The organism is Novosphingobium sp. NDB2Meth1 (assembly GCF_900117425.1).
GTDB lineage: Bacteria > Pseudomonadota > Alphaproteobacteria > Sphingomonadales > Sphingomonadaceae > Novosphingobium.
In genome coordinates this window covers 1-57671 of record NZ_FPEH01000034.1, presented here as the reverse complement: position 1 = coordinate 57671, position 57671 = coordinate 1, and the positions used below count along the sequence as shown (strand labels likewise).

General features: G+C 66.2%; 41 protein-coding genes, 2 tRNA genes and 1 other RNA gene. 24 read left to right on the top strand and 20 right to left on the bottom strand.

The features are described 5' to 3' along the window. Window positions 1–28: 28 nt before the first annotated feature. The 3 genes from NDB2M1_RS21555 to NDB2M1_RS21545 form a co-directional block, all read right to left on the bottom strand. A complete protein-coding gene (locus NDB2M1_RS21555) occupies window positions 29–1012 on the bottom strand; it encodes an MlaA family lipoprotein (RefSeq protein WP_072384776.1) in 984 nt (327 codons plus the stop codon). Window positions 1013–1215: 203 nt separating this feature from the next. Further along, the gene (locus NDB2M1_RS21550; RefSeq protein WP_054121872.1) at window positions 1216–1551 is read right to left on the bottom strand and encodes a YbaB/EbfC family nucleoid-associated protein; all 336 of its coding nucleotides are present in this window, start codon (window positions 1549–1551) and stop codon (window positions 1216–1218) included. Next, entirely contained in the window at window positions 1548–3362 is a 1815-nt protein-coding gene (locus NDB2M1_RS21545; protein ID WP_072384775.1) for a DNA polymerase III subunit gamma/tau, read from the bottom strand. The genes NDB2M1_RS21550 and NDB2M1_RS21545 overlap by 4 nt, the downstream gene beginning before the upstream one ends. Before the next feature lie 96 nt (window positions 3363–3458). Between NDB2M1_RS21545 and NDB2M1_RS21540 the strand changes: the two genes are divergently transcribed. Further along, window positions 3459–3950, top strand: coding sequence for a DUF4188 domain-containing protein (locus tag NDB2M1_RS21540; RefSeq protein WP_072384774.1), 492 nt, complete (start codon window positions 3459–3461; stop codon window positions 3948–3950). Here the strand turns inward: NDB2M1_RS21540 and ffs are convergent. From ffs to hrpB, 3 genes are all read right to left on the bottom strand, one after another. Then, window positions 3946–4040: signal recognition particle sRNA small type (gene ffs, locus NDB2M1_RS21535), an RNA gene on the bottom strand. The two genes, NDB2M1_RS21540 and ffs, sit on opposite strands and share 5 nt — an antisense overlap. A gap of 126 nt (window positions 4041–4166) precedes the next feature. Then, window positions 4167–4445 (bottom strand): ETC complex I subunit, encoded by a 279-nt coding sequence (locus tag NDB2M1_RS21530; protein WP_072384773.1) that lies wholly within the window; start codon window positions 4443–4445, stop codon window positions 4167–4169. A 150-nt stretch (window positions 4446–4595) separates the two neighbouring features. Continuing rightward, a complete protein-coding gene (gene hrpB, locus NDB2M1_RS21525; protein WP_072384772.1) occupies window positions 4596–7106 on the bottom strand; it encodes an ATP-dependent helicase HrpB in 2511 nt (836 codons plus the stop codon). Window positions 7107–7162: 56 nt separating this feature from the next. Between hrpB and NDB2M1_RS22830 the strand changes: the two genes are divergently transcribed. Beyond that, a complete protein-coding gene (locus NDB2M1_RS22830) occupies window positions 7163–7306 on the top strand; it encodes a hypothetical protein (RefSeq protein WP_156309677.1) in 144 nt (47 codons plus the stop codon). A 123-nt stretch (window positions 7307–7429) separates the two neighbouring features. Beyond that, on the top strand, window positions 7430–8446 hold the full coding sequence (locus NDB2M1_RS21520; RefSeq protein ID WP_072384771.1) for an aldo/keto reductase: 1017 nt from the start codon (window positions 7430–7432) through the stop codon (window positions 8444–8446). Window positions 8447–8488: 42 nt separating this feature from the next. On the opposite strand, the gene NDB2M1_RS21515 is transcribed toward NDB2M1_RS21520, so the two are convergent. After that, window positions 8489–9502, bottom strand: a complete 1014-nt coding sequence (locus NDB2M1_RS21515; protein ID WP_072384770.1) for a polyprenyl synthetase family protein — start codon at window positions 9500–9502, stop codon at window positions 8489–8491. A 102-nt stretch (window positions 9503–9604) separates the two neighbouring features. Here NDB2M1_RS21515 and NDB2M1_RS21510 point away from each other — a divergent pair, with 102 nt between their 5' ends. Both NDB2M1_RS21510 and NDB2M1_RS21505 read left to right on the top strand, forming a co-directional pair. Further along, the gene (locus NDB2M1_RS21510) at window positions 9605–9898 is read left to right on the top strand and encodes a chorismate mutase (protein WP_054122289.1); all 294 of its coding nucleotides are present in this window, start codon (window positions 9605–9607) and stop codon (window positions 9896–9898) included. Continuing rightward, on the top strand, window positions 9895–10137 hold the full coding sequence (locus NDB2M1_RS21505) for a transcriptional regulator (protein ID WP_054122290.1): 243 nt from the start codon (window positions 9895–9897) through the stop codon (window positions 10135–10137). Before NDB2M1_RS21510 ends, NDB2M1_RS21505 begins: the two co-directional genes overlap by 4 nt. Before the next feature lie 2 nt (window positions 10138–10139). Here NDB2M1_RS21505 and NDB2M1_RS23290 read toward each other — a convergent pair whose 3' ends face one another. The 3 genes from NDB2M1_RS23290 to NDB2M1_RS21490 form a co-directional block, all read right to left on the bottom strand. Then, a complete protein-coding gene (locus NDB2M1_RS23290; RefSeq protein ID WP_072384769.1) occupies window positions 10140–14489 on the bottom strand; it encodes a beta strand repeat-containing protein in 4350 nt (1449 codons plus the stop codon). Window positions 14490–14732: 243 nt separating this feature from the next. Further along, a complete protein-coding gene (locus tag NDB2M1_RS21495; RefSeq protein WP_072384768.1) occupies window positions 14733–18104 on the bottom strand; it encodes a S41 family peptidase in 3372 nt (1123 codons plus the stop codon). 125 nt (window positions 18105–18229) lie between these two features. After that, a complete protein-coding gene (locus NDB2M1_RS21490; RefSeq protein WP_054122293.1) occupies window positions 18230–18697 on the bottom strand; it encodes an Lrp/AsnC family transcriptional regulator in 468 nt (155 codons plus the stop codon). A gap of 290 nt (window positions 18698–18987) precedes the next feature. On the opposite strand from NDB2M1_RS21490, the gene NDB2M1_RS21485 reads away from it, so the two are divergent. From NDB2M1_RS21485 to NDB2M1_RS21475, 3 genes are all read left to right on the top strand, one after another. Further along, window positions 18988–20739, top strand: coding sequence for a histidine kinase dimerization/phospho-acceptor domain-containing protein (locus NDB2M1_RS21485; RefSeq protein ID WP_072384767.1), 1752 nt, complete (start codon window positions 18988–18990; stop codon window positions 20737–20739). 16 nt (window positions 20740–20755) lie between these two features. After that, window positions 20756–21757: a polysaccharide deacetylase family protein gene (locus NDB2M1_RS21480; protein ID WP_072384766.1), complete on the top strand. Its 1002-nt coding sequence runs from the start codon at window positions 20756–20758 to the stop codon at window positions 21755–21757. A 55-nt stretch (window positions 21758–21812) separates the two neighbouring features. After that, window positions 21813–21888, top strand: a tRNA-Ile gene (locus NDB2M1_RS21475). A 1-nt stretch (window position 21889) separates the two neighbouring features. Here the strand turns inward: NDB2M1_RS21475 and astD are convergent. Both astD and NDB2M1_RS21465 read right to left on the bottom strand, forming a co-directional pair. Next, window positions 21890–23293 (bottom strand): succinylglutamate-semialdehyde dehydrogenase, encoded by a 1404-nt coding sequence (astD, locus tag NDB2M1_RS21470; RefSeq protein WP_054122296.1) that lies wholly within the window; start codon window positions 23291–23293, stop codon window positions 21890–21892. Between the two features lie 81 nt (window positions 23294–23374). Further along, window positions 23375–23575 (bottom strand): hypothetical protein, encoded by a 201-nt coding sequence (locus NDB2M1_RS21465; protein ID WP_072384765.1) that lies wholly within the window; start codon window positions 23573–23575, stop codon window positions 23375–23377. A gap of 166 nt (window positions 23576–23741) precedes the next feature. Here NDB2M1_RS21465 and NDB2M1_RS21460 point away from each other — a divergent pair. After that, window positions 23742–23818, top strand: a tRNA-Pro gene (locus tag NDB2M1_RS21460). A 120-nt stretch (window positions 23819–23938) separates the two neighbouring features. Continuing rightward, a complete protein-coding gene (locus tag NDB2M1_RS21455; protein WP_072384764.1) occupies window positions 23939–25111 on the top strand; it encodes an MFS transporter in 1173 nt (390 codons plus the stop codon). Here NDB2M1_RS21455 and NDB2M1_RS21450 read toward each other — a convergent pair. Both NDB2M1_RS21450 and NDB2M1_RS21445 read right to left on the bottom strand, forming a co-directional pair. Beyond that, window positions 25096–26835: a flavin-containing monooxygenase gene (locus NDB2M1_RS21450; RefSeq protein ID WP_072384763.1), complete on the bottom strand. Its 1740-nt coding sequence runs from the start codon at window positions 26833–26835 to the stop codon at window positions 25096–25098. The genes NDB2M1_RS21455 and NDB2M1_RS21450 overlap by 16 nt on opposite strands. A 36-nt stretch (window positions 26836–26871) precedes the next feature. Further along, window positions 26872–29139: a TonB-dependent receptor gene (locus NDB2M1_RS21445; protein ID WP_072384788.1), complete on the bottom strand. Its 2268-nt coding sequence runs from the start codon at window positions 29137–29139 to the stop codon at window positions 26872–26874. Between the two features lie 167 nt (window positions 29140–29306). Between NDB2M1_RS21445 and NDB2M1_RS21440 the strand changes: the two genes are divergently transcribed. The 4 genes from NDB2M1_RS21440 to acs all read left to right on the top strand — a co-directional run bounded on the left by NDB2M1_RS21440 (window position 29307) and on the right by acs (window position 33741). Further along, a complete protein-coding gene (locus NDB2M1_RS21440; RefSeq protein WP_072384762.1) occupies window positions 29307–29969 on the top strand; it encodes a TetR/AcrR family transcriptional regulator in 663 nt (220 codons plus the stop codon). 19 nt (window positions 29970–29988) lie between these two features. Continuing rightward, the gene (locus NDB2M1_RS21435) at window positions 29989–31272 is read left to right on the top strand and encodes an aminotransferase class III-fold pyridoxal phosphate-dependent enzyme (protein WP_072384761.1); all 1284 of its coding nucleotides are present in this window, start codon (window positions 29989–29991) and stop codon (window positions 31270–31272) included. 95 nt (window positions 31273–31367) lie between these two features. After that, complete coding sequence (locus NDB2M1_RS21430; protein ID WP_072384760.1) at window positions 31368–31715, top strand: hypothetical protein; 348 nt, start codon at window positions 31368–31370, stop codon at window positions 31713–31715. An 85-nt stretch (window positions 31716–31800) separates the two neighbouring features. After that, on the top strand, window positions 31801–33741 hold the full coding sequence (acs, locus tag NDB2M1_RS21425) for an acetate--CoA ligase (RefSeq protein WP_072384759.1): 1941 nt from the start codon (window positions 31801–31803) through the stop codon (window positions 33739–33741). A 54-nt stretch (window positions 33742–33795) separates the two neighbouring features. On the opposite strand, the gene katG is transcribed toward acs, so the two are convergent. Further along, the gene (gene katG, locus NDB2M1_RS21420) at window positions 33796–36027 is read right to left on the bottom strand and encodes a catalase/peroxidase HPI (protein WP_072384758.1); all 2232 of its coding nucleotides are present in this window, start codon (window positions 36025–36027) and stop codon (window positions 33796–33798) included. Between the two features lie 405 nt (window positions 36028–36432). Here katG and NDB2M1_RS21415 point away from each other — a divergent pair, with 405 nt between their 5' ends. Next, window positions 36433–37680 (top strand): carbohydrate porin, encoded by a 1248-nt coding sequence (locus tag NDB2M1_RS21415; protein ID WP_171955474.1) that lies wholly within the window; start codon window positions 36433–36435, stop codon window positions 37678–37680. A 114-nt stretch (window positions 37681–37794) separates the two neighbouring features. Further along, window positions 37795–38655 (top strand): PhzF family phenazine biosynthesis protein, encoded by an 861-nt coding sequence (locus NDB2M1_RS21410; protein WP_072384757.1) that lies wholly within the window; start codon window positions 37795–37797, stop codon window positions 38653–38655. On the opposite strand, the gene NDB2M1_RS21405 is transcribed toward NDB2M1_RS21410, so the two are convergent. Next, the gene (locus tag NDB2M1_RS21405) at window positions 38656–39987 is read right to left on the bottom strand and encodes an alpha/beta hydrolase family protein (protein WP_072384756.1); all 1332 of its coding nucleotides are present in this window, start codon (window positions 39985–39987) and stop codon (window positions 38656–38658) included. Between the two features lie 95 nt (window positions 39988–40082). Continuing rightward, complete coding sequence (locus tag NDB2M1_RS21400) at window positions 40083–42878, bottom strand: TonB-dependent receptor (protein ID WP_083555039.1); 2796 nt, start codon at window positions 42876–42878, stop codon at window positions 40083–40085. Window positions 42879–43119: 241 nt separating this feature from the next. Here NDB2M1_RS21400 and NDB2M1_RS21395 point away from each other — a divergent pair, with 241 nt between their 5' ends. The 3 genes from NDB2M1_RS21395 to NDB2M1_RS21385 all read left to right on the top strand — a co-directional run bounded on the left by NDB2M1_RS21395 (window position 43120) and on the right by NDB2M1_RS21385 (window position 47076). Further along, window positions 43120–44670 (top strand): tryptophan halogenase family protein, encoded by a 1551-nt coding sequence (locus NDB2M1_RS21395; protein WP_072384754.1) that lies wholly within the window; start codon window positions 43120–43122, stop codon window positions 44668–44670. Beyond that, the gene (locus tag NDB2M1_RS21390; RefSeq protein WP_072384753.1) at window positions 44667–45413 is read left to right on the top strand and encodes a SapC family protein; all 747 of its coding nucleotides are present in this window, start codon (window positions 44667–44669) and stop codon (window positions 45411–45413) included. The genes NDB2M1_RS21395 and NDB2M1_RS21390 overlap by 4 nt, the downstream gene beginning before the upstream one ends. A gap of 163 nt (window positions 45414–45576) precedes the next feature. After that, on the top strand, window positions 45577–47076 hold the full coding sequence (locus tag NDB2M1_RS21385; protein ID WP_072384752.1) for an SLC5 family protein: 1500 nt from the start codon (window positions 45577–45579) through the stop codon (window positions 47074–47076). Here the strand turns inward: NDB2M1_RS21385 and NDB2M1_RS21380 are convergent. Beyond that, window positions 47073–47780 carry a FadR/GntR family transcriptional regulator gene (locus NDB2M1_RS21380; RefSeq protein ID WP_054122325.1) on the bottom strand — a complete coding sequence of 236 codons (708 nt, stop codon included), beginning with the start codon at window positions 47778–47780 and terminating at the stop codon, window positions 47073–47075. The genes NDB2M1_RS21385 and NDB2M1_RS21380 overlap by 4 nt on opposite strands. A 152-nt stretch (window positions 47781–47932) precedes the next feature. Here NDB2M1_RS21380 and NDB2M1_RS21375 point away from each other — a divergent pair, with 152 nt between their 5' ends. Both NDB2M1_RS21375 and NDB2M1_RS21370 read left to right on the top strand, forming a co-directional pair. Beyond that, entirely contained in the window at window positions 47933–48823 is an 891-nt protein-coding gene (locus NDB2M1_RS21375; RefSeq protein WP_072384751.1) for a 2-dehydro-3-deoxygalactonokinase, read from the top strand. After that, window positions 48820–49452 (top strand): 2-dehydro-3-deoxy-6-phosphogalactonate aldolase, encoded by a 633-nt coding sequence (locus NDB2M1_RS21370; protein WP_072384750.1) that lies wholly within the window; start codon window positions 48820–48822, stop codon window positions 49450–49452. Before NDB2M1_RS21375 ends, NDB2M1_RS21370 begins: the two co-directional genes overlap by 4 nt. Here the strand turns inward: NDB2M1_RS21370 and NDB2M1_RS21365 are convergent. Next, window positions 49449–51557 (bottom strand): alpha-galactosidase, encoded by a 2109-nt coding sequence (locus NDB2M1_RS21365; protein WP_072384749.1) that lies wholly within the window; start codon window positions 51555–51557, stop codon window positions 49449–49451. The two genes, NDB2M1_RS21370 and NDB2M1_RS21365, sit on opposite strands and share 4 nt — an antisense overlap. 120 nt (window positions 51558–51677) lie before the next feature. Here NDB2M1_RS21365 and NDB2M1_RS21360 point away from each other — a divergent pair, with 120 nt between their 5' ends. Continuing rightward, window positions 51678–53630, top strand: coding sequence for a beta-galactosidase (locus NDB2M1_RS21360; RefSeq protein ID WP_072384748.1), 1953 nt, complete (start codon window positions 51678–51680; stop codon window positions 53628–53630). A 3-nt stretch (window positions 53631–53633) separates the two neighbouring features. On the opposite strand, the gene NDB2M1_RS21355 is transcribed toward NDB2M1_RS21360, so the two are convergent. Next, entirely contained in the window at window positions 53634–54563 is a 930-nt protein-coding gene (locus NDB2M1_RS21355) for a Gfo/Idh/MocA family protein (RefSeq protein ID WP_072384747.1), read from the bottom strand. A 286-nt stretch (window positions 54564–54849) separates the two neighbouring features. On the opposite strand from NDB2M1_RS21355, the gene NDB2M1_RS21350 reads away from it, so the two are divergent. Continuing rightward, window positions 54850–56655: an IlvD/Edd family dehydratase gene (locus tag NDB2M1_RS21350; RefSeq protein ID WP_072384746.1), complete on the top strand. Its 1806-nt coding sequence runs from the start codon at window positions 54850–54852 to the stop codon at window positions 56653–56655. A gap of 3 nt (window positions 56656–56658) precedes the next feature. Continuing rightward, window positions 56659–57534, top strand: a complete 876-nt coding sequence (locus tag NDB2M1_RS21345; protein WP_072384745.1) for an SMP-30/gluconolactonase/LRE family protein — start codon at window positions 56659–56661, stop codon at window positions 57532–57534. The last annotated feature ends 137 nt before the right edge of the window (window positions 57535–57671 follow it).

Here is a 57671-nt window from a genome sequence, read left to right as displayed (position 1 = left end):
CGCGGACGAGGGCCCGATATAGCCCTGCTCAGGGGATCGGCTGCACCACCGGCTGCGAAATGAACACCGGAGGCTGAGGTGGCGGCGGCGGCGCAGGAGGCGCAGGCGGTTCAGGTGCCACGACAGGCGCCGCTGGCTGCGTCGGCGTCGCGTCCGCACCGGCTGCGGCGTCCTCCTTCTCGATCACCCGCTTCTCGGCCGCCGAAACCGGATCCGCCGCAGCCCCGATAGGCCGCGCGAACGGGCCATAGCGGGTCTGGCCCTTCGCCAGCGGCCCACGCCCGTGCAGCGCCTCGATCTGGTCGATGCGCGATTGCAGATAGACACGCCGGTAGGTCGAATAGGGATCGGCCGCATTGCGCAGGCGGCGGAAATCCTCATCCGCCTCGTTGCGATAGTCGAGCGCGTCGATGACGCCCATCGGGAGCGCATACCACGGCTTGTCAAACGGCGTGCCCACGGCCAGCGGCACCGCCAGCCTGTCCGCAACGAGGCCGAACAGGTCACGCACCGTCGTCGGGCCGACGAGCGGCAGAAACAGGTAGGGTCCCGGCCCGACGCCGTAATAGCCAAGCACGTTGGCAAGGCCGTTCTGGCGGTAAGGCAGGTTGAACGGCTTGCTGCGCGCCAAGTCGATGGTGCCGCCGAGGCCGATGGTAGAATTGATGCCGAACCGGCCCACCGTCTCGAACATCTTGCCGGGCTTGAGTTCCAGCAGGAAAGCTGCTGCCACCACCGGTTCGCGCACGTTGCGGATGAAGTTGCGCAAGGCCATGCGTAGCGGGCGCGGCACCGTCTTCTGATAACCGTTCGCGACCGGCCCGACGACCAGATCGTCAGCCTTCTGCAGGACTTCGTAGCTGGTCTCGTTCGCCTTCGCGAGCGGGTCCTCGGGCGGTGCCTTGACCGACCCCGACACGACGATCTCGCCCGGCAGCGGAGGAAGCGGCTCCTGCGTTGAGGTCTTGCCAGATACCGGCGCCGCCGGTTCGGCAGCCTGCGCGGCAGGCATGGTCGGGACCGAACCATCGGCAGGCGGGGCACTGGCCAGAGCGGCCGCAGCAAGCAGGGAGAGTGCGCTCAGGGGGAAACGACCTTCATGCGGCGAACGGGCATGCGCCAGTCACCCGTCCAGATATTGTTACACATTTGTATAGCGGGTGTGACACCTCTGCGCCAGCCCGTGCTTGCAACGGGTAGCGCCGAAGTGCCCGCTCAGAACGGCAGCTTGAAGCCAGGCGGAATGCCGGCCGCCATCTGCACCTTCTGCATTTCTTCTGCCGCCGCAGCATCGGCGCGCTGACGGCAATCGTTGAAGGCAGCCGCGATCAGGTCTTCGAGAATGCCCTTCTCCGCCTTGTCCATCAGGCTGTCGTCGATCGCCACGCCGATCACGCGGCCCTTGGCGGACGCGCGAATCTTCACGAGCCCGCCGCCGGCAACGCCTTCCACCTCGATCTGGTCGAGCTTGCCCTGCGCGTCCTCCATCTGCTTCTGGATGGTCTGGGCAGCGGCCTGCGCGGCCTGGATCATCTCTTCCATCGACTTCATGCGCGTTTACTCCAGGATTTTCGTTCGGGCGCCGATATAGCGCTCTCGTCGATCATTTCAGCCCCCGGAAACGCGGCATAGGCCGCGCGCACCAGGGGGTCTTCACGCAGCGCCGCCTCCGCCCGTGCTGCTGCTTCGGCGCGGGCTTCCTCAAGGCTGGGAGCAGCGCTGGCGAGGTCCATGCTGCGCTCGACCTGCCAGTGCCCGCCCGTCGCGCCTTCGAGCCCGCGCCGCATGTCCTGCGTCGGATCGCCCGGAATGCCCGCCGCCAGTGCGTAGACCAGATGCCCCGGCTTCAACGAAACTACCCGCACCGAAAGCCGCATCGAAGAACCGATCAGCGGCGAAATCTGCTCGACCTGTTCGACGAGCTGTTCCCACTGCGCCAGCATCATCTCTGCACTCGCCGGTGCCGCAGCTACAGGCGCTGCCGTCCCCGCAGGCGCAGCCATCTGCACCGCCGGCGGATTGGCTGCAAAGGCTTCGAGCTGTTTGATCAGCCCGCCCGGATCGGGAAGGTCAGCGGCGTGCATCACCCGCAGCAACGCCATCTGCGCCGCTACCAGCGGGTCGGGCGCGCCGCGCACTTCCTCGTAGCCTTTGAGCAGCAGCTGCCACAGCCGGTGGAGCGCGCCCGCGCCGAGCTTCTTCGCCCAGCCTTCCAGCGCCTCGCGCTCTTCGGCGGAACGCGCATCTGCCGCGCCGGAAATCTGCGCCACCGTCACCTTGTGCACGAGATCAAGCTGGGCACGCATCATCGCGGTGGGTTCGATCCCCAGCGCGAACTGGCTCGCCACTTCGTCGAGCACTGCATCGCCCTTGCCGCCAATCACCGCAGCGAACAGGCGGCGCTGCATGGTCTTGTCGGCGAGGCCCAGCATTTCGCGGACCTGCTCCGCCGTCACGGCCCCGCCGCCTGCCATGTCCGCATGGCTGATCGCCTGATCGAGGATCGACAGCCCGTCGCGCACAGAGCCTTCCGCCGCCGCCGCGATCATCGCCAGCGCTTCGTCCTCGGCCTGGACCTGCTCGGCATCACAGACCTTGCCGAAATGCGCGGCCAGCACGGGCGTCTGGATGCGCCGCAAGTCGAAGCGCTGGCAGCGGGAGAGCACCGTCACCGGCAGCTTGTCGACTTCAGTCGTCGCGAAGAGGAACTTCACATGCGCGGGCGGCTCTTCCAGCGTCTTCAGCAAAGCGTTGAACGCGTTGCGGCTAAGCATGTGAACTTCGTCGATGATGTAGATCTTGTAGCGCGCCGAAACCGCCGCATAGCGTACCGCCTCGATGATCTCGCGCACGTCGTCGACGCCGGTATGGCTCGCGGCGTCCATCTCGATCACGTCGATATGCCGCCCCTCGGCAATCGCGACACAAGGCTCGCACCGGCCGCAGGGATCGATCGTCGGGCCGCCCTGCCCGTCCGGCCCGATGCAATTAAGAGCCTTGGCGATCAGGCGCGCGGTCGAGGTCTTGCCCACCCCGCGCACGCCGGTCATCAGGAAGGCATGCGCCAGCCGCCCGCGCCGGATCGCATTGCCCAGCGTCTGGACCATCGCGTCCTGCCCGATTAGTTCGGCAAAGGTCTGCGGACGATACTTGCGCGCGAGCACGCGGTAGGGCTGGCCGGACGGCGCGGGCGCGGCCACCGGCGGCGGAGCGTGCTCCTCGCGCACAGCGGGTGCAGGCCCGGGTGCAGGATCGCCGAACATCGAACCCTGCCCGGCCGCCTCCAGTTCCGCAGCCGAGGGCGCGTCGTCTTCGGGCTCGTCCGCAATCGGATCGCCAAACATGTCGGTGGAATCGACCATGTCCCCTGATTAGGCCACCTCTCGCCAATTGTCGAAGCCCCCTGCCCCAACTGGTCGGGGATTGACTCGCAGCCGTCAACGGAGAACCCTCCCCTCATGAGCACCATCACTCCCGGCCGGATGACCGCCGCCCATCAGGGCCCCCTCGTCGTCTTCGTGATCGGCATGCGGATCAACCACTTCCACAAAGTGCGCAAATGGTGGCCGGTGTTTCAGGCGATGGGCCCGATGCTCGCCGAAGTCTCGCGCGATCCCGCAAGCGGATTCCTCGGCTATGAGTTCCTGCTGCGCAGCGCCCGCACGGTCGTCCTGCTGCAATACTGGCGCGATTTCGATGCCCTTGAGGCCTACGCCCGCGCCCGCGAAAAAAAGCACTGGCCTGCCTGGACCGCGTTCAACAAAGCCATCGGCAATGACGGCACGGTCGGCATCTTCCACGAGACCTACGTCGTGCCCGAACATGGCAGCGAGACGATCTACGGCAACATGGTACCCTTCGGCCTCGGCAAAGTCAGCGGCACGGTGCCCGCGACCGGATCACGCAATGAAGCGCGCTCACGCATGAAGGGTATTGCGGGAGGGGATTGAAGGAGCCGGGCGACCCGCCGCACATCGTTGTGGCTGCTTCCTTCCGGACCTGACCAGGTTGGCGACAGCTAACGTCCGCCCGACTCCCGCGCCGCATATGGCGACGGTCGATGAAAAAAGCAATGCTGTCCGAGCCCTCCCCATTTTTCCCTGAGTGTGTCGAAGGGACAAATGGGGAAGTGGCAGCCCGCAGGGCAGACGGAGGGGTAATTCCCCTTACCGGAAATTGTCCGCGTAGCTCTGCAGTTTGAGGCGCTTCGGCGGCACCGGGCTGACATGGGCGGCAATGCCATACTTGTCGGCATAGGCCTTGGCTTCCTCCGCCGAAGCGAACGTCAGCACCACTTGCACTTGCGTATCGCCCGAACCGGCCCAGCCCATCAGCGGATCAGGCTTGCGCGCCTCTGCCGGAGCGAACTCAAGCACCCACTGATCGGTGCGCGACTTGCCCGATTGCATGGCATTCTTCGGGCGCTGGTAGATGCGTGCAGACATGAGCGCCCCATGCTCACGAATCGGCTTTGAAATCAAGCCGGGACAGACCCGAAACGACACCTGAAGCCGTTCCTGTCGAGCGAAGTCGAGACACCATACCCGGCGCCTGGTGTCTCGACTTCGATCGACACGAACGGGAGGAGGGGAGAGCTAGCGCTTCCCCGCCGCGAACGCGTTCTTGGTCCTGAGACTCGCCTCTTCCTCCCACGGCGCGTCAGGCCAGCGGTGCTTGGGGTAGCGGCCCTTCATGTCCTTCACCACATCGCGCCACGATCCGCGCCAGAAGCCCGGCAAGTCAGCCGTCGTCTGGATCGGCTTCTGCCCCGGCGAGGTCAGCGAAAGCAGCAGCGGACGCGGCGGATCACCCACCGTGGGATGCCGGTCCAGCCCGAACAGCGCCTGCACCCTGAGCTCCACCGCGGGCCCGCCTTCATGCGCGTAGTCGATCGCATGGCTGGTTCCAGCAGGAGACGTGAACTCCGCCGGTGCCAGCCGGTCGAGCGTGCTCCGCGCATTCCAGTCGAGCCGCCCCAGCAGCGCGTCATGCAGTTTTCCCGCGCCGATCTGGAAATCGCGCCGACCTGCGAGTAGCGGCCCCAGCCATTGCTCCGCCTCAGCCAGCAAGGCCTCCTCGGAGAGCGCCGCAAGCCCCGCGTACCGCGCGCGTTCGATCAGCGCCAAGGCCTTGTCGCTCAGCGGCAGCAGCCCCAGCCCGTCGGCCCTGAGCTGCTCCAGCAGCAGCGCCTCGACCGCCTCTGCAGGCGGCGCCGGATCAGGCACCCGCGCCAGCACGATCGCGCCCAGCCGCCGCTCCAGCCGCGCCTCGATGCGTCCCTCGGACCCATTCCACGTCAACGCATGGCGCGCCTCGATCCGGTGCGCGAGGTGCCGCGTGACTTCGGCCTCATCCAGCGCCAGCGCCGCCGTGATCCGCGCACCCTTGGCCTCGCCCTGCGCATCGCCGATCACCAGCCACGGCGCGCGGACCAGCGAACTCGCCGGATCGAGCCGATAGCCCCGCCCGCCCGAGGCAAGCCATTCCTCCCCGCTCGCACCCCTCGCCCGCGCGATCCGGTCCGGAAAGGCCTCAGCGAGCAGCACGCCGAGCGGCAAGGCCGCGCCTGATGCTTCGACAAGCTCAGCATGAGCGGGCTTGGTGCTCTTACCGGACTGAGACCGCTCGTGCTGAGCCTGTCGAAGCACCTTCGCCGCACTTGCCGCCCAGCGCTCCGCCAGCTTGCGCGATGCGTCCGCCTGTCCGCCACGCTCGCGCCCCCAGCGCTCCAGCCGCTGCGCCAGATCCTCGCCGCGCCCGCCCAGCCCTCGCTCCTGCAGCAGCAGCGCGAGCCGCGCCGCATCCTCCGCCTGCCCTCGCGCCGCCGCGTACAGCAGCATATGCGCCAAGGCCGGTTCCATCGGCAGTGCTGCCATCGCCCGCCCATGCGGCGTAATCTGCCCGCCAGCATCGAGCGCACCAAGCGCCGCCAAAGCTCCCCACGCCGCCGCCATTGCAGCCGCAGGCGGCGGATCGATCCACGCCATCGCTGCCGGATCGCCAGCCCCCCACTGCGCCAAAGTCAGCGCCAGCGGAGTGAGGTCACTCGTCAGGATTTCCGGCGGATCGAACGCCTCGCGCCCCGCGTGGGCCGCCTCTTCCCACAGCCGGTAGGCCACGCCCGGCCCCTGTCGCGCCGCACGGCCCGCGCGCTGTGCCGCCGAGGCCTGGCTTGCCCGCACCGTCACCAGCCGCGAGACGCCCGCCGCCTTGTCGAACTCCGACCGCCGCGAAAGCCCCGCATCGATCACGATCCGCACGCCGTCCAGCGTCAGCGAGGTCTCGGCAATGCTCGTCGCCAGCACCACCCGCCGTCGCCCTTGCGGGTCACGCCGGATCGCCGCGCGCTGCCCGGCGGGTTCCACTTGCCCGTGGAGCGGCAGCACCAGAGCTTTTGGCAGGCGCTCCGCCAGCAGGTCCGCACAGCGCTCGATTTGCGCGACGCCCGGCAGGAAGGCGAGGATATCGCCCTGCTCCTCGCCCCACGCCTGCACAACCGCACTGGCCACGGCCTGTTCGGGCTTCAAGTCGGGCCGCGAACCCAGCCAGCGGATCGCCAAGGGATGCGCCTTGCCTTCGCTCTCCACCACCGGGCAATCATTCAGCAGCCGCGCAAACCGCGCGCCATCGAGCGTCGCGGACATCACCAGCAGCCGCAGATCATCGCGCAGCACGCCCTGCGCCTCGATCGCCAAGGCCAGCGCCAGATCGCTCCCCAGCCCGCGCTCGTGCGCCTCGTCGAACAGCACCGCCGAAACGCCGTCGAGCTCCGGATCGGCGAGCAGCTGGGAGACGAAAATCGCCTCTGTCATCACCACGATCCGCGTACGAGGGCCGCGCTTGGCATCGAGCCGGGTGACATAGCCCACCGTCTCGCCGGCCGCTTCGCCCAGCAATTCCGCCATCCGCTCCGCCGCCGCCCGCGCCGCCACGCGCCGGGGCGAGAGCACGATCACCTGCCCCGTGCACCAGGGCTCACGGATCAGCACTGGTGCCACTGCGGTCGTCTTGCCCGCCCCGGGTGGCGCGATCAGCACCGCAGCGGGGCCGGCACGCAGCGCCTCCAGCAACTGTGGCAAAATAGCATGGATCGGAAGGTCACTCACACGCGTTGCCCTAAGCACCCTCTAAGCCTGCTGCAATCCATGCTAGGGCCACCACCATGAGGACCAGCCTCGAAATCCTCATCGCGCTCCTCACCAGCCTGCTCACCGGCGGCGCCGTGATCGCCGCGCTGATCGCGACAGCCGCCCTGCTCGCTGCAACTGCGCTGTGGTGGCTGATCGGCAAGCGCCCGCACCGATAGCCCTCTCACCTTCAAGGGAGAGGGTTGGGAGAGGTGTCTTCCCACTTTCGCTAGCCCAGCCGCCGCTTGACCGGCCCACGTGCCCGCGCCACCTTCCCGAAAACCTCTGGGAGCCCATCGCACATGCAACACCGCCGCCTCGGCACGTCCCCCATCGTCGTCTCCGATATCTGCATGGGGACGATGACCTTCGGCAGCCAGGCCGATGAAGCGACCTCGCTGCGCATCCTCGACATGAGCTATGACGCCGGCATCAATTTCTACGACACTGCCGAGGGCTACCCCGTGCCGCCCGACGTAAAGTGGGTCGGCCGCACCGAAGAAATCGTCGGCAAGTGGCTGAAAACCAAGCCGCGCGATGCGATCATCCTTGCCACCAAGGTCTCCGGCCCCAGCCACATCTGGTTCAAGAGCCCCAAGCGCAACGGCATGACCGCGCTTGACCGGCACAACATCACCCGCGCGGTGGAAGACAGCCTCAAGAAGCTCGGCACCGACTACATCGATCTCTACCAGACCCACTGGCCCGATCACGACACCGCCTACGAAGAGACGATGGAAACGCTCGATGAACTGGTCCGCGCCGGCAAGGTGCGTATTCTGGGCTGCTCGAACGAGACTTCATGGGGCCTGATGAAATCCATCGAGGCATCCAAGGCGGTCGGCGCCGCGCGCTACCAGACGATCCAGAACAACTTCAGCCTCAACAACCGCCGCTTCGAGGACGAACTGGCGCAAGTCTGCCGCAAGGAAGGCGTGAGCCTCATTCCCTACTCGCCCATCGGCGGCGGCGTGCTGGCCTGCAAGTACAGCGGCGGCGCCAAACCCGAAGGCGCGCGCTTCTCGAAATACCTCGAAATGGGCGGCCGCCAGGCGAGCATGGCCCGCCGCTTCGTCAACGAGAAGTCGATCGCCTCAGCCGAACGCTTTGCTGCCATCGCGCGGGAACATGGCCTCGATCCGGTGACTTTCGCGGTCGCGTGGTCGAAGCAACACGATTTCGTCGCCTCGACCATCGTCGGCGTGACCACCGAAGAACAATGCGCCCCGATCTTCGCCGCCGCCGATCTGGTCCTGCCGGACCAGGCGATGAAGGCAGTCAACGCCGTGAGCCGGGAAATCATGTATCCGATGGGGTGATCCGGCACCGGCGGGCAGTGGCCCCCGCCCGCCGAAAACCGATCAATAGCGCCGCGCCACCGCGAATTCCGCCGCCTCGGTCATCGCCGACTTGGCCGCGCTTGGCGGGAAGGCGGCAATCGCATCGATCGCCCGCTGGGCATAGTAGCGCGCACGCTCCCGCGTGGCGTTGACCGCCTCATGCTTGTGGATCAGCGCAACCGCCTGTGCCAAGTCGGCATCGCTGTTGCGGTCGCCCGCAATCGCTTCCTGCCAGAACGTGCGCTCCTCGGCCGTGCCGCGCGCATAGGCGAGGATCACCGGCAGGGTCATCTTGCCCTCGCGGAAGTCGTCGCCCTGATCCTTGCCCATTTCAGAGGCGTCCGAATCGTAGTCGATCGCATCGTCCGCAAGCTGGAACGCGATGCCGAGGTTGCGGCCATAGCTGTCGAGCGCCAGTTCATCCGCCTCGCTGCGCTCCGCCACCACGGCGGCGATGCGGCAGGCGGCGGCAAACAGCGCGGCGGTCTTGGCGTTGATGATCGCGAGGTAGCGTTCCTCGCTCGTCTCCACCTGCCGCTGCGCGACGAGCTGGTCGACCTCGCCTTCGGCGATCACCGCCGAAGCGCCCGACAGGATCTTGAGCACCTTGAGGCTGCCATCCTCGACCATCAGTTCGAAGCTGCGGCTGAACAGGAAATCGCCCACCAGCACCGTCGCCGGATTGCCATAGATGATGTTGGCCGCCTGCTTGCCGCGCCGCATGCCAGAGCCATCGACCACGTCGTCGTGCAGCAACGTGGCGGTGTGAATGAACTCGACCGTCGCCGCCAGCTTGTAGTGGCGGCTGCCGCCGTATCCCAGCAGTGAAGCGCTCGCGAGCGTGAGCATCGGGCGCATGCGCTTGCCGCCGCCAGCGATGAGATGGCCAGCGAGTGCCGGGATCAGCGGGATGCGCGATTGCATCCGGCCGAGGATCACTTCGTTGACACTGTTCATGCCATCGGCCACGAGCGCCATGAGCGGCTGCAGCGACGGCTCGGCGCGGCGGGGGATCGAGTGGATGGTTGCTGTCATTTGCCGCTCGCTTGGCCTGCCCACCGCCGCTTGGCAAGATGCAAGTTGTGCCAGAGTGGGCTTGGGGCGCCACGCGGTGGGGCGGATGGACGGAGATTTGGGATGAGCGAAGACCCGGTGCTGGCAGGTTACCGCCAGTCCATCGACAATATCGACGCGGCGATGATCCACATTCTGGCCGAGCGATTCCGCATCACTCAGGCGGTCGGGGCCTACAAGGCCGCGCACCAGCTCCCCGCCAGCGACCCCGGCCGCGAGGAGCGCCAGATCGCCCGCCTGCGCGCGCTCGCGGTCGATGCCAAGCTCGATCCCGAATTCAGCGAGAAGTTCCTGCGCTTCATCATCCAGGAAGTGATCCGCCACCACGAGCAGGCGGCCGGCGGTGTAGCGCCATGAGCGGCCCCGCCCCGGATGCCGCTGTGCGCGACCACTTCGCGCACTGCATCCAGGTGCTCGGCGGGGTCACCGCTGCCTCGCGCCGGCTGCATATCGACGAGCGCGCCATCCGCCGGTTCATCAATGGCGAACGACCGCTCAGCCCGGGCTTGCTGACCGATGTGGCCGCAGCGCTCCACCGCCTGATCGCCGAAGCCGAAGCGGCCGAAGCAGGATTGCAGGAGCTGATCGCCGGGTAGCCTCAGACCGCAATCAGGAAATCCGTGAACGCCAACGCCGGCGCGCCCGTCAGCACAGCCACCTGCACCGCCGCAGTCGCACCTGTCCCGTCCGCGTCATACCATAGCGCCCCGGTCGTGGTGTTGTAGATGAACCGGTCGGTCGCATCGTGCGCGGCGTTCACCCCCGCACCGGACCAGAACGCATCGGTGCTGATAGCGCCCGTCGACGAGAAGGCTGTGAAGACCGCACGGCTGAACGAGAGCTTGTCCGTGCCGGAAGTGAAGTCCTGCACGGTATCAAGGTTGGTCGCCGCATTCGGCGCGGTATCGAAAACGAAGGTATCCGTCCCCGCGCCGCCGTTCAGCAGGTCATTCCCCGCCCCGCCGACAAGCCGGTCGTTGCCGATACCGCCCTGCAAGCTGTCGTTGCCCAACCCGCCGGTCAGCGTATCGTTGCCATCAAGGCCCGAGAGCAGGTTGTTGGCGCTGTTGCCCGTCAGCACGTTGTCGAGCGTATTGCCCGTCCCGTCGATCGCCGAACTGCCCGCAAGCGTCAGGTTCTCGACATTGAGCGCCAGCGTCCAGCTGAGCGAGGCGGTAACGAGATCAGTCCCGCCGCCCGCGGCCTCTGTCGTGACGTCACCCACATTGTCGACCAGATAGCTGTCGTTGCCGCTGCCGCCGATCAGCGTATCCGCCCCGAGGCCGCCGTCCAGCGTGTCGCTGCCGGAGTTGCCCGTCAGCACGTTGTCGAGCGCATTGCCGATACCGCTGTGGGTGACGTTGTTGGTGAAAGTCAGCCGCTCGACATTGGCGCCAAGCGTGTAGCTGGCAAGGGTCGTCTGCACGGTGTCGGTGCCCTCGCCGGCGAGCTCGGTCACCACGTCGCCGGCCGCGTCGACGACGTAGATGTCATCGCCCATGCCGCCGATCAGGGTGTCGTTCCCGCCGCCCCCGTTGAGCGTGTCATTGCCGCCGAGGCCGGTCAGCACATTGCTCGCGCTGTTGCCGGTGATCACATTGGCATCGTTCGTGCCGGTGCCATTGATCGCCGCCGTGCCCGAAAGCGTCAGGTTCTCGATATTGGCCGCCAGCGTCCAGCTGATCGAGGCCGTCACAAGGTCGGTGCCCTGCGCCGCCAGTTCGGTAGTCACGTCGCCGACGTTGTCGACCACATAGCTGTCGTTGCCCGCGCCGCCGATGAGCGTGTCGGCCCCTGCGCCACCATCGAGCGTGTCACTTCCGGTGTTGCCCGTCAGCACATTGTTCAGCGCATTGCCGATGCCGCTGTGCGTCGCGCTGTTGGTGAAGGTCAGCCGCTCGACATTGGCCGCCAGTGTATAGCTCGCGAGCGTCGTCTGCACGGTATCCGTGCCCTCGCCCGCAAGTTCGGTCACCACATCGCCCGCCGCATCGACGACATAGATGTCATCGCCCAGCCCGCCGATCAGCGTGTCATTGCCCGACCCGCCATTCAGCGTATCGTTGCCGCCAAGGCCAGTCAGGACGTTTGCGCCCGAATTGCCGGTGATCACGTTGGCATCGTTGTTGCCGGTGCCGCTGATCGCCGCGGTGCCCGAAAGCGTCAGGTTCTCGACATTGGCGGAAAGCGCATAGCTTACCGACGCCGTCACCAGATCGGTGCCCTGCCCGGCAAACTCGGTCACCAGGTCGCCGGCGTCATCCACCATATAGCTGTCGTTGCCGAAGCCGCCGAGCATCGTGTCCGCACCCGCGCCGCCGTTCAGCGTATCGTTCCCGGCATTGCCGCTGATCACGTTGTTCAGCGCATTCCCGATGCCGGTGTGCGCCGAAGAGTTGGTGAAGATCAGGGTTTCGACATTCGCCGCCAGCGTGTAGCTTGAAAGCGTCGTCTGAACGACATCAGTGCCCGCGCCCGCCAGTTCCGTGACGACATCGCCGGTCGAATCGACGACATAGGTATCGTCGCCCTCCCCGCCGATCATGGTGTCGCTGCCCGAACCGCCGTTCAGCGTGTCATTGCCGCCGAAGCCCGTGAGCACGTTGTTGGCCGAGTTGCCGATGATCACATTGTCCGCGCTGTTGCCGGTGCCGTTTATCGTCGCGCTGCCGGTCAGCGTCAGGTTTTCGAAGTTCGCGCCCAGCGTCCATGCAATCGACGAGGTCACCAGGTCGGTGCCCTGCCCGGCGAGCTCGGTCACCACATCGCCAACGTTGTCGACGACGTAGCTGTCGTCTCCCAGTCCGCCGGCCATCGTGTCCGCGCCCGCGCCGCCGTTCAGCGTGTCGTTGCCGCCATTGCCGGTCAGCACGTTGCCCGCTGTATTGCCGAGGATCACGTTGGCATCGTCATTGCCGGTGCCATTGATCGCCGCCGAACCGGACAGCGTCAGGTTCTCGAGATTGGCCGCCAGAGTCCACGTGATCGCGGCCGCGACCGTGTCCGTCCCCTCGCCCGCGGCTTCGGTCGTCACGTCGCCCAGGTTGTCGACAGCATAGCTGTCATTGCCAAGGCCCCCGATCATCGTGTCGGCCCCGGCAGCGCCGTTCAGCGTGTCGTTGCCGCCGCCCCCCGTCAGCACATTGTTCGCGCCGTTGCCGGTGATCACGTTCGCATCGCCGTTGCCGGTGCCGTTGATCGCCGCTGTGCCACCCAACGTCAGGTTCTCGACATTCGCTGCCAGTGTCCAGCTGATCGAGGCGAGCACCGTATCGGTCCCCCCGCCCGCCGCCTCGACCGTCGTGTCGCCTGCGTTGTCGACGTAATACGTGTCGTTGCCCAGCCCGCCGACCATGCGGTCCGCACCGGCATTGCCATTGAGGATATCTGCCCCGCCGCCGCCGGTGAGCACGTTGTTCAGCGCATTGCCGATGCCGGTATGCGCGGCATTGTTGGTGAACGTCAGGTTCTCGACGTTGTTGCCCAGCGTATAGCTGGCCAGCGTCGTCTGAACCGTGTCGGTGCCTTCGCCGGCAAGCTCGGTCACCACATCGCCCGCCGCATCGACCACATACGTGTCGTTGCCCAGCCCGCCGATCATCGTGTCGTTGTCAGTGCCGCCATCTAGCAGGTCATTGCCGCCAAGCCCGGTCAGCGTGTCGTTGCTTGCGAGGCCGATCAGGTGGTCATCGCGGCTCGTACCGGTCAGCGCATCGACCCCGTCGGTACCAGTGATCACGTTGTAGGCGCCGTAGTTGAAGAGCTGCGCCTTGATGCTCGTCCCGTCCGCATCACCGCCAAGGCCGCTGCCATCGCCCCACGCGATGACGAAGCCGTCGCCGGTCACGCTCGCGATCACCGGGCGCTCCTGATAGCCTGCGGTCACCGAGTTGATCAGCATCTCGCTGCCCAGCTTGGTGCCGTCGCCATCGAAGACCTGCGCCTTGATGTCGCTGTCCGTCGGACTGACGAAGTACTGCCACGTCACCACGAATCCGCCATTGGGCAGCCCGGCGATCGAGGGGAAGTCACGCTCGCCCGCAGTGGTGTCGCTTACCACCAGCGATGCGCCCACCTTGGCGCCCGCGGCGCTGAACACCTGCGCGCGGATCAGCGTATCGGGATCGCCGCTGGCCGGATTGGAATCCTGCCACGCCACCACGAACCCGCCGGTCGCGAGCCCCGTCACCACCGGCAGCGCCTGATCGTTGAGAACCTTGGCATCGACCGCAATCTCGCCGCCGACCCGCACGCCGGCCGCGCTGAATATCTGCGCCTTCATCACCGTGTCGGTCGAAGCCGTGTCCATCCACGTCACGACATAGCCGCCGTTCGCAAGGCTGGTCACGGTCGGCTGGGTCTGGTCGCCGGTCGTCTGGGTGTTGACCCGCACGATCCCGCCAAGCGGCGCCCCCGCCGCGCTGTAGAGCTGCGAGAGGATCCCTGCCCCGCTCGCGTCGCCCGCCGTCCCGGCATAGTCCTGCCATGTCACCACGAAACCGCCGCCGGAAAGACCGGTTATCGTCGGGTTATGGTTGCCCGGCAGGTTGTTGCCGCCCTGCTGCGTCCAGGTCGTGGTGTTGACGAGGAACGCCGGAGTCACCACCGCGCCGCTCGCGTTGTAGACCTGCGCCCGGATCTTGTAGTCCGATTGGACGCCCGCCTCGGTCCACGTCACCACGAACCCGCCGTTCGCGAGATTGGTGACGGTCGGGAACGACTGGTCGGTCGCCGCGCCGCTTGCCACCGCGAACTCGCCGCCCACCTTGGCACCCGCCGCACTGTAAAGCTGCGCTTTGGCGATACCGATGCCGCTGGCGGCCGAATAGTCCGTCCAGGTCGCAACAAAGCCGCCGCCCGTCAGCCCTGCGATCGAGGGTAGTTCCTGAAAGCCGGCGGTCTGCGTGTTGACGAGAAACTCGCCGCCCGTTTTGACGATTTCAACCATTCTGGTCCCCGCATGCACCGCGCCGGGCCAGGCGCAGCGGCAGCGCTGCGCTCGGGCCCGGCGGATGCAGTCCAATCCGTTGCGGGACGGGTTAACCGATAAGGGTTAATTTTCTCCCCAGCCGGATTACCGATGCGCGGCCAGCGAGACCGGGTTCGGTGCGCAGAATTGCGCCATTCCGGCCTCGCTGAGGCAGCATCGCAGCCTCGGCGGTATGCTTTCGCATCGCCTGCGAAGTTTTACCTAGTCGATTGTGTCAGGCAGGACCGGCTTCTTGTCCGGCGCGGGCGGCTGGACGAAAGTCGGCGGCGGCGATTTGGCGAGGGCATCAAGCGCGATGCGTACGCCCGCTTCGAGCTGCGGGTCATGCCCCAGCCTGACCTGCGCCGGATCCTGCTCGACTTCCACATCGGGCGGAATGCCGATGTTCTCGACCTCCCACTGCCCTGCGGTGCCGTAGATCGCCCAGCGCGGCGCGGTGACCACGCCGCCATCCATCAGCGTAGGGTAAAGGCCGATGCCGACCAGACCGCCCCAGGTGCGCGTGCCGACCAGCGTCCCCACACCGGCTTTCCGGAAAAGCCAGGGCAACGCATCACCGCCGGAGCCTGACATCTGGTTGATCAGCATGACCTTGGGGCCGAAGATCGCCTGCGCCGGCTCCACCATCGGTTCGCCTTCGCGGGTGGAATTGACCATTTGCGGCGTGCGTTTGAGCTGGTCGACGATGAAGTCGGCAATATCGCCGCCATGGTTGAACCGCTCGTCGATGATCATCCCCTGCTTGCCGACCTGCGCGAAGTAATAGCGGTTGAAGTTGGCAAAGCCGCCGCCGGCGGTGTCAGGCAGATAGACATAACCCAGCTTGCCACCCGAAAGCTGATCGACCTGCCGCCGGTTGGCCTCCATCCAGCTGTGCAGCCGCAGCGGAATGTCGCGCGCAATCGGCACGACCTTGACGTCGCGCGAGCCCTTGCCATCGGGCGTGGGCCCCACGGTCAGCACGGTCTGCTTGCCGGCGAGCCCTTCAAAGCCCTTGTAGACCTCGAAACCGGTGTCGACCGGGCGGCCATTGATCGCAAGCAGATACTCGCCGGCCTTCACCTCGGCGCCGGGCTGGGCCAGCGGAGCCTGCAGCTGCGGGTTCCAGCTCTCGCCCTTGAGCACATTGCGGAAGCGGTAATGCCCGTTGGCCAGCTCGAAATCGGCGCCGAGCAAGCCCGTGCTCACCGTGCTCTGCTTCGGTCCCTCGCCGCCGTTCACGAAGGTGTGGCCAAGCCCGATATGCCCGGTCATTTCCTCGAACAGCGCGTTAAGCTCGCCCCGGCTGCCAAGGCCGGCGAGGAACGGCTCATAGAGCTTCGCCGCCTTGGCAAGATCAAGCCCGTGCGCCTTGGGATCGTAGAGGAAGTCCCGCTGGACACGCCAGACCTCTCGGTACATCTGCCGCCATTCGGCCATCGGATCGACCGGGATGGCCGCAGCGAACTTCACCGCGGCTGGCGCGGGTTTGGCCGAGGCATCCGCCGGGGCTTCGGACGAGACGAGGAACCGCTCGCCCCGTTTCGCGAAAAGGATCTTCTTGCCGTCCGCCGAAACCGACACCGAGCCGGCGTCAGCTCCCTCAATCAGTGTGGCGGGCTTGCGCGCCTTGGCGTCGTAGCGCACCACTGACACCGGCACCGGCGCACCGCTTTCGTCGGTCAGATCGCGATCGGTGAACACGACCGGTGCGGTAACCGCGAGCACGGCTCCCGCCTCGCCCGCAAGGAGCCCGACATAAGGCGCCACCGGCAAGCCAAGCGCGACGATGCGCTGGTCGAGCCCGGCAAAATCGATCTGAACCGGCTTCGGCGCCTTGGCAGCCTTCGCATCGTCCTTGCTCTTGCCCTTGCCCATGCCGGCGTCGGCCTTGGCGCTGTCCTTGGCCCCATCCTTGGAATCGCCCGCGCCCTCCTCGTCGCTCTGCGGTGCGGTCGGCGCAGCGCCGTCCTTGCGCAGCACGGCGGCGTAGACCGCGCCTTCGGTGGCCCGGCCGAGGCTCGACATGTCCAGCCAGCCTGCACCCAGACCCCGGCTCGTGTTCGCGATGAAATAGAGCACCTCGCCGCCCGCATCGAAGCGGGGCGAGACGGCATCGCTCATTCCGTCGGTGAGCGCTTGCGACATTCCGGTCGCGACCGTGTGGATCATGATCGTGTGGAGGTGATTGGCCCCCTGCACCGCATAGGCAAGATAGCGGCTGTCGGGCGACCAGGCCGGATCGAAATTGAAGTCCGGACTGTCATAGCGATCTGTGGCGATCTTCACCGGCTTGGGCGCCGCCGCCGTCACATCCACCAGCCACAGATTGAGCCGCTTGTCATGGAACACGATGCGCTTTGAATCCGGCGACCACAGCGGCGTATAGAAGTAGGAACCCGGCGTGCCGAGATCGATCTTGCGCACGGCCCCCGTTCCGTCCGCCGCACGGATATGCAGCGCATACTCACCGCTCTCGTCGCTGAAGTAGGCCACCGACTTGCCATCGGGCGAGGCGGCGGGATCGCGCTCGGCCACACCGGTCGTCTGCGTCAGGTTGCGCGTATCGCCCTTCTCGGCCGGGACGGAGAGGATCTCCCCGTGTGCCTCCACCAGCATGCGCTTGCCCGACGGCGTGAGCACGGCGGCCGCGATATCGCCCGCTTCGAGGTCCTTGATATGCGGCCGCACCGAAGGCGCCTCGGCACCGATGGTGATGGCGGGGCGCGAAACCGTGCCGCTGGCAAGGTCATAGACCTCGATCTTGCCGAAATGGTCGATCACGATCCCGCCCGGCCCGGCCGATGCGGAAGCCATGTCAAACCCGCGATCGTTGCGGATGACCTGGCTGACCGTCCCCTCCTTCGCGCTGTAGCGATAGAGCGTGCGCGGCCCGTCACGATCCGAGAGGAAGTAGACATCGCTGCCCACGAACATCGGATTGCGATCGTTCGAATTCCCGCGCGGGATCTTGACGACCGAACTGTCTTTGAGATCAGCGATCCAGATCCGGTCCGTCTGCCCGCCGCGATACTGCTTCCACGCCGGCTGCCACTGGTTGAACGGGGTATAGGCGATATGGCTGCCGTCCCCGCTCAGTGCACCCGTATCGCCCGAGGGCAGCGGCACCGGGCGGGGATCACCGCCTTCCACCGGCACGAGATAGAAGCGCATTAGATCGCGCACCGTCTCACGCGAGGAGCGGAAAAGCACGCTCTTGCCGTCCGGCGACCAGCCGAGCACGACGTCGGGTCCGGGGTGCCAGGTCAGCCGTCGCGGCACGCCGCCGCTGGCCGGCACGACATAGACATCCCGGTTGCCATCATAGCGGCCGGTGAAGGCGATCATCGTGCCGTCGGGCGAAAATACCGGCCCGCTGTTGTCTCCTTGCCCGGTGGCGATGACCCGCGCCGCGCCGCCGCCGCGCGGAACAGTCCAGATCGCGCCGGCGTAGTCGAAGGCGATCTCGGTAGCGGAAAGGCTGGGATGCTGCAGCAGACGCGGCGGCTCGCGTCCTTCGGCCGCTGCGGCGCCACCTGATATGCCGGTGATGGCGGCGATGAGCGCCGTTGTTGCAAGCAGGGCACGGCGCATAGGCAAAGTCCTCCGGTCACGATGTCGCGCGCCCACGAGTTTAACGCCGCCGCAGGACTTTGCCTAATCCTCCGCGCGCTAAATCTGAACCGATCCGGCGCGACCGCCGCTGCTCCGGCGCCGGCTCAATCGTCCAGCGGCACGCCCGGCAATTGCTTGGCCGTGCGAATGGTGAGCGAGGTCTTGACGCTCGCCACGTTGGGCGCAGGCGTCAGCTTGCTGGTGAGGAATTCCTGGAAGCTCTGCAGATCACGGCTGACGATCTTGAGGATGAAATCGATCTCGCCGTTTAGCATGTGGCACTCGCGCACTTCGGGCAGGGTGCGCATGTGCTCCTCGAACTGACGCAGCGACTCCTCCGCCTGGCTCTTCAGGCTGACCAGCGCGAACACGGTGATCGCGAAGCCCAGCTTCGAAGGGTCAAGCTCGGCGTGATAGCCGCGGATCACGCCCGCTTCCTCGAGCGCGCGGACCCGGCGCAGGCAGGGCGGCGCGGTCAGGCCGACGCGCTGCGCCAGCTCGACATTGGTGACCCGCCCTTCATCCTGCAGTTCGGCGAGTAGACGCCGATCGATCCCGTCGAGAGTTGCCATGTGCTTTCGTCTATCCTGCGCGCGCTGGGATGGCTCGTGGTCGGATCGATTGGTTAACGCCGCCCCTTGTCATGCCCATGGAATAGGCGGCATGGAGGGGGCTGTCCGGCCAATCTTGGTAACTTTCCACACCTTGTGCGGCTGCCATCGATAATTTTGTTGTTTAATATCGCAATCGTCCCACAATGCAACGCAATCAACAGGCCCCTTCCCGCCCACCCGCATTTTGTTAGGGTCCCGGTAACCAACACGGGCGCCTTTGCGCGCGCCTCGTGCCACTTGGAGAACGCATGATTGTCGACGATCGCCTCGAAACCGTGCTGCGCACCGTCGCGGCCGGACCGGGTGCGCTCGCCACGCAAATGCGCCAGTTGCTGGACCTGCTCGGCCGCACGCCAGCCAAGCGCTGGACGGAGCGGCACATGGCCGCGCTGACCCGGCTTGATTCGCTTATCCAGATGCTGGGCGAGCAATCGAGTGCATCCCTTATCGCCGCTTCAGCGCTGCGTTCACCAATACTTGTCGAGCATTTTGCCGAAGCCGGTCCCAAAGTGGCACTGGCGGCGATGACTGCGGCCCGGTTGCAGGACCGCGAATGGCTCCAGCTCATTCCGGACCTGCCGGTGCAGGCGCGTGGTTTCCTGCGCCACCGCCGCGATCTGGGACCAGACGTGGAAGGGTTACTGGCCCGGCTCGGCATCACCGATTTCGCGCTGCCGCTTCCCCCCGGATTCGAACAGCAGGCAGAGCCGGAGAGCCGGATCGTACCGCTGCCGCAGATCGGCACGGCGGCACCCACCAGCGATGGCACTGCCATTCCTGCGGGCGAAGGCATCGGCGCGATCATTGCCCGCATCGAAGCCTTCCGCCGGGCGCGGGAACCCGCCGCTGCCGGCACCGGCGCCGCACTCCCTTCCGGCCAGACCCGCCTGCCCTTCGCCGATGAAGTGGCCGCGGCCCAGCCCGCCATAACAGCGGTCGATATTGCGCTCGATGCCGAAGGTACGGTCATCGCCGCCGGTACCGGCCATGCTGCCGCGCTCGTCGGCCTGCGCCCCTTCGCCACCGATCCCGATGCACCGGTGACGTGCGATCCGGCCACGCTCGGCGCCGCGCGCGCGCGCCTGCCGGTCATCGGCGGAAAGCTGGAACTGGAAGGCCCCGGCCCGCTTGAAGGCGCCTGGCGTATCGATGCAGTACCCGATTTCGTGCCCGACACCGGCCACTTCCTCGGCTGGCATGCACGCCTGCGCCGTCCGCCCGTCCCGCCTGCAGCCGACCTCGCAGCCGCTTCCGAGGATGCGGCACGGCGCAGCACCGACCGCCTGCGGCAAATGCTGCACGAGCTGCGCACGCCGATCAACGCGATCCAGGGCTTTGCCGAGTTGATCCAGCAGCAGCTGCTCGGCCCCACGCCGCACCAGTATCGCAGCCTTGCCGCCGGGATCGCTTCCGACGCCGCGCGCATGCTGGCGGGCTTCGAGGATGTCGAGCGGCTCGCCATGCTCGAAACCGCCGCCCCCGACGCCGACGTCCGTGCAGGTGGCGAGACCGATCTCACCGCGCTGCTGACCCGGCTGATCGACCAGCTCGATCCGCTCCTCGCCCCGCGCGAAGTGGCGTTCACGCATGACTTGCCTGATGGTCCGCTGCCCGTCGCCGTCCCGTACGAAGAGCTTGAGCGCACCCTGTGGCGCCTGCTCTCGCTCGTCGCCAGTGCCGCCGCTCCGGGAGAGCGCCTTGCCCTTTCGCTCAGTGTCGGGGCTGGCCCCAGCGGTTATGCCGTCCGCCTTATCCTGCCGCTGCCCACCACACTTGCAGCGCGTGATGACAGCGCGTCGCTACTGGTTACCGACAGTCTCGCCAGCCCGGGCGGCATGCTCGGCAGCGGCTTCGCACTGCGCCTGTGTACCGCAGAGGTGCGTGCTGCGGGCGGGCTCATGCTGCGCGAAGACGGCCGGGTAGTCGTCAACCTCCCTCTCTTGACCAGTGCGCGTGATGCACCTAGCCAAAGGGGCATAGTCGGCAGTCATACCGGCTGAGGGGACAATCCAAGGCGTGTCGCAGCCCAACATTCTCGAAGTACCGGGTGCGAGGCAGCACGTGCGCTTCGCGGCGGGCTTCGGCCAGCGCTTCGTCGTTACTGTCGATACCGAAGAAGAATTCGATTGGACCCAGCCGCTTGGCCGCACTGGGCACGGTCTCAGCCACGTTCCATGGCTCGCGCGGTTCCAGCAGTTCTGCGAAGGCATGGGCGTCGCGCCGGTCTATCTGCTCGACTATCCGATCGCGACCGATCCCGCAGCGGTCGAAGCGCTGGGTGAGGCGGTCGCCGCCGGACGCGCCGAAATCGGCATTCAGCTGCACCCCTGGGTCAGCCCGCCACATGACGAGGAAGTCAATGTCTACAACAGTTTCGCCGGCAATCTACCGCCGGAGCTCGAAGCAGCCAAGTTCAACACGCTGAAGGACGCCATCGAGAACGCGTTCGGCAAGGCCCCGCTGATCTACCGCGCCGGTCGCTATGGCATCGGCCCGGCCAGCGCAGGCATTCTTTCCGCAGCCGGGATCGCGATCGACACCTCGGTGCGTTCCCGCTTCGACTACAGCTCCACCGGCGGCCCCAATTTCCGCGAACATCCGGTCGTGCCATGGTGGGTAGACCAGCCCGGCGGCCTGATGGAACTGCCGCTCACCACCGTGTTCTGGGGCATGCTGCGCCAGCAGGGTCCGCTGCTCTATCCCGCACTCTGGCGCACGCCCAAGCTGCGCGGCCTGCTCGCCCGCATGGCCATGCTCGAACGCATTCCGCTGACCCCGGAAGGCGTGAGCATCGACGAGGCGGTCAAAGGCATCGACATCGCGCTCGACGACGGGCTGCCGATCCTCGTCTTCTCGTTCCACAGCCCCTCGCTGCGCCCCGGCCTCACGCCCTATGTGCGCGACGCGGACGAGCTGGATCGGCTTTACGACTGGTGGCGCGCCGTCTTCTCCTACCTCAAACGGCGCGACATCCGTCCGGCCAGCGTCGCCGAGATCATGGCCGCCGTGGTGCTCTGAGCCCTCGCCCTGCTTGCCATTCGGCCGGCGCCGCACTAACCGTCGCGACCAAGGTGGGCCTGTAGCTCAGCGGTTAGAGCTGGCCGCTCATAACGGCTAGGTCGCGGGTTCGAATCCTGCCGGGCCCACCAACTAGTCTCGCAACCCGGTCAGCGCAGCGGCGGCAATAGCCGGGCTTTCAAGGCTGGCCACCGGCCAGGCGCAATAATCCGCCGCGTAGTAGGCGCTCGGGCGGTGGTTGCCCGAAATCCCCACGCCGCCGAAGGGCGCGGAGGACGCCGCGCCGTTGGTCGGCCGGTTCCAGTTGACCACGCCCGCGCGGCTGGCTGCCCAGAAGCGGCGATAGAGCGCCTCGTCTCCGCCGATCAGGCTCGCCGCCAGACCGTAGCGCGTGGCGTTCGCCGCGGACATCGCCGCATCGAAATCGGCGACGCGCATCACCTGCAGCACGGGTCCGAAGATTTCCTCGTCCGGCACGGCAAGGCCCGTCACGTCGATGATCGCGGGCGAGAGAAGCGGCGTCCCTTCGCGCAGGCGCCGCAGCGGGCGGATCACCTTGCCTCCCATTGCCACCAGCGCGTCCCAGGCCTTCTCGACCCGCGCCGCCGCGTTCATGTCGACCACCGGCCCCATGAACGGCGCAGGCTCGTCGAACGGCCCGCCGGCGATGATCCGGTCCGCCATCGCCGCGACGGCATCGATCAGCGCATCGCCGTCCGGCCCCACGATCAGCCGCCGCGCGCAAGTGCAGCGCTGGCCTGCCGATAGGAACGCCGATTGCAGCACCAGCGAAGCCGCCGCCGCGATGTCGGTCTCGGCAATATCCCATGCAACCAGCGGGTTGTTGCCACCCGTCTCGATCGCCAGAATTCGGTCAGGCCGCGCAGCGAACGCCTGATGCAGCGCAAGGCCGGTGTTGGAGGAGCCGGTGAACAGCAACCCGTCCAGCTCCGGATGCGCCGCCAGCGCGCGGCCCGTATCGGCGCGGCCCTGCGTCACCACCAGAACGCCTTCGGGCAGCCCGGCTTCGGCCCATAGACCGGCCATGAAGGCGCCCGAGGCCGGGGTCAGTTCGGACGGCTTGAACACCACCGCATTACCCGCCAGCAGCGCCGGCACGATGTGGCCGTTGGGCAGGTGCGCCGGAAAATTGTACGGGCCCAGCACGGCCAGCACGCCATGCGGCTTATGGCGCAGCGCCTGGGGCACGCCCGCCGCCTCGCCATGGCGCTCCCCGGCGCGCTCGGCCTGCGCGGTGATCGATATTGCGACCTTGGCGGCAACGGTGCCGACTTCGGTGCGCGCTTCCCACAAGGGCTTCCCCGTCTCGCGCGCGATCGTGCAGGCGAACTCTTCGGCATGGGCTTTCACCACCTCGGCATAGCGCTCGGCAATGGCAATGCGCTCCGCCAGCGGACGCGGCGCCCAATCCCTTTGCGCCGCACGGGCCGCCATGACTGCCGCATCGACATCCGCGTCCTCGCCCTGCCACAGCACGTCGCCGGTCATGGGGTCGGTGGAAGTCCAGGTGGTCATGCTCGCTCCTCTTGGCTTTGCGGGTCGGTATTACCCGCTAGCCAATTGGGCGCGCGCCACTCGAAGGTCAACCACCCGGGTTCAGTCCTCCTGAACCACCGTGTCCCGTTTGCCCGCACCCTGCTGCGGACGGATCACCCACCGGCCGTCAGCGCGCTTCTCGAGCTGCACACCGCAATACTTGCAGGGTCCGATCTTGAGATGTCCGTCATAGCGCACCAGCCGCCGGGCGGGCGAATGCCGCCCCAGCAGACAGCGCAGTCGCTTGAAGAATTGCGACATCCTTTGCAGTGCTCCCACCCCGCCGCCCCTGCCCGGACGGATCGCCCGGCTTTCATGCCATCTCCCCGTAACAATACCAATAGGGCGCATGACCGCACGGGACGACCCGTCGTGTCACGATTGCGCCTTGCCGCACCGGCACCGCATGCTCTAGGGCGAACCCAGTCGGGGAGTAGCGCAGCCTGGTAGCGCATCTGCTTTGGGAGCAGAGGGTCGCAGGTTCGAATCCTGTCTCCCCGACCAACTTTCTGCACATCGCCAGCACAAGTCCCAGCCGGTCGAGCCGTGCATCGGCGCGCGCTTGACTTGACTCCCGGCCTGCCCAATAAACCCGATAATTATCGGAAACAACGAGGAGTTGGCATGGCGGCGCAGCAGGAACCAACCGGCCCCTCGCCCACGGGCCGCGCGCTCGGCGCGTGCCTGCTGATCGGTGCCGCTGGCCTGCTTGTATTGGGGGTACAACCGCTGCTCTACGGCAGCTACGTCCACGAAGGCCGGATCGGCGAGGCCAGCCTTGGACTCCTCGCCGCCATCGAGATTGCCGCCATCGCGCTCGGGAGTGCAGGCGGGATCGCGCTGCTCAGCCGCGTGCCGGCACGGCTGGTGGCATTCGTCGGGATCGCTGTCACCATCGCGGCGAACCTCTTTCCGGCGGCGGTTCCGCTGCTCCTCGCCCGTGCGGTCTCCGGCGCAGGCGGCGGCCTGCTGGTCGGGGTCGCGGCTGGTGCCATTGCGCGGTCGAAGGGCCTCAATGCCGCTGCAGCCGCGTTCCTCTTCCTGCAAGCCGCCAGCCAGTATGCCATCCTGCAGTGGTTCGCGAGCGCGGCCGCGCCGGGCGCCGCGGCCGATGTCCAGCATGCCCTTGCCGTGGTTGCCGCGCTCACCGCGCTGACCTTGCCGCTCGTGCCGAAAAGCCTCGCTTCAGGCGCCCACCCTGAAGACCCGGCAAGCAAGGGTACCATTCCCCTGTCGGGCTGGACCGGCCTCGCCGCCTCTGCCTTGCTCGTCGGCGCGATCGTCGGAATCTGGGCCTACATGGGCCTCTGGCTCGAGGCGCGCGGCATCGCCCCTGAACGCGTGACGCCGATGCTGACCGCCTCGATGGTCGGCCAGATGGCCGGCGCGCTGGTCGCCATCTCGATTGGCGAGCGCGGGCATGCCGGGTTGCGCGCGATCGTGACCTGCTTGGGGCTCATGATCATCGTCGCGCTGCTGTTCCTGCGCGGCGCGGAAGGCCTCGTGGGCTGGGGCCTCGTCGTCGGCTACGGCTTCGTCTGGATGGTCGTCACCCCCGCGCTCACCGGCTTCCTGCTGGAAGCGGACCCGACACGCCGGAGCCTGCCCTACGCGGCGACAGCGCAGCTCCTCGGAGCAGCGATCCTGCCCACCGCCGCCGGGATGCTGATCGAGTTGCCCAAGGAATATGGGGGCCTCGACACCGTGCTGCTCGCCTGCGCCGCCGCGGTCATCCTTGGCCTCGCCATGATCGGCGCGGCACTCGCGCTCAGGCCGCGCGCTTACGCGGGGACGTAAGGCTCGACCGGCAGGCCCTCGTACCGCGCCTTGAGCTGAAGCCCGAGGTACTGCGAGTAACTGCGTGCCATCGCGAGATTTCCGGCCATGAACCACAGCCCCGGCTCGGCGGTCGGCTTCCACAGGTTCTTCATTTCGCCTTCCCACGGACCGGGATCGCCGGCGAAGCCCGAGCCATAGCCCCAGGTCTTGCCGATACGCTCCGCCACGTCCGGGTTGATCAGCCGCGCCACCCACTGCTTCATGTCGCCGAAGCCGGTTGCGTAGATGATTCGGTCTGCCCGCTCGTGGCTGCCGTCGGAAAGCACCATCCCATCCTCGTCGATCCGCTCGATCGTCACGCCCGACCGCACTTTGATCCGTCCATCCGCGACCATTTCCGAAGCGCCGACATCGACATAATAACCCGAGGACGTGCGCTGGAACTTCATCGCGATGCCGGTGCCGTCCGGCCCGAAATCGACCTGGAACCCCGCATCCGTCAGCCGCTGGTAGAACGGCGCTTCCGAAACCCGCAGCGCATCCCACGTCGCCTTGTTGACCTTCTCGGCCAGCCGCATCGGCACCGAGGCACTGAGCAGGTCGGCCTTGTCCGTCGTGAGCCCGGAATCGTACGCCTGCTGCGAGTAGGCTCCCGCCAGCAGCGTCTCCATGTTCGATTGGCGCACGATCAGCGTCGAGGAGCGCTGGATCATCACCGGCTCGGCCCCATGGCTGACGAGATCGGCGCAGATGTCATGCGCCGAATTGTTCGCGCCGACCACGATCACGCGCTGGCCTGCCAGCCCCTCGCCGCCCGGATGCGCGCTCGAATGGCACTGGTGGCCCTTGAAGGTCTCCTGCCCCGGGAACGTCGGCGTGATCGGGAAGCCGGCATTGCCGACCGCCATCACTACGTGTTCGGGCGAAAGCGTTAACGGCTTGCCATCGCGCACAAGCGAAACCTGCCATCTTCCGGTGGCGGGATCGCGCGAGATGCCTTTGCATTCGGTGCTGGTCCAGATCCCCAGTTCCATGATCGCGGCATAGTATTCCAGCCAATCGCCCATCTTCTGCTTGGGGGTGTAGACCGGCCAGTGATCTGGGAACGGCACATAGGGCATGTGGTCGTACCACACCGGATCGTGCAGCAGCAGAGACTTGTAGCGCGAGCGCCACTGGTCACCCACGCGCGGGTACTTGTCGATGAGCAGGCACGGCACGCCCAGCATCTTGAGCCGCGCGCCGAGCGCGAGGCCGCCCTGCCCCGCGCCGATGACCAGTACGTAGGGCGGATTGCTCTCGCTCCACTGCTCGACATCATCATGCCGCACGTCTTCCCAGGTGCGCTTGCCGGTCTCGTCGACCACGCCGGAGTTCCGGCGGCCGCGCAGCGGTTCCTCGAACCCCTTGAGTTCCTTGAGCGCGGTGAGCAGCGTAAAGCACTGTTCGCCCATCAACCGCACATAGCCTTCGCCACGGCCAAGCGCGGTCTCGAAGGTGATGAAGCCCTCGGTCGCGCCTTCCGGCACGTCGCTGGCGAAGCCACCGATGCCCGACTCTGCCGCGCGCGCACCCGCAAAGGCAGCGATCGCCTCCGTCCCCTCATGCGTCGCCAAGGTCCAGCCCAGCGCCAGATAGTCGCGCCACAGACCGTCCGGCACGAACAGCGCCGCCACCGCCGCGCCGTCCCCTGTCTTCAGCGCCGCACCGAACTTCTCGAGCCAGCCATGTACGTCAAGCATCCGGAATTTCTGCCTTTTCTTTAATGACCACGCCGCTCAGAAATGCGCGACCAACTGGACCCCGAAGGTACGCGGATCGTTGTAGTTGATCTGATCCTGCGTGATGACTGGCGCAATTGAGGATATGTAGCGCGACGAGTTGAGGTTCTTCACCCACAGCGCGGCTTCCCACACTTTCGACGGCGCCTGATAGGCTAGCCGCGCATTGATCCGCCCGTTGGCCCTGACCTCGGTGCTCGGCGCATTGTCCGGGAACAGCGCGATGGAGGAGACGTAGGTGCCGTCCACCCGCGCCTTGATCGCCGCCCCGCTCGCCAGCGGCACCGTCCAGTTGATCCCGCCCGAGAATGCGAACTTCGGAGCATTGACGAGCCGGTTGCCCGAATAGCTCACCCCGCCCAGCGCCGCGAACTTCTTGTATTCGCTGTGCATGAAGGTCGCCGCGCCGAACAGGTCGAGATTGCGGGTGGGGCGCACTGTCAGCTCCGCCTCGAGGCCGTAGATCTCGGCATTGCCCGCGTTCAATTTGCGCTGCACCGGGATCGGCCCGGTCAGATCGAACACGAAGACCTGCAGGTCGCGGTAGTCGTAGTAGAACGCCGAGGTGTTGAACCGCACCTTACGATCAAGGAACTCGGTCTTCAGCCCCACTTCATAGGCATAGAGCTTTTCCGAATTGAACGGCACCAGCTGCAGCGGGTCGGTCGAGGCGCCCCCGGCGAAGCCACCGCTGTTGTAGCCCTTGGAGAACGAGGCATAGACCAGCGTGTCGCCCGACTTGTAATTGAGCGCCGCGCGCCACGAGAGATCGCGGAAGGTCTTGCGCCCGTTGAAATCGAGCAGCGGCAGGGTGATGTCGGAATAGGCCTTCACCGGAACCACGCCGCCGACGGCATCGAACAGGCTGTGGTAGTCCATGCTGATCCGGTCGTTCGACCAGCGCAGCCCCACCGTCGCTGTCAGCTTGTCGGTCAGCTTGTAATCCGCCTGCCCGAACACCGCGACGCTGCGGGTGCGCTGGGTATAGGGATAGCGCAGCAGGCCGAGCGAATTGACCGGATCAAAGGTCCCGAGCAAGTCATTGGGATCGCGCAAGCTGCGCAGCAGGTCGAAGCTGCTGTCGGTCGCCAGCGTGTCGTGGAAATAGTACCCGCCGATAATCCAGTTCAGCTTGCGATCGCCGGTCGATTGCAACCGCAGTTCCTGGCTCCACTGGCGCGGTCGGTCCTGATAATAGGCCACCACGAAGTCATTCGGGCTGGCGTCGGTATCTTCGAGCGTTGCGCGGTTGACCTGCTCGTAGGCAGTGATCGACGTCAGCTGCACGCCGCCAAAGTCGATCTGGCCGAGCAGCGAGGCGCCGAACACGCCGATGCGCTCCTTGCCCTCGACGTTGTAGTCGCCGGCATAGACGTTGTTGTCGGTATCGGCGTAGCCGAAGGCGTCTGTCGGAAAGCCATTGAGCAACGGCAGCGTCTCGCCGCCGAACCCCACTCCCTGCCCGCGGTGCTGGAATTGCCGCGCCCCGCCGGTGTTGTTGCCCCCGTGCACCGAAAGCCGCAGCAGCACGTTCGGCGCGGGCGTGAAGTCCGCAATCCCGCGCAGTGCCCAGAGGTTGATGTTGTTGACGCGGTTGCCGGTCACGCGGTTGTAGGTCGTCCCGTCGCGCCGGTTGTAGAAGCCCGCAATGCGGACCTTGAGCAGGTCCTTGGCAATCGGCCCGCCGATACCGCCTTCGAGCTGCACTTCGTTGAACCGGCCATAGAGCGCGGAGAAATCGCCGCTCAGTTCGTCGGTCGGCTTGCGGCTCGAAAAGCGGATCGCGCCCGCCGTCGTGTTGCGGCCATAGAGCGTCCCCTGCGGCCCCTTCAGCACTTCAATCCCATCGGAATCAAACACATTGAAGAGCTTGCCCGCGTTCGCGCCGATGAACACATCGTCGACATAGACGCCGACAGCGCCCGTGGTGTTCGAGTTGAAATCGCCGATGCCCACGCCGCGGATGAACAGCGATGTGGTCGAGGCGGCCGTCCCCGCCTGCATCGAAAGGCTCGGCACCAGCAGCGTCAGGTCGCGCGGGTCGCGGATGCCGGTCTCGGTCAGCGCATCCCCGCTAATCGCGGCAATGGCGATGGGCACGTCCTGTACGTTCTGCGCGCGGCGCTGCGCTGTGACGACGATTTCGGCAATCCCGTCGCCCTTTGCCGGTGGCGCCGCTTCCTCGGCCCACGCCGGCGCCGCGAGGGCAAGCGCGCTCCCTGCCAGGAAAAGTCCAAGGTACCGCTTCCGATTGGCTTGCTGCATGGTGATCTCCCCGCTTCGGCGCTGCGGCTCAGGCACGCGGCGCCACATCCCCCTTGAACAGGAAGCTGCCGTGCAGGACCGGCAGGCGTCAAGCTGAATCTGACATAAATTCGGATTTTTATCTGAAACTGGGTTGAACCATTGGCGCGGCGTGTTAGTCTTGGCGCATGGTCACCATCCTGCCCCGCCCCGCTGACGCGATCCGCCGTCCGCGCCAGAAGCGCAGCCAGCAGCGGTTCGAGGCGATCCTCGATTCCGCCGACCGCCTGCTGGAAACGCTCGAACCGGAACAGATCAGCATCTATACACTGGCGGAGGAGGCCGGGCTCTCCGCCCCCTCGATCTACCACTTCTTCCCCGATGCGGGTCAGGTCTTCGTCGCGCTTGCCGAACGCTACACACGCCAGTTCGTCGATCTGCTCGACAAGCCGCTGCCGCCGGGCATCACCTCATGGCAGCAATATGTCGCCGCCCGCTATGGCCATGGGCGCGAACACTACAACGCCCACGGCGCCGCCCGCCGCCTGCTGCTCGGCTCGGGTCTTTCCGCCACGATCCGCGCGCGCGATCTCGAGAACGACAGTGTGCTCGCCCAGCGCAGCATGAATGAGCTCTGCCAGCTCTTCGACATCGCCCCCAGCGCGGACCTGATCGAGCGGCTGATCGAACTGGTCGTGATCAACGATGCGATCTGGACGCTTTCGGTCCACCGCCACGGCGTGATCACCGACGCCTACGAGGAGCAGGCCCGCCGTGCGCGCGAGGCCTATTGCCGCACCTTCCTGCCCGAATACCTGCCGCTGCGTGCAGCTACCGAACAAGCCGCCTGAAACCTGAGGGGAGAGCACCATGACCACAAACGCCGCCGACCAAGCCCTGCGCGCCCGCGCCCTGAAAGTCGTGCCCGGCGGCATGTATGGCCATGAGGCGACAACGCTGCTCCCCGCCAGCTACCCCCAGTTCTTCGAGCGCGGCGAAGGCGCCTACATCTGGGACGTCGACGGCAACCGCTACCTCGATTTCATGTGCGCTTATGGCCCCAACCTCCTGGGCTACAACGACCGGCGCGTGAACGATGTGGCTGTCGCGCAGCTCGCCAAGGGCGATACGCTGACCGGCCCCAGTGCCCACTTCGTCGAACTCGCCGAGGCGCTCACCTCCATGGTCAGCCATGCCGATTGGGCCATGTTCTGCAAGAACGGCACCGACGCCACGACCATGGCGATGACCACCGCCCGCGCCCAGACCGGCAAGCGCCGCATCCTCGTGGCGGACGGCGCCTATCACGGTGCCGCGCCGTGGTGCACGCCGATGCCCGCCGGGATCGTCCCCGAAGAACGCGCGTTCATCTCCAAGTACCAGTACAACGACGTGGCCAGCCTCGAAGCCGCCGTTGCCGAAGCCGGTGACGATCTCGCCGCCATTTTCGCCTCGCCCTTCAAGCACGATGCCTTCATCGATCAGGCGCTCCCCGATCCCGCCTATGCCAAGCGCGCCCGCGAACTCTGCGACGAGACTGGCGCCATGCTCATCGTCGACGACGTCCGCGCCGGCTTCCGCCTCATCCGTGATTGCAGCTGGGAACTCGTCGGCGTCCGTCCCGACATGAGCTGCTGGGGCAAGTCCTTCGCCAACGGCCACCCGATCTCCGCGCTCCTCGGCAACGACCGCTGCCGCGAAGGTGCGAGCCACATCTACGTCACCGGCTCGTTCTGGTTCGCCGCCGTTCCCATGGCCGCTGGCGTCGAGACGCTGCGCATCCTGCGGGAAAGCGACTACCTCGAAAACTCGATCCGCCTCGGCACCCTGTGGCGCCAAGGCCTCGACGCGCTCGCCGCCAAGCACGGCTTCACCCTGCGCCAGACAGGCCCGGTCCAGATGCCGCAGATCCTGTTCGACAACGATCCCGACTACCGCACCGGCTTCGCCTGGGGCGAAGCGATGCTGAAGCGCGGAGTCTACGTCCACCCCTGGCACAACATGTTCTTCTGCGCCGCGATGACCGAGGCCGATATCGAGTTCGCCCTCGCCGCTGCCGACGATGCCTTCGCATCGATCAAGGCGCAGCAAGCCAGCCTCGAGCCGCACCCGGTCGTGATGATGTTCCTCGGCGCCATGGCCGAAGCGCACTGATCGGAAGGTCCTCCCCATTTTTGCCGCAGGCACAAATGGGGAGGTGGCAGCCCGAAGGGCTGACGGAGGGGTTTTCACGGCCTAGAACCGCCTACATGCCCAACTGGATCCCCCGCTTCTTCCGCGCCGCCGCGATCTACGGCCTGCTCGTCCTTCCGCCGGCCTATTTCCAGCCCTGGCCGGCCGAGCATCCCGAAGCCTTCCTCGGCTTCATCGGCATCGCCACCACGTTCCAGCTGGTGTTCTGGATGATCGCCTCCGATCCCTCGCGCTACCGCGCGCTGATGCCAATCGCGGTTCTCGAGAAACTCTCGTTCGGCGCGCCGGGACTGCTGCTCTTCGCGCAGGGCCGCGTCGGTACCGTGATCGCCGTCTTCGCCACCATCGACCTCCTGCTCGGATTGGGCTTCCTCCTTGCGTGGAAGGCGACGCCAAGAGACTGACCCCAACCAATTTCTGGGCTTGGCAAACCCGGCCCATTGCGTCTTATAGCGGCCAAAATCCAACACATGCCGAGAGGACGCCCCGATGAGCCAGACCATCTACCCGGTCCCCCAGAACTGGTCCGAGGGCGCGCTGATCGACGAGGCGCGCTATCAGGCGATGTATGCGGCCTCGCTTGCTGATCCGGACACCTTCTGGCGCGGCGAGGCGCAGCGGATCGACTGGATCAGGCCCTTCACCAAGGTGAGCACGGCGAGCTTCCACGAGGCCGATTTCGGCATCCGCTGGTTCGAGGACGGCACGCTCAACCTTGCCGCCAATTGCCTCGACCGGCACCTGGCGGAGCACGGCGACAGAATCGCCATCCTGTGGGAACCGGATTCGCCGGACACCCCCGACCGCCGCATCACCTACCGCGAGCTGCATGGCATGGTCTGCCGCTTCGCCAACCTCCTCAAGGCGCGCGGCGTCACGCGCGGCGCGCGCGTCACCATCTACCTGCCGATGGTGCCCGAGGCCGCCGTCGCCATGCTCGCCTGCGCCCGCATCGGCGCGATCCATTCGATCGTCTTCGCCGGCTTCTCGCCCGATGCCCTCGCAGGCCGCATCACCGATTGCGACAGCCGCGTCGTCATCACCGCCGACGAAGGCCTGCGCGGCGGCAAGAAGGTGCCGCTGAAGGCCAATGTCGACGAGGCGCTCACCCAGTGCCCCGGCGTCGATACCGTCATCGTGCTTCGGCACACCGGCGCGGATGTGGCGCATGTGGAAGGCCGCGACGTCGATTGGGCGAGCGGCGTTGCTTCGCAGTCCGCCGAGTGCCCGCCCGAAGAGATGGGCGCCGAGGACCCGCTGTTCATCCTCTACACCTCGGGCTCCACCGGCAAGCCCAAGGGCGTGCTCCACACCACCGGCGGCTACTCGGTCTGGGCCTCGATGACGCACCAGTACGTCTTCGATTATCGTCCGGGGCAGATCTACTGGTGCGCCGCCGATGTGGGCTGGGTCACCGGCCACAGCTACGTCGTCTACGGGCCCCTCCTCAACGGCGCGACCACCGTGATGTTCGAAGGCGTGCCCAACTTCCCCGATCCCAGCCGCTTCTGGCAGGTCGTCGACAAGTTCGGCGTCGAGATCTTCTACGGCGCCCCCACCGCGCTGCGCGCGCTGATGCGCGAAGGTGACGAGTGGGTGAAGAAGACCAGCCGCCAGTCGCTGCGCCTCCTCGGCTCGGTCGGCGAGCCGATCAATCCCGAGGCCTGGGAGTGGTACCACAAGGTCGTCGGCGAAGGCCGCTGCCCGATCGTCGACACCTGGTGGCAGACCGAGACCGGCGGCGCGATGATCACCCCGCTCCCCGGCGCCACCGCGCTCAAGCCCGGCTCGGCCACGCGGCCCATGTTCGGCGTGAAGCCCGCGCTCCTCACCGGCGAGGGCCAGTTCCTCGAAGGCGCGGCCGATGGCTGCCTCGTCATCACGCAGAGCTGGCCCGGCCAGATGCGCACCGTCTGGGGCGATCACGAGCGCTTCTTCCAGACCTACTTCACGACGTTCCCCGGCTATTACTTCACCGGCGACGGCTGCCGCCGCGACGAGGACGGCTACTACTGGATCACCGGCCGCATCGACGACGTGATCAACGTCAGCGGCCACCGCATGGGCACCGCCGAGATCGAGAGCGCGCTCGTCGCCCACCCCAAGGTCGCCGAAGCAGCCGTTGTTGGCATGCCGCACGAGATCAAGGGCCAGGGCATCTACGCCTTCGTGACGACCAACGCCGACGTCGAGCCCGATGAAACCCTGCGCAAGGAACTGATCCAGTGGGTCCGCCACGAGATCGGCCCCATCGCCACCCCCGACGTCATCCAGTTCGCCCCCGGCCTGCCCAAAACCCGCTCCGGCAAGATCATGCGACGCATCCTGCGCAAAATCGGCGAAAACGACACCGCCAACCTCGGCGATACGTCGACGCTTGCCGATCCCTCCGTGGTGGACAACCTGCTGGCCAATCGCCCGAACGCCTGACACGAAAAAGGGCCGGAGCGCACCAGCGCCCCGGCCCTCTTCTGCTTCAACGCCTTACGAACGGTCGGCGTTCATCACCTTGGTCCAGGCCTTGGCGAAATCGCGCACGAAATGCTCGCGCGCATCTTCGCTAGCATAGGCTTCGGCCACCGCGCGAAGCTCCGAGTTCGAGCCGAAGATCAGGTCTGCGGGCGTCGCCGTCCACTTTACCGCGCCGCTTGTCCGGTCGCGCCCTTCATAGGCTGCGCCCGACTTGCTCCACACCGTGTCCATGCCAAGCAGGTTGACGAAGAAGTCGTTCGACAGCGTACCAAGGCGGCTGGTGAACTCGCCCGCGTTCGATCCAGCCGCATTGGCATCAAGGACGCGAAGCCCCCCAACCAGCACGGTCATTTCCGGCACGGTCAGCCCCAGCAGGCTCGCCTTGTCGACCAGCGCGTCGGTCGGCGACTGCCAGGCATCCGCCGCCTGCCAGTTGCGGAACCCATCGGACTTCGGCTCCATCGGCGCGAAGGCGGCGGGATCGGTCTGCTCCTGCGTGGCATCGACACGGCCCGGGGTAAACGGCAGCTCGAGCGACACGCCGCCCTTCGCCGCCGCCTGCTCGACCGCCGCGTTGCCAGCCAGCACGATCAGATCGGCCATGCTCACCGTGCGGCCGCCCGGCGCGGTGCGGTTGTAGTCCGCTCGCACCTTTTCAAGCGCCGCCAGAACCTTGGCAAGCTCTGCCGGATCGTTGACGGCCCAGTCCTTCTGCGGCGCAAGGCGAATGCGCGCGCCATTGGCACCGCCGCGCAAGTCCGAATTGCGGTAGGTCGAGGCCGAAGCCCAGGCCGTGCGCACCAGCTGCGCCGGGGTCAGCCCCGCGCTGAGAACCTTGCCCTTGAGCGTGGCGATCTCCGCCGCGCCAATCAGCGGGTGATTGTCCACCGGCAGCGGATCCTGCCAGGTGAAGGTCTGCGACGGCACGTCCGCACCGATGTAGTGCGCCTTCGGCCCCATATCGCGGTGGGTCAGCTTGAACCACGCGCGGGCGAAGGCATCGGCATAGAGCTCGGGCTTATCCTTGAAGCGCAGCGCGATCGCGCGGAACGCCGGGTCCTGCCTGATTGCCATGTCGGTGGTGAACATGATCGGCGCGTGGGTCTTGCCCGCCTCGTGCGCGTCCGGCACGATCTGGACTTGCGCCGCGTTGACCGGTTGCCACTGTGTCGCGCCCGCCGGGCTCTTCACTTTGACCCACTCGAACGCGAATAGGTTGTCGAGGTACTGGCTCGTCCACTGCACGGGGCTCGCCGACCACGCGCCTTCAAGGCCGCTCGTCACCGTGTCCTTGCCCTTGCCGGTGCCGCAGCTGTTCTTCCAGCCGGTGCCCTGCGCCTCGATCCCCGCGCCCGCCGGTGCCGCGCCGACGCAAGTGGCAGCATGCGCGCCATGCGCCTTGCCGAAGGTGTGGCCGCCCGCGATCAGCGCGACGATTTCCTCATCGTTCATCGCCATGCGGCCGAACGACTGCCGGATATCGTGCGCCGCCGAGATCGGATCGCCGTTCGCGTTGGGCCCTTCGGGGTTCACATAGATCAGCCCCATCTGCACCGCCGCGAGCGGGCCCTTGAGCTGCCGCTTCTCGTTCCAGCGGTCGCCGTTGGCCTCCAGCCACTTCTTCTCGGTACCCCAATAGACCGCATCGGGCTGCCACGTATCCGCGCGGCCGCCGCCGAAGCCCAGCGTCTTGAAGCCCATCTGCTCGAGCGCGACGTTGCCTGTCAGCACCATGAGATCGCCCCACGAAAGCTTGCGGCCATACTTCTGCTTGATCGGCCAGAGCAGCCGGCGCGCCTTGTCGAGGTTGGCATTGTCCGGCCACGAGTTCAGCGGCTCGAAGCGCTGCTCGCCGCCCGCACCGCCGCCGCGACCGTCGATCGTGCGGTAGGTGCCGGTGCTGTGCCAGGCCATGCGGATGAAGAACGGGCCATAATTGCCATAGTCCGCGGGCCACCAGGCTTGCGAGGTGGTCAGCACTTTGGCGATGTCCGCTTTCACTGCCTTGAGATCGAGGCTGAGGAAGGCCTTGCTGTAGTCGAAATCGGCGCCATAGGGGCTCGCCAGCGTGTTCTCGTTCTGTCGCAGCGGCGTCAGGTCAAGCTGATCGGGCCACCAGTCCTTGTTGGTCGTCGGCTTTTCGGCAGTGGCGGCAGGCGCCATCGGAGCCGCATCGGCGGCACGGGCAGCCACAGGCGCGGCAGTCAAAAGCGCAAGGGATAGGGTCGCGAGCGAAGCGCGCATGGGGGTTTCCTCTCTGCTCGCGGCGATCGGGCGCACGTGTGTGCCGTACTGCCCGACACCGCTTGGGTTGGGATAATCTAGCCCAGGTTTCTGATCGAAACCAGCGGACGGGTCCGTTGTGGCGCAGAGGGCCGCGACGCGACCAGTTGATTTGTCCGCTTACTATGATCGGACATTTCGATCACCAGGCAACGCTCGGGCACGATCCACCGCGCCCACCAAGCGACGAAAAAATCAGGGCTGTGAAGGATCAACCAGTTCAGGACACCCGGCGCGGTGCAATTTTACGCATCCTCTCCCAAGGCCGCGCCGGGTGAACGACTTGTTTTGTGTGTGTGGTTTTACCGCATTGGCGAGGCCGAGTCATCATGAAATTGCGCACACCCCGTTGCACATAAAAGAATGATGCCGAACGTGATGCGGCGCAGCCACAGCATCACCCGGCAAATTCCTGCCGGTTTGCTGCAGGCATGCTGCGCCATTTACCTGATCGCGGCAAAGGACGATCTTATCCGCCTCGGTCCTATCACGATGGTGATGATACGGACCGGTCACCTTGCCCTTACCCTCGCCGCTCTGGCGCTGCCCGCCTCGGCGGCGGCGCAATCGGCCGTGAAATTGGGCGGGTCCTATACGGCGGACGTTCTCTCGGCGGTCAGCGGCGATCTCGATCATGGCACCGAAGTCGTCGCACGCGCCGATGTCTGGCTCGATTTCAAGGGCCCGGTCATCGGTCTCGATGCATGGTCTGCACACCTCGATGTGATGGCGGTTCACGGGCCCGACTTTTCGGGTCGCCGCGTGGGGGCCTTCCAGACAGTGAGCAGCCTCGAGGCCGATACACTGCCCCATGTCTACGAAGCATGGGCGCAGTGGAAGCCAAACGACTTCCTCTCCGCCAAGGCCGGGCTTATCGACCTCAACGCCGAATTCGATATCCAGAACACCGGCTCGCTCTTCGTGAACAGCGCCTTCGGGATCGGTCCGGAAATCTCGCAGAGCGGACTCGCCGGCCCCTCCATCTTCCCGATGACCTCGTCCGCGATTGTCATGCGGATGCAGCGTGGCCGCAAGGCGCTGACCTTGGGCCTGTTCGATTCACTGGCCGGTGCGCGGCATGATCCGCGCAAGCTCGCGGTGCGTTTTCCCGGGACGACCGGCGCTCTGCTGATCGCCGAAGCGCGCCTGCCCGTGGGGACATGGCTTTTGCAGTTAGGCGGCTGGCATCATACGACGCGATTCGCGGCGCTCGATCCAGCCGAGACTCCCGCCCTTTCGCGGGGCGCGTATGGTCTGCTCGAAGGCGCAGTCACTCGCCGGCTCAATGCCTGGATCCGCTTCGGGATTGCCGATTCCCGCGCCAATCCCGTGGCCGCCTATCTGGGTGGCGGCATTGTTGCGACGGTAGGCAACTGGCGCCTGGGTGTGGCCGCTGCGCATGCCCGGCTGGGCGCAGCCGCGCAGCGAACCCTGCTTGCTCCTGATCGTGCGGCTCGTGGGGAAACCGTGTTCGAACTGACGGCGCAGCGCAAGCTCGCAAGCTGGTTGAACATCCAGCCCGATCTCCAATACGTGATCAACCCCGGCTGGGATCGCCGTGCCAGCAGCGCCTTCATCACCGGCCTGCGCCTCAGCTTCGCCATCCCGGACTGATCCCTGCGGGATAGACCTGCTCTCGAAGGCGATGGCTTTTCATTGTTGCCAATGCCCGCCAAGCCGTGATCTTGATTCCCACGCGCCAACCCCGGCGCGCAAGGTTCAGGACACATGCCGCAGTACCCTTTCCAGCTTGTCGACGTGTTCGGTGAAACCCCGTTCTCGGGCAATCCGCTTGCCGTGATCGCCCTCGATGCCGACCGGGATACGGCAGAACTTCAGGCCATCACCCGCTGGCTCAATCTCTCGGAAACCGCCTTCCTGCTGCCGCCGACGACCGACACTGCCGACTACCGCGTGCGCATCTTCACGCTCGACCGCGAACTGCCCTTCGCCGGCCACCCCACGCTGGGGTCCGCCCACGCCTGGCTCGCGCTCGGCGGCACGCCGCGCCATGACGGCAAAGTCGTGCAGGAATGCGGCGCGGGCCTCATCGACGTCCGCCGCGGCGCAAACGGCCTCGCCTTTGCTGCCCCGCCGCTGCTGCGGTCCGGCCCGGTCGACGCGGACAAGCTGGCCGAGGCATGCGGCGTGCTTGGGATCGCCGCCGGCGATGTGGTTGCGGCCGAATGGATCGACAACGGCCCCGGCTGGCTAGGTATCCAGCTCAAGGACGCGGCCTCGGTCATCGCGGTCGAGTCTGCCCGCTCGCATGCCAACCGCATCGACATCGGCCTCGTCGGCCTGCATCCCGCAGGGAGCCCGTTTGCCTATGAAGTGCGCGCAATCTTCAGCGACCCCTATGGCGGCCTCATCGAGGACCCCGTCACCGGCAGCCTCAACGCGTCCGCCGCCGAATGGATGCTGCGCCTCGGCCACGTGACGGCGCCCTACACGGCCACACAGGGCACCCGCCTCGGCCGCTCGGGCCGCGTCCGCATCGAGCATAAAGCCGGCGGCCCGATCTGGGTCGGCGGCGCCACCGCCACGCTGTTCGCAGGAACGACCGGCGAGGCCGCCTTCCCCGCCTGATCAGCGCGCGGCGGGCTTTCCGGCCTTCATTTCCAGCCCCAGCGCCCAGCGCCGCTGGAAGCCGCGCCAGAACCCGGGCTGCTCTGCCGAGGCTGGCTTACCGCCCACGTTCTGGAACGGCGCCAACGGCCACTGCCCGTCGCCTGCATTGGGCGGCGTCACATCCAGATAGGCCCGCTTGGCCTCCTCGCCTTTGAGATGCAGGTCGAGGAACGCTGTGATGAAGTGCTGGTTGATCGCGTTGATCCGCTCCGCCCGCCACACCGGCTCGGCAAAGTATTCGCGCGTCGAGAAATCAGCGTCCGCCTCGGGCGGGGGCGGATTGCCCCCCACATTGTGGCGCGCATTCTGATAGAGCAGGAAGTGCCGCTCGTTCGCGGCCATGTGGTCGAACATCCAGCTGACTCCGTTCGGCGCATCGACGATGTCGTCATGGTCGCCGTCGATCATCAGCACCGGCTTGGCAAAGGCGGCAAGCGAGGCTTCTGACCATACCCGAACCGGCGGACTGCCGCCGAAAGGTGCCAGCGCGACGACAGCCTTGATCCGCGCCGCGATCGACTTGCCCGCCGTCTGGCTCTCCCGCAACTGGTCCCGCGCCGGAGCGGGCATTTGCGCAAACACCGGGCTGGTCGGCGCATAGTCCAGCCCCGCCGCGCCGAGCACGCCGAAGCCGCCCATCGAATAGCCGACAAGACCGATCTGCCCCGCGTCGATTTCCTCGCCCAGCGCATCGCCGGCCTTGCCGGCGCGGCGCGTCATGTCATCGATTACCACGCGCACATCGCGCGCGCGGTGGACCAGCACGTTGCCGAACGAGACCGGGAACTCCGCCGGGTTCACCACACGCTGGTCGGCATGATCGATCGCCACGACAACATAGCCCTTGGTCGCGAGGTTCTCGGTCAGCCAGGTCATGAACGTGTCCCAGCCGTTGTAGCCGTGCGAGACGACCACCAGCGGGAAGCGTTTCCCCTTGATCGGCGCGGCTCCGTCCACGGCGAGGCTCGGGATGACAAACTGCCCGCCAGTGCCATCGGGTTTGGGCAGGACATGCGCAAAGCTGGCCCGCGCCGCCGTGGGCGCGGCATCCGCGGGATACCACACCCGCGCCTTGATCGTCCGCGTGGTGCGGGCAAGGCCGGTGGCGGAAAGCACCACGCTGTCCGGCGCATCCACCGTGATCGCTTGCGTGCCGATGGCATAGGCCCCCAGCGCCGCGAGTTCCGGCGCATCCAGCGGCGGCACCGCATAAGGTTGCCGCATCGGTTCGGCCTCAGCCGTGCCCGCCAGCAGCAGGGCCGGGAGAACGAGGCGCGCGAGTGCTTTCATTGCAAATCATCCTGCAAGTTCAGTGCAAAAACGAAAACGCGCCCATGCAGAGTACCCGCATGGGCGCGCCTTCTCGTCCGGAGGGGGGTGGACGATCAGAAGTTCAGGCGAACACCGGCAGCCCAGCGCGCACCGGTGTCGACATAGTCGAGCACCTGGTTGTCGAAGCGGCCGGTGGTGATGTTCCGCGAGTTGGTCACGTTGGTGCCTTCCGCGAAGACCTGCGCAAACTTCTTGATGTCGTAGCTCACGCGCACGTCGATCTGGTCGAACGGACGGCGGAACACCGGATCACCGCCCTGACCGGGGGTGACAAGGTATTCAAGGAACCGGCCGCGGCGGTTGTAGGCAATACGGGCGGCGAAGCCGTTCTTTTCGTAGAAGCCCGTCACGTTGTAGCTGTTGCCGAGACCTTCCAGCGCGACCGACTGGTCGAACCGCGTCACGTCGAAGGCAGCGCTGCTGTCCACGAACGTGGCGTTGGCCGAGATGCCCAGACCGTCAAGCGGGGCGGGCAGGTAGTCGAACGTATGCGTTACGTTGAGCTCGACACCGCGGACCGAAACGTTCTCCGAGTTGCGCGGACGGCGCACGTTGAACGTTGCGGTATTCGGGCCGGTGATGCCGCCACCGACCGGCAGATTGCTGGCATTGGCGATCGTGAACGGCTCCGCCGAACGGGTCTGCACGATGAAGTTGTCGATGCTCTTGTAGTAGCCCGCCACCGACAAGGTGGTTGTCGAGGTCGGGTACCATTCCAGCGAGATATCGAAGTTGTTCGCAGTGTAGGGCCGCAGGTTCGGGTTGCCGCCGCTCGCGTCGAGGCTCGCCGGACGGGTCACGTCGAAGTTCGTGCGCGGCGCAAGGTCGCGGATCTGCGGACGGGTCAGCGTGCGCGATGCGGACAGGCGGGCGATGAACTTGTCGGTGAGGTTCACCTTCACGTTGATGTTCGGCAGGAAGTAGTCGTAGCTCGAACGCTGCGCTGTCGCGACCGGAACACCGCCGTTGGCATAGACCGCCTGGTAGATCGTCGGGTCGTTCGGCACCGAAAGCAGGTCGGTCAGCGCCAGCTGACGGCCGCTCGCGATGATTTCGGTATGCACGTAGCGCGCACCGAGGTTCACCGTCCACGGCAGCGAGCCAAGGTTGCCCTTGAGATCGGTTTCAAGGTAGCCGGCGAAGACCTTTTCAGAAACCGCGAACGAGCTCGGCTGCGGCGAGGCGGCAAAGCCATTGGTCGCACGCAGCAGGGCCGCCGTGGTTCCCGGAGCAAGGCCACGCGCCGTGTCGCGGGCTGCGGCCTGGGCCGGGCTTTCGAGGAACGCGAAGTAGGCGTTCGGATCATAGGTCAGAATGCGCGTCGGCACACTGCCCGAACCACCCGGCGCGTTGAGCGTGAGCGGGCTGAGCAGCGATGCGGCGGCGCCTTCATTGTAGCCGCAATAGAGGCACAGCGTGTTCGGATCGGTGGCGATGCTCTGGCTGTTCTTGCTGCGGTTGGTGTTGATGAAACCGAAGCGGATGGCATCGAGCGTGCCGCCGTCGGACTTCCATTCGGTGTCGAGCTTGTACTCGAGCACGCGCTCGGCCTCGCTGTTGCCCTGGCGCAGCGCGATGTGCGAACGGCCGAGGTTGGCATTCGTGAGGTTCGCCGAGTAGCCGGTGGTCGAGGGGAACCCGTTGCCGGTCGCCTGCTGGAAGCTGTAGACGCTCGGGATACCGATCACGGTGAAGTAGTTGCGGCCACCGGCCGAATCCTTCGCGCGCGACCACGAAACGTCAGCCTTCACCGTCAGGTTGCTGTTGGGCTTCCATTCGACATTGCCGCCGACCGCGTAGGTCTTAACGAAGCGGTTGTTCGACGTCTGGATCAGGTCGGCGTTGCCGTTGGTGGTCAGCGAGGTGACCGTGCGGTTCGAATCGATCGCCGCCGCCGTGTAGCTCGAAGGCTCGAACCAGCTGCCCAGCGCCTGCACGCGCGAGTTGACGTTGAACTGGTTGTAGAGGCCATCGACCGTGAAAGTCAGCTGATCGTTCGGACGGTACTGGGCGGTGCCGGTCACGCCGATGCGTTCACGCTGCTGGTCGTCCTGGCCGACGTCCTGGTTACGGGGCGCGAACACGTTGGCGATGGCATTCGCGCCGGTCCCGACCGTCGTGCGAGGGATATAACCACGGTTCTGGGTATAGCGGGTTTGTGCATCGCGCTTCTGGTAGGAGACCGACGCGAGCACGCCGAACGTGTCGTCAGCGAAGGTGTCGCTGATGAGGCCAAAGGCCTGCGGCGTCGCGCTCTTGCTGTTGCGCTCGTACTGGCCCTTGGCCGAAACGACCGCCTTGAAACCGCCGAGGTCGAGCGGACGCGGCGTCTTGACGTTGAGCGTGGCACCGATGCCGCCGTCCTGCAGGCGGGCCTGCGAGCTCTTGTAGACTTCGGCGCCGCTGATCAGTTCAGCCGCCAGAAGGTCGAACGAGAATTCGCGGCCCTGGTTGTCGCTCGCGAAGGTGCGGCCGTTGACGAGCACGGTGTTGAACGCCGGGCCGAAACCGCGCACCGTTACGAAGCGGCCTTCACCGTTGCTGCGGTCGATCGCGACGCCCGGGATGCGCTGCAGCGATTCCGCCACGTTGGTATCCGGGAACTTGCCGAGGTCTTCCGAGCTGATCGCATCGACGATGGCGAGCGAGTTCTTCTTGATGCCTGCCGCGCTGCGCAGCGAGCTGCGGATGCCGGTCACCACGATCGCTTCGGGCTCCGAAGAGGCACCGGCAAGCGTGTCCTGCGCGAATGCGGGGGCTGCGCCACCCACGATGGCCAGCGCGCTGCAGCATGCCAACGCCTGGCTGCGCATCCGCGCCATAGCGGTTAAACTATTGAAACGAGACATAATCTGGCTCTCCCCTTGTTGACGCCCGCCGTGTCCGGTCGAGACGTGCCAAGTGCTTCGACGCGGATGCCCGCGCCGTTACAGGTTTGACTGATATGTTTTATCAGATAAATCAAATGAAAGTTTTTGGGGCAGCTGGATTGCCTAGGCAGTGGTGCTTATTTGCTGCACCTGAGGTCGATGGAGCGCCGCCTTGCCAAGACCCGCAAGGCAGCGGAAACAAGGGTCTAGGGAGCAGGACATGAACGACAGGGTTCGGCAGGTGGTGATCGTCGGCGGCGGCTCGGCCGGCTGGATTGCCGCCGCGCGCATCGCCGCAGCACACCGCCCGGAAGGCGAGAACGGGGTTTCGGTCACCCTCATCGAATCCGAGACCATCGGCACGATCGGCGTCGGCGAGGGCACCTGGCCCACGATGCGAAACACGCTGCGCAAGATCGGGATCTCCGAAACCGAATTCTTCCGCTCGTGCGATGCCGCCTTCAAGCAGGGCGCGCGCTTCACCGGCTGGGTCACGGGCGAGCCGGGCGATTCGTATTATCACCCGCTCAACCCGCCGCAGGCCGCGACTCAGATAAACCTCTCCGCGCACTGGCTCAGGCGGCAGGACGGCGCGGGTACGGATTTCGCGCACGCGGTCGATTTCCAGTCCGCGCTGTGCGACGCGGGCCTTGCCCCCAAGTCGATCAGCACCGCCGAATATGTCGGCCTCGCCAACTACGCTTACCATCTCGACGCTGTGAAGTTCGCTGCGCTGCTCAAGAAGCACTGTGTCGAGAAGCTCGGCGTGCGCCACATCACCGACGACGTGACCGGTGTGAAAGTCGATGACGCGGGCTTCGTCACCGGCGTCGAAGCGAAGCAAACTGGGTTCCTCGCCGGCGATTTCTTCGTCGACTGCACCGGATTCGCCGCCCTCCTGATCGGCCAGACCTACGGCGTGCCCTTCATCGATTGCGGCGACGTGCTGCTGGCAGACCACGCCGTCGCGCTGCAAGTGCCCTACGAGCACGAGGACGATCCCGTCGCCAGCCAGACCAACTCCACCGCGCAAGGCGCGGGCTGGATCTGGGACATCGGCCTCCCCACTCGGCGCGGCACCGGCTATGTCTATTCCAGCCGCCACACCAGCCATGACGAGGCCGAGGCGACCCTGCGCGCCTACCTCGGCCCCATCGCCGAAGGGCTCAATCCCCGCCGCATCCCGATCCGCTCCGGCCACCGCCAGCGCTTCTGGGAAAAGAACTGCGTCGCGGTCGGCCTTGCCAACGGTTTCCTCGAACCGCTCGAAGCCTCGGCGCTGATGCTGATCGAGACAGCGGTCGATTTCATCACCGAGCGCCTGCCCCAAAGCCGCGCCGTGATGGCCCCGCTCGCCCGCCAGTTCAACGCCGCGTTCGAGCACCACTGGGCACGCATCATCGATTTCCTCAAGCTCCACTATGTCCTCACCAAGCGCGAGGACACCGCGTTCTGGCGCGACAACCGCGATCCCGCGACCGTGCCGGACCGCCTGCTTGAGCAACTCGAACTCTGGCGCCACTTGCCGCCCGGCCCGCAGGATTTCCCGCATCAGCCCGAAGTGTTCTCTTGGCCCAGCTACCAGTACGTGCTCCATGGCATGGGTTTCGAATGCAATCTCGCCGAAGGCAGCCAGGTCGCCGCCGAAGCCGCGCTCGCGCAGCGCTGCTTCATGGCCACGCAGCGCCAGCAGGAGCAGGCGCTCGCCGCGCTCCCCTCGCACCGTGCGCTGCTCGATGCGGTCCGCGTGCACGGGTTCCAGGCGGTATGAGCGGCGCCACCCTCGCCGCGATTCGCCGCGAACGCCATGCCAGCCTGACCATCGGGCAAGGCACCGATCTCGCCGCCGCTTCCGGTCTCGGCCATGTCCCCCTCGGCTTCAGCGAAATCCCGCTCGCCCTGTGCGACTATCCCATCGTCCTCATCAAGGACGGCGCCACCGGCCAGTTCCGCCTCGTCGCGCTGCACGGCTTTGCCGCCAACCGCAACCTCTACGTGCTCGGCGGCAACTGGGCCGCCACCTACCTCCCCCTCAACGTGCTGCGCTTGCCGTTCTACCTCGGCGCGCCCGAAGGCGGCGAACCGGAACTCTGCATCGACGAGACCAGCAGCCTGATCGGCGCCGCTTCCGGCCATGCGCTGTTCGATGCAAGCGGCGCCGAGACCCCGTTCCTCACCGGCCGCCGCCAACTCCTCCAGACCATGCGCGCCGATGCCGAAAAGACCGCGCAATTCATCAGCGCCATCTCCGCCGCGCGCCTCGTCACGCCGATGACGATCACGCTCCACCATGCCGACCAGCACCAGCAGGATATCGAGGGTGCCTACACCATCGACCCGCTCGCGCTTGAAACGCTCGATGATGCGGCACTGCTAAGGCTCCACCGCGATGGCCATCTCGGTGCGATCCACGCAGTCATGCACAGCCTCGGCCAGCTCACCCGGCTCGAACAGCTCCACAACGCCCACGGCGAGCGCCCGATCAGCCGCAGCGCGGTGCAGCTTCATTTGTGATTCGGGCTGCGATACACCCGGGCTTGCCCTCGCCGCGCCGGAAGCGTAGCAGCCGTGATATGATAAATGCGATATTATCCCGTTCAGCGAGAGACGCCATGGCAGGACAGATCCGGGTAAAGACCACCACCGCGTCCGCGCCGATCTCCCGGAAGCACCGGGCATGAGCGCCGCCGCCCCGGTCGCCGCCGTCTCCATCGGCAGCAGCACCCAGCTGCTCGCCTTCGCACTTGTCATCCTGCTGGTCGGTGGTCTCACCTGGTGGCGCACGCGCGCCAGCCATGCCCACAGCCAGAACGAGGACCGCGAGTTCTTCCTCGCCGGCGGCAGCCTCACCTGGATCTACGTTGCCGGCTCGATCACGATCACCAACCTCGGCACCGAACAGCTCGTCGGCGCCAACGGCAACCAGATGCTGCTCCTCGCGTGGTGGGAGCTTGCCGCGGTGTTCGGCCTGCTTATCCTCGCCTTCGTCTTCGTGCCGATCTACTACCGCTACCAGTGCGTCACGACGACCGAGCTGCTCGAGCGGCGCTACAACGACGATCGCATCCGCACGATGATCTCTACGCTGTTCCTGTTCGGCAACCTTTTCATCTCGATGCCGAGCGCGCTTTACACCGGCGCGCTGTTCCTGCGCAGCGTGTTCGGGATCGATCTGCCGCTCGTCCTGGTCGGCTTCTGCATCGCCGCATTGGGCGCAGGCTACGGCGTACTCGGGGGCCTGCGCGCCGTTGCGATTTCCGAAACCTTCAGCGGCGCCAGCCTGCTGTTCATCTGCCTGCTGCTGGTGTTCCTTTCGCTGCAGGCGATCGGCTTCGATTTCTCGGGCATCCCGGCCGAACGCCTCACGCTGATCGGCGGCAATGACTCGCCGATCCCCTGGCACACGCTGCTGACCGGCATGCTGTTCATCCAGATCTTCTACTGGTCGACCAACCAGGCGATCACCCAGCGTGCGATGGCCTCACCCTCGGTACGCGAAGCGCAGAAGGGCGTGCTTGCCGCCGCCGTGATCCGCCTGATGATCGTCCCGGCCATTGTCGTCCTGCCCGGCATCGTCGCCTACAAGCTCTACGGCAATGTCCACGATGCCGCGTTCGGCAAGCTCGTCGGCAATGTCCTCCCCGGCTGGCTGGCGGGTACCTTTGCCGCGATCCTTGTCACCAGCGTCGCGACCCACTTCGTCGCGATCCTCAACTCCTCGGCCGCGCTCTACATCTGCGACATCCACCAGAAATACGTGAACCCCAAGGCCAGTGTCCGCACGCTAAACATCGTGACGTCAGCCGTGCTGATCCTGATCGCCGTCGCGCTGATCCCGGTCTATTCCAACGCCGTCAGCATCATCAATCTGCTGCAGCAGCTGAACGGCCTGTTCTCGATGCCGATCCTCTCGGCCTTCATCGTCGGCCTGCTGTTCCGCGATGTCGATGCCCGCGCGGCCATCGGCGCGGTGCTGTTCGGCATCTCGCTTTATGCTTACTTCACCTTCGTCCACGCGCCGTTCGGCCTGCACTACATCCACCTGATGTTCGTGACGCTGTGGTCCTCGATCGCGTTCTCGCTGGCGGTGAACCGGCTGGTCTTCGGCAAGCGGGCAAGTCTCGTCCGCTTCTGGCAGCGCACGGCCCCCCCGGCGCCCGACGTCACCTACATCTAGGCGCTGGCCGTCGCCTCGGCCTCGCCGATAAGTTCGAGCACATCGCCGATCAGCCGTCGCATCGCGCAGCGTGCGCCATCGCTGTCACGGCGCAGGATGGCGTCATAGACCGCGCGGTGATCCTCGATGCTGGCGGTGCGGCCCTTGATCCGGTTGGTGAAATGGATCGACGTCGCCAGCGCGCTCGCCACCATGTCGCGAAACTGCTTGTAGAACGGATTGCCCGAGCCTTCGAGCACCGCGACATGGAACGCAATGTCCGCCGCCAGCGTATTGTCCGCCCCCGCTTCGGCGGCAACCATGCGCGCCAGCCCGGCGCCCATCGCCGCGCATTCCTGCTCGGTCGCCTGCATCGCCGCCAGTGCCGCCGCCTCCGGCTCGATTGCCACACGCAGCTGGTTGAAGTGCCGCAGCAGCTCGACCGAGAATTTGCGCTCGAGCAGCCAGTGCAGCACGTCACTGTCGAACAGGTTCCACGAGGATTGCGGCTGGATGATCGTCCCCTGCCGGGGCCGCGCGCTCAGCAGGCCCTTGGCCGTCAGCATCTTCACCGCCTCGCGCGTCACCGCACGGCTCACACCATGCTTGCGGGCCAGTTCGGCTTCGGTCGGAAACGCTACATTATCATACTCGCCGATCACGATGCCGCGCCCGATCACATCGAGCAGACCATACGTCAGATTCCGGCCGAGGCTGGTACGCATTTCGTTAGGGAAGGTGTCGGTCGTGATGGCGCTGACTTTCCTGTTCACCAAGCCTGCTAACGATTACGCATTTGGAGCGCACAATTCAATTCCTCCTGACATCAAAGTCAGATAGATATGATAATTACGTAAACACCTGATCGGAGATACCCTTGCAAGCCACCCTGCTCGCTGTCGATTGGGGCTCGACCAACCGCCGCGTCTTCGTGCTCGCGGCAGACGGAACCATACTGGATACGGCGCAGGATGACCGCGGAATCCTGAACATGGGCAGCAGCAGTTTTCCCGCCGAAGCCGCCGCGATGCGCGCGCGCTGGGGCGATCTGCCAATGCTTTGCGCCGGCATGGTCGGCTCCAACCGCGGCTGGGTCGATGCCGGCTACGTCCCCGCACCCGCCAGCCTCGCCGCTATCGCGCATGCAGTTCACTGGGTGGAACGCGGCCGCACCGCCATCGTTCCGGGCGTCTCGCGCGTTAGCGACGGCCGCGCCGACATCATGCGCGGCGAGGAAGTGCAGTTGCTGGGCGCTGCCGCCGCCGGTCTCGTAAACCCCGATTCATGGCTCTGCCAGCCCGGCACGCACGCCAAGTGGGCACGGCTGGCAGGCGGAGAGCTCGTCGATTTCACCACGGCCATGACCGGCGAGATCTTCGCTCAGCTCGGCAAGGGCGGCCTCCTCGCCGATGGACTTGATGGCGCGGTTGAACCCGGTGCGTCATTCCGCAATGGCGTCGCGGCTGCACGCGGCGGCGATCTCCTCGCCAAGCTGTTCGGCGCCCGCGCCTCGCTCGTGCTCGGCAAGCGCGACCGGGCCGATCAGGCCTCCTACGTCAGCGGCCTCCTCATCGGCAGCGACTGCTCAGCCCGCCTGGACGGCGATTTCGCAGGCGCCCGTGCCGACGGCGTCGACGTCCTCGCCTCCCCCGCCCTTGGTGCGCTCTACCTCGCCGCACTCAATGAACTCGGCTGCAAGGCCCGGCTGGTCGACAGCCACGCCGCCTTCCTTGCCGGAATTACCCAGATCTGGAGCTTGCTTGCATGACCACTGCCGATGCCTTCAACGACGCCTTTGCCGCGATGCCGCTTGTCGCGATCCTGCGCGGCCTGACGCCCGAAACGGCGGACGATATCGGCGATGTGCTCGTCGAAGCCGGGTTCACCCTGATCGAAGTCCCGCTCAACTCTCCCTGCCCGCTCGAAAGCATCGCGCACCTCGCGAAGCGCCTTGAAGGCCGCGCGCTGGTCGGCGCGGGCACCGTGCTCGATGTCGCTGCGGTCGAAGCGGTTGCGGAGGTCGGCGGGACCCTGATCGTCTCGCCCAACACCAACACCGCGGTCATTTCCGCCGCTGCCGCACGCGGTCTGATCGCCGTCCCCGGCTTCCAGACCCCCAGCGAGGCCTTTGCCGCGCTCGAAGCGGGCGCCCGCGCGCTCAAGCTGTTCCCCGCCGAAGCCGCGAGCCCCGCCGTGCTCAAGGCGGTTCGCACCGTGCTGCCTGCGGGCACCGCCGTTCTTCCGGTAGGCGGGATCTCGCCCACGAATCTCGGCCCATGGCACGCCGCCGGCGCCGCCGGCTTCGGCATCGGCTCCGCGCTCTACAGCCCAGGTGTCACCCCCGAGGACCTGGCCGTACGCGCCGCCGCCTTTGTCGCCGCATATCGGGCGCTCTAGCGCTTCAGATGCAGGATCAGCGCCGTGCCCGGATGGAGGCGCGGCGGCTGGAAGCCTGCCTGCATCAGCGCGGCGCCCCGAAACCGCCCGCCCTGCTTGAGCGGCCATTCCGCTTTCAGGCGCGGCGGCCAGACCGCCTTGAGGTCATATTCCGCCGCGGGATTTAGCCCCGCCAAACGTAGCGGCTCAGCGAAATAGCCGCGCTGCTCGGTCAGCATCGTGTAGGAAACGAGCGCCTCGCCGCCGTCCTCCGCCATCACGGCAAAGGCATTCACGCCCTCCGCCGCATCGATCCGGTGCAGCGCACCGGTGTGGATCAGATCGCGGTGCGCCTTGTGCAGCGCCACCCCGGCAGCAAGGTCGGCGGTTTCCTCGGCATCCAGCGCGCGCAGATCAGCCTCAATCCCCATATGCCCGAACAGCGCCGTCGCCACCCGCAGCGGCATCGACAGCACCCGCCCGGTGATATGGCAGCGCGTCGGCCCGACATGCGCGCCCATCAGTTCCGCCGGGAAGAAATGCGAAAACCCGCGCTGGATCGAAAGCCGGTCGAGCGCATCGTTGCTGTCGCTTGTCCACACCCGGTCCGTCCGCGCCAGAATGCCGAAGTCCGCACGCCCACCGCCCGATGCGCAGCTTTCGATCTCGACAGCCGGATAACTCGCGCGCAGCCGATCCAGTACTTCATAGAGCCCCAGCACATGCGCCGTTGCCCCCGCGCGCCCGTCCGCTCCGCCGGGCTGGCTGAGATCGCGGTTCATGTCCCACTTGAGGTAGGCGATCGGATATTCCTCCAGCAGCGTCGCCACGTCCGCGTACATCCGCTCGCGCACCTCTGGCCGCCCGAAATCGAGCACCAGCTGATGCCGGAACGGGATCTGCGGCGCAGGCGGCGTCCCCAGCACCCATTCGGGATGCGCGCGAAACAAGTCGCTGTCCGGATTGACCATTTCCGGCTCGACCCACAGCCCGAACTCCATACCGAGCGCGCGCACCTTGTCGATCAGCGGCCCAAGCCCTTGCGGATAGACATCAGGGCTCACCTGCCAGTCTCCCAGCCCCGCGCGGTCGCTCCGGCGGCTGCCAAACCAGCCATCATCGAGCACGAACCGCTCGACACCGACCGCCGCCGCCTTCTCGGCCAGCGCCATCAAGACCTGCGGATCGTGATCGAAGTAAACCGCTTCCCAGCTGTTGTAGTGCACCGGCCGCGGCTTCGCGCGCAGACGCTGGTGCTCGGGCCGCGCGCGCAAGAAGGCATGATAATGCCGCGAAACAGCGCCCAAACCGGCATCCGAAACCGTCGCAAAGATCGCCGGCGTAGTCAGGCTCTCACCCGGCGCCAGCGAAATCTCGCCCGGCATGAAAAGCGCTTCCATTGCCACCGAACGCCGTCCATCAGCCAGCGTTTCGACCGAAAGCCGATGGTTCCCGCTCCAACCAAGGTGGAAGCCAAAGGCCAGCCCGCGCGTCTCATTTGCGTCGCGTTCGGTCGCCAGCAGCCCGGGAAACGCATCATGACTCGTCCGCCCGCGCCGATTCTCGTGCAGCCAAGTGCCCATGCCAAGGTCTTGACGCCGCAGCTGGAACTCACCCGACCAGCGGCCTTCGAAACCGATGATCTGCCCGACAAAGCCCGGCAGCGGAATGACCGGCGCGGCGAGGTGATCGACTTGCAGCGCCTCTGCCCCGATGTTCGTCAACCGCGTCGTTGCCGCGAGCACATCGCCGGAAAGCTGAAGATCGTGCACCAACTCCAGCCCATGCGCATCGTCACGGCTTGTGAAGACCAAGCGGTCCGCCGCCTGCTCCACGTCCACCAGCAATGCATAGCTCGCCCAGTCCAGCCCGCCACGATGCGCGGTCAGCCCCGGCCTCCCCGGAAAGCCCTGCCCCGCCTGCGGCGTCAGCGCGAGCGGCGCCTCATAAGCCGGCGAAGCATTTGCCTCCGCCCGCGCTGCCAGCGCGGAAAGCTCTGCCGGATCAAGGTCATCCGGCAGCCGCGGCCCCCAATAGCGCACCGCCGGAACCTCGGCGATGATCTCCACCACCAGCGAGACGTTTGCGCCATCAAGGCGATAGGCGGCGGAAAGGGGGGCAGCCATGGACGACCTTTCGGTGGCAAAGATGGATTTATATGATAATTGAGCCGTGCCGGGTTACCGCCGACCAGCGCCGCCCTGCAACCCTTAATTCGAATCCCTGACGATCCCGAAGGAAACAGCATGCTTGGCGTCTGCTACTATCCCGAACACTGGCCCGAAGCATGGTGGGAGGATGACGCCCGGCGCATGGCCGCGCTCGGCCTCACCTATGTCCGCATCGCCGAGTTCGCCTGGAGCCGGATCGAGCCCGATCCCGGTCGCTTCGAATGGGACTGGCTCGACCGCGCGATCGAAACGCTGGGCAATGCCGGGCTGAAGGTCGTGATGTGCACGCCCACGGCCACGCCGCCGAAGTGGCTGATCGACATGTATCCCGAGATTCTCCCGGTCGATCCCGAAACCGGCCGCACCCGCGGCTTCGGCTCGCGCCGCCACACCGATTTCTCCAGCCCCGTCTGGCACCGCGAAGCCATGCGCATCAGCACCGCCGTTGCCGAGCGCTATGGTGAGAACCCCTATGTCGCCGGCTGGCAGACCGACAACGAGCTGTGCTGCCACAACACCGCGATCAGCGCCTCCCCCGCCGCGCACGCCGGTTTCCGCACGTGGTGCCGCGAGCAGTACGCCGACATCGCCGCGCTGAATGCGGCGTGGGGCAACGTATTCTGGTCGATGGAATACCGCAGCTTCGAAGAGATCGAGATGCCGGTCGGTGCCGTCACCGAAACCAGCCCGGCGCACCGCATGGCCTGGCGCCGCTACTCCTCCGACATGGTCGTGCGCTTCCACGCCGACATGATCGCGATCATCCGCGCCCATTCGCCGGGCCGCTGGGTGACCCACAACTTCATCCCGATGCCCGAAACCGGCGTCGACAACCACGCGCTCGCCGCCGATCTCGATTTCGCGGCTTACGACAACTACCCGCTCGGCCGCGCCGATCTCGCGCTCGCCAAGTCCTCGCCTGCCGATTTCGCCCCGCTCATGCGCACCGGCCACCCGGACTTTCAGGGTATCCTGTTCGATCAGACGCGCGGCCTCACCGGCCGTCCGTTCTGGATCATGGAGCAGCAGCCCGGCCCGGTGAACTGGGCCAACCACAACCCTCGCCCCGCCCCCGGCATGGTCCGCCTGTGGTCGTGGGAAGCCTTCGCCCATGGCGCGGCGGTGGTCAGTTTCTTCCGCTGGCGGCAGGCGCCCTATGCGCAGGAACAGATGCACGCCGGTCTGCTCCGCCCCGATTGCACGCATGCGGAAGCCTGGCCCGAAGTCGAGCAGCTCCACGCCGAACTGAGCCGGATCGAACTGCCCGCTCCCACCAAGGCGCCGGTCGCCATTGTGATCGACCACGAATCCGATTGGCTCGGCCAGATCGAGCAGCAGGGCCGCGGCTACGATTACCAGAAGATCCTCACCGCCTGGTACGGCGCCACCCGCCGCCTCGGCCTCGATGTCGATTTCGTCGCCCCCGGCGCGGACCTCAGCGGTTACGCCATGGTCCTCGTCCCCGCGCTCGCCCTGCCGACCCCGGAAGCCGCTGCGCGCCTGCAGGCCGCAGACGGCCTCGTGCTGATCGGCCCGCGCTCGGGTGCGAAGACCCATGACGTCACCATCCCGGAAGGCCTCGCTCCCGGCCGCCTGCGTCCGCTGGTGCCGATCCGCGTGCTGGCGGTCGAAACTCTGCGCCCCGATTGCCCCGGCTCGATCGCCATCGGCAATGCGTCCTACGTCAGCGGCATCTGGCGCGAATCAATTGATCCCGGCGACTGCACCGTCCTCGGCCGCTATGAGGACGGCAGCCCTGCGATGGTCCGCCACGGCAAGGTCCACTACCTCGCTTCGCTGGTCGAAGATGCCGCGCTCGATGCCGTGGTCACCGCGATGGCCGCCGAAGCCGGGCTCGAAACCACGCCGCTCACCGGCATGCTGCGCATCCGCCGCCGCGGCGACCTCACGTTCGCGATCAATTACGGCGCGGAACCCACCGAAGCACCTGCCCCTGAAGGCGCGGAATTCCTGCTCGGCGCCCGCACCGTCGGCCCGCGAGACCTCTCGATCTGGCGCTCGGCCTGAACCTCAGAAGGCGAACGGATCGGTTTCGGTCCGTTCGCCCAGCAGGAACGCATCAGCCACCAGCGTCATCGGGCGCAAGTCGCAATCGCTTTCCCCAGCGGCAACCAGCTGGGCAAAGCGCCGATAAAGCGCCGGATATTCGCCCATCGCGTCGCCAACCTGCTCCGCCCCGTCGATCCACAGCCGCGCGCCGCCATCCTTCAGCAGGAGCGTGCCGCGGTCTGCTTCGATCACGATGTCCCAGCGCGGTGTCCCGGTCGCATGGAAATCGAGATCGGCGATAACAGGTGCGGTCTCGTCGTGAATCATTTCAAGGCTGGCGGCAATCGGCGCATCTCGCCCGGTTGGGAAAATGAGCCGCGCGCCCGCCAGCCGCAGAGGACCGGGAAGGATCGCCGTCAGGATCGACAGCATGTTGATACCGGGATCGAACACGCCAAGCCCGCCTGCGGCCAGAATCCATTCCTGCCCCGGGTGCCAGACGCGAATGTCCTCGTGCCAGACAACGTCCACCCGCCGGATCTGCTTGTCCGCCAGCCATGCCGCCGCTCCGGCAACGCCCGCCCCATGGCGCGAATGCCACGTCGCAAACAGGCTGCGACCGGCCCCGCGCGCCTGCACCTGCAACTGATGCACTTCCGCCAGAGTCGCACCCGGCGGCTTTTCCAGCATCACATGCTTGCCCGCCGCCAGCGCCTGCGCCGCAATCCGGTGCCGCCCCACCGGCGGCGTGCACAGCGAGACCGCGTCGACCGGCAGACCGCTCTCGATCAGCGCCGCAATATCGGTGAAATTCGGCACGCCCTCGACGCGCCCATTGCGGCTCACTGCTGCGGCAAGCTCGAATCCCGCGTCGGCGGCAATGGCCGGAAGATGCTGATCGCGAGCGATCTTGCCGATGCCGACCAGCGCCAGCCTGATGCGTTCACCCATGGGTATCTCCTGTCGGGAATATTTTATCTGATATATATGCTATAATGAAGAAATTGGCTATCGCACAGCTGATGATGTTGCGTCATCATTGCTGAAGCGGCGAAAACTTGGTTCCGGATCATGGTGGCAGGAGACCGCCCTTTGCCGGACCGTTGGGCAGGCGCATGGTGTGGAACAATGGGAATGATCGCCGGGCATGGGCATTCCCGAGGTGAGCTCGGTCGAGGCTGGTGGAGCCTTTGCCAAGCTCGCAGGCTGAACAAAACCGAGTTGGGGTAGATTTCGCATGACAGAACAGAACAACGGATCCAGCGCTCCCCGCCTGCGGTCGCGCGCATGGTTCGACAATCCAAGCAACCCCGATATGACCGCGCTCTATCTCGAGCGCTATCTCAGCTTCGGGCTCTCCGTGGCGGAGCTGCAATCCGATCGGCCGATCATCGGCATTGCCCAGACCGGCAGCGATCTCGCGCCCTGCAACCGCCACCATCTCGTGCTGGCCGAACGCATCCGCGACGGGATCCGCGACGCAGGCGGCATTCCCGTCGAGTTTCCGATCCACCCCATCCAGGAGACCGGCAAGCGCCCCACCGCAGCCCTCGACCGCAACCTCTCCTACCTCTCGCTCGTCGAAGTGCTCTATGGCTACCCGCTCGACGGCACCGTCCTCACCGTCGGCTGCGACAAGACGACGCCCGCCTGCCTGATGGCCGCGGCAACGGTCAATATTCCGGCCATCGCGCTTTCGGTCGGCCCCATGCTCAACGGCTGGTTCAAAGGCGAACGCACCGGTTCGGGCACGATCATCTGGAAAGCGCGCGAACTCCTCGCGGCGGGCGAGATCGACTACCGCGGCTTTATCGAACTGATCGCCTCATCCGCGCCTTCGACCGGCTTTTGCAACACGATGGGCACCGCGACGACGATGAATTCGCTCGTCGAAGCACTCGGCATGGCGCTGCCCGGCTCGGCGGCGATCCCTGCCCCCTATCGTGATCGCCAGCAGGCCGCTTACGAGACCGGCCTTGCCATCGTCGAAATGGTCAAGGCCGATCGCAAGCCTTCGGACATCATGACGCGCACGGCGTTCCTCAACGCGATCCGCGTCAACAGTGCCATCGGCGGTTCGACCAACGCCCCGATCCACCTCAACGCCATCGCGCGCCACATGGGCGTCGACCTCACGCTGGACGATTGGCAGGATCATGGCGCGGGCATTCCGCTGCTGGTCAACCTGCAGCCGGCGGGCGAATACCTCGGGGAGGATTACTACCGCGCCGGAGGGGTCCCTGCTGTGGTCGGTGAACTGCTGCGAGCAGGGCTGCTCGATGGCAGCGCGTTGTTCTGCAATGGGCGCACTCTCGCCGAAAACTACGCCGACGCCCAGATTGCGGATACCCGCGTGATCAAGCCGCTCGCGGAGCCATTGCTCCCCAACGCGGGGCTGACCGTGCTTTCGGGTAATCTCTTTGAAGCCGCTGTGATGAAGACAAGCGTCATTTCCGACGCCTTCCGCGCACGCTATCTTTCCAACCCTGACGATCCCGATGCATTCGAAGGCAGGGCGATCGTGTTCGAAGGGCCGGAAGACTATCACGCCAATATCGACAATCCCGACCTCGACATCGACGAGACCTGCATGCTGGTCATCCGCGGCGTCGGCCCGATCGGCTATCCGGGCGGTGCCGAAGTCGTCAACATGCGTGCTCCGGCGGCCTTGATCCGCGCCGGTGTCGATGCGCTTCCGTGCATCGGCGACGGTCGCCAGTCCGGCACCTCCGGCAGCCCCTCGATCCTCAATGCCGCGCCCGAGGCTGCCGTCGGCGGCGGACTTGCCCTGCTCCGAACCGGCGACCGCATCCGGATCGACCTCAAGCGCCGCACCGCCGAAATGCTCGTGCCGGAGGAGGAACTCCAGCGCCGCCGCGAGGTGCTCGGCGGCGGCGGGGTCGCCATTCCCGCGCCGCAAACGCCCTGGCAGGAACTCCACCGCCAGATCACCGGCCAGTATCCCGGCGGGGCTGTCATCGAGTCCGCGGTGCAATACCAGCGGATCGCCCAGACCCACGGCCTCCCGCGCGACAGCCACTGAGCCATGACGGCTGTCCGCGTCATCCCCCGCGACACGCGCGATATCCTCGGCGAGGGCCTCCTCTGGAGCGCGCGCGAGAACGCCCTGTTCTGGACCGACATTCTCGGCCGCAAGTTGTGGCGCATGAGCCTTGCCGATAATGCGATCTGCCATTGGGACATGCCCGAGGCGATCGGCTGGATCATCGAGCGGGCGGCGGGTGGCTTTGTCGTCGGTCTCGCGTCGGGCTTTTACCGCCTCGATCTTGATCCGTTCCATTTGGAGCTGATCGCCAATCCGCAGCCCGAGCGCCCCGGCAACCGCTTGAACGATGCCAAGGCGGATGCGCATGGCCGGATCTGGGCTGGATCGATGCCATTCCTCGAGCAGCCGGCCACAAACTGGCCGCCAACGGGCGCGCTCTACCGCCTTGACCCGGATGGCACGATCAGCCGTCACGATGATGGAATTACCATCGCCAATGGCCCGGCACTGAGCCCCGATGGAACGGTTCTCTACCACACCGACAGCCGCATCGGACAGGTGTGGAAGTACGCATTGAATGCCGAGGGCAGTCTGGGTCCGCGCGAACCACACCTGCATTTCGATGGAACAACCGGCTCGCCGGATGGCATGACCTGCGACCGGGATGGCGGTCTGTGGATCGCGTTCTATGGCGGTGGCAGAATCGCTCGGTTCCATCCCGATGGCATGCTGGACCGCGAGATCGCGCTGCCTACGCCGCAGATCACCAACGTCTGCTTCGCTGGCGCGGACCTGACGCGGATGTTCGCAACGTCCGCCGGAGATGGCCGACCGGACGATCCGTTGGCGGGGGCGCTATTCGAGATCGAAGCGCCAGGTGCGATAGGCCTTGAACCGCATCAATATCGCGGTTGACCGCCTGACTTAACCGCGTCTGCGTTGGACACAAGAAAGGCGCACGGGCGTGTGTGGAGCGGCGTGTGTGTTATGCTGTGTGGTTGCGGGGGTAGGATTTGAACCTACGACCTTCAGGTTATGAGCCTGACGAGCTA

Coding starts and splice junctions, on each gene's coding strand:
- NDB2M1_RS21400 (WP_083555039.1), bottom strand. CDS start 42,878: ATGTCTCGTTTCAATAGTTTAACCGCTATGGCGCGGATGCGCAGCCAG.
- NDB2M1_RS21550 (WP_054121872.1), bottom strand. CDS start 1,551: ATGAAGTCGATGGAAGAGATGATCCAGGCCGCGCAGGCCGCTGCCCAG.
- NDB2M1_RS21505 (WP_054122290.1), top strand. CDS start 9,895: ATGAGCGGCCCCGCCCCGGATGCCGCTGTGCGCGACCACTTCGCGCAC.
- NDB2M1_RS21515 (WP_072384770.1), bottom strand. CDS start 9,502: ATGACAGCAACCATCCACTCGATCCCCCGCCGCGCCGAGCCGTCGCTG.
- NDB2M1_RS21440 (WP_072384762.1), top strand. CDS start 29,307: ATGGTCACCATCCTGCCCCGCCCCGCTGACGCGATCCGCCGTCCGCGC.
- NDB2M1_RS21490 (WP_054122293.1), bottom strand. CDS start 18,697: ATGGCAACTCTCGACGGGATCGATCGGCGTCTACTCGCCGAACTGCAG.
- NDB2M1_RS21510 (WP_054122289.1), top strand. CDS start 9,605: ATGAGCGAAGACCCGGTGCTGGCAGGTTACCGCCAGTCCATCGACAAT.
- astD (WP_054122296.1), bottom strand. CDS start 23,293: ATGACCACCTGGACTTCCACCGACCCCATGACCGGCGACGTGCTGTGG.
- NDB2M1_RS21495 (WP_072384768.1), bottom strand. CDS start 18,104: ATGCGCCGTGCCCTGCTTGCAACAACGGCGCTCATCGCCGCCATCACC.
- NDB2M1_RS21530 (WP_072384773.1), bottom strand. CDS start 4,445: ATGTCTGCACGCATCTACCAGCGCCCGAAGAATGCCATGCAATCGGGC.
- NDB2M1_RS21385 (WP_072384752.1), top strand. CDS start 45,577: ATGAGCGCCGCCGCCCCGGTCGCCGCCGTCTCCATCGGCAGCAGCACC.
- NDB2M1_RS21365 (WP_072384749.1), bottom strand. CDS start 51,557: ATGGCTGCCCCCCTTTCCGCCGCCTATCGCCTTGATGGCGCAAACGTC.
- NDB2M1_RS21520 (WP_072384771.1), top strand. CDS start 7,430: ATGCAACACCGCCGCCTCGGCACGTCCCCCATCGTCGTCTCCGATATC.
- NDB2M1_RS21355 (WP_072384747.1), bottom strand. CDS start 54,563: ATGGGTGAACGCATCAGGCTGGCGCTGGTCGGCATCGGCAAGATCGCT.
- NDB2M1_RS21445 (WP_072384788.1), bottom strand. CDS start 29,139: ATGCAGCAAGCCAATCGGAAGCGGTACCTTGGACTTTTCCTGGCAGGG.
- NDB2M1_RS21555 (WP_072384776.1), bottom strand. CDS start 1,012: ATGCCTGCCGCGCAGGCTGCCGAACCGGCGGCGCCGGTATCTGGCAAG.
- NDB2M1_RS21380 (WP_054122325.1), bottom strand. CDS start 47,780: ATGCGTACCAGCCTCGGCCGGAATCTGACGTATGGTCTGCTCGATGTG.
- NDB2M1_RS21415 (WP_171955474.1), top strand. CDS start 36,433: ATGCCGAACGTGATGCGGCGCAGCCACAGCATCACCCGGCAAATTCCT.
- NDB2M1_RS21450 (WP_072384763.1), bottom strand. CDS start 26,835: ATGCTTGACGTACATGGCTGGCTCGAGAAGTTCGGTGCGGCGCTGAAG.
- NDB2M1_RS21350 (WP_072384746.1), top strand. CDS start 54,850: ATGACAGAACAGAACAACGGATCCAGCGCTCCCCGCCTGCGGTCGCGC.
- NDB2M1_RS22830 (WP_156309677.1), top strand. CDS start 7,163: ATGAGGACCAGCCTCGAAATCCTCATCGCGCTCCTCACCAGCCTGCTC.
- NDB2M1_RS21345 (WP_072384745.1), top strand. CDS start 56,659: ATGACGGCTGTCCGCGTCATCCCCCGCGACACGCGCGATATCCTCGGC.
- NDB2M1_RS21390 (WP_072384753.1), top strand. CDS start 44,667: ATGAGCGGCGCCACCCTCGCCGCGATTCGCCGCGAACGCCATGCCAGC.
- NDB2M1_RS21435 (WP_072384761.1), top strand. CDS start 29,989: ATGACCACAAACGCCGCCGACCAAGCCCTGCGCGCCCGCGCCCTGAAA.
- NDB2M1_RS21405 (WP_072384756.1), bottom strand. CDS start 39,987: ATGAAAGCACTCGCGCGCCTCGTTCTCCCGGCCCTGCTGCTGGCGGGC.
- katG (WP_072384758.1), bottom strand. CDS start 36,027: ATGCGCGCTTCGCTCGCGACCCTATCCCTTGCGCTTTTGACTGCCGCG.
- NDB2M1_RS23290 (WP_072384769.1), bottom strand. CDS start 14,489: ATGGTTGAAATCGTCAAAACGGGCGGCGAGTTTCTCGTCAACACGCAG.
- NDB2M1_RS21545 (WP_072384775.1), bottom strand. CDS start 3,362: ATGGTCGATTCCACCGACATGTTTGGCGATCCGATTGCGGACGAGCCC.
- NDB2M1_RS21430 (WP_072384760.1), top strand. CDS start 31,368: ATGCCCAACTGGATCCCCCGCTTCTTCCGCGCCGCCGCGATCTACGGC.
- NDB2M1_RS21540 (WP_072384774.1), top strand. CDS start 3,459: ATGAGCACCATCACTCCCGGCCGGATGACCGCCGCCCATCAGGGCCCC.
- NDB2M1_RS21360 (WP_072384748.1), top strand. CDS start 51,678: ATGCTTGGCGTCTGCTACTATCCCGAACACTGGCCCGAAGCATGGTGG.
- NDB2M1_RS21395 (WP_072384754.1), top strand. CDS start 43,120: ATGAACGACAGGGTTCGGCAGGTGGTGATCGTCGGCGGCGGCTCGGCC.
- NDB2M1_RS21485 (WP_072384767.1), top strand. CDS start 18,988: ATGATTGTCGACGATCGCCTCGAAACCGTGCTGCGCACCGTCGCGGCC.
- NDB2M1_RS21370 (WP_072384750.1), top strand. CDS start 48,820: ATGACCACTGCCGATGCCTTCAACGACGCCTTTGCCGCGATGCCGCTT.
- NDB2M1_RS21410 (WP_072384757.1), top strand. CDS start 37,795: ATGCCGCAGTACCCTTTCCAGCTTGTCGACGTGTTCGGTGAAACCCCG.
- NDB2M1_RS21465 (WP_072384765.1), bottom strand. CDS start 23,575: ATGTCGCAATTCTTCAAGCGACTGCGCTGTCTGCTGGGGCGGCATTCG.
- NDB2M1_RS21455 (WP_072384764.1), top strand. CDS start 23,939: ATGGCGGCGCAGCAGGAACCAACCGGCCCCTCGCCCACGGGCCGCGCG.
- acs (WP_072384759.1), top strand. CDS start 31,801: ATGAGCCAGACCATCTACCCGGTCCCCCAGAACTGGTCCGAGGGCGCG.